At 53.8% G+C, this 57,671-nt stretch carries 54 protein-coding genes and 1 pseudogene (2 of these 55 cut by a window edge); 14 read left to right on the top strand and 41 right to left on the bottom strand.

What is annotated here, in order from left to right; translation table 11 throughout:
• Nucleotides 1-15, bottom strand: partial view of a ribonuclease PH gene (gene rph, locus MKY86_RS24570; RefSeq protein WP_076083128.1) — the 5' portion only. It extends 744 nt beyond the left edge of the window; the window shows 15 of its 759 coding nt (coding positions 1-15); the start codon lies at nucleotides 13-15; its stop codon lies beyond the left edge, outside the window.
• A 191-nt stretch (nucleotides 16-206) separates the two neighbouring features.
• On the bottom strand, nucleotides 207-1,328 hold the full coding sequence (locus MKY86_RS24575) for a GerMN domain-containing protein (RefSeq protein ID WP_076083125.1): 1,122 nt from the start codon (nucleotides 1,326-1,328) through the stop codon (nucleotides 207-209).
• Between the two features lie 196 nt (nucleotides 1,329-1,524).
• Between MKY86_RS24575 and MKY86_RS24580 the strand changes: the two genes are divergently transcribed.
• Both MKY86_RS24580 and MKY86_RS24585 read left to right on the top strand, forming a co-directional pair.
• Entirely contained in the window at nucleotides 1,525-2,124 is a 600-nt protein-coding gene (locus tag MKY86_RS24580) for a phosphatidylglycerophosphatase A family protein (protein WP_036694809.1), read from the top strand.
• A 42-nt stretch (nucleotides 2,125-2,166) separates the two neighbouring features.
• Nucleotides 2,167-2,997 (top strand): hypothetical protein, encoded by an 831-nt coding sequence (locus MKY86_RS24585; protein ID WP_076083122.1) that lies wholly within the window; start codon nucleotides 2,167-2,169, stop codon nucleotides 2,995-2,997.
• Nucleotides 2,998-3,051: 54 nt separating this feature from the next.
• On the opposite strand, the gene MKY86_RS24590 is transcribed toward MKY86_RS24585, so the two are convergent.
• The 16 genes from MKY86_RS24590 to nifB form a co-directional block, all read right to left on the bottom strand.
• Nucleotides 3,052-3,630: a TetR/AcrR family transcriptional regulator gene (locus MKY86_RS24590; RefSeq protein ID WP_340827551.1), complete on the bottom strand. Its 579-nt coding sequence runs from the start codon at nucleotides 3,628-3,630 to the stop codon at nucleotides 3,052-3,054.
• An 898-nt stretch (nucleotides 3,631-4,528) separates the two neighbouring features.
• Nucleotides 4,529-5,524 (bottom strand): MBL fold metallo-hydrolase, encoded by a 996-nt coding sequence (locus tag MKY86_RS24595; protein ID WP_076083116.1) that lies wholly within the window; start codon nucleotides 5,522-5,524, stop codon nucleotides 4,529-4,531.
• Nucleotides 5,525-5,565: 41 nt separating this feature from the next.
• Entirely contained in the window at nucleotides 5,566-6,303 is a 738-nt protein-coding gene (locus MKY86_RS24600) for a class I SAM-dependent methyltransferase (RefSeq protein WP_076083113.1), read from the bottom strand.
• A gap of 298 nt (nucleotides 6,304-6,601) precedes the next feature.
• Entirely contained in the window at nucleotides 6,602-8,329 is a 1,728-nt protein-coding gene (locus tag MKY86_RS24605) for a glycoside hydrolase family 13 protein (protein WP_076083173.1), read from the bottom strand.
• A 343-nt stretch (nucleotides 8,330-8,672) separates the two neighbouring features.
• On the bottom strand, nucleotides 8,673-9,899 hold the full coding sequence (locus MKY86_RS24610; RefSeq protein ID WP_083685593.1) for a BclA C-terminal domain-containing protein: 1,227 nt from the start codon (nucleotides 9,897-9,899) through the stop codon (nucleotides 8,673-8,675).
• A 464-nt stretch (nucleotides 9,900-10,363) separates the two neighbouring features.
• Nucleotides 10,364-11,134 (bottom strand): Cof-type HAD-IIB family hydrolase, encoded by a 771-nt coding sequence (locus tag MKY86_RS24615; RefSeq protein ID WP_076083110.1) that lies wholly within the window; start codon nucleotides 11,132-11,134, stop codon nucleotides 10,364-10,366.
• A gap of 384 nt (nucleotides 11,135-11,518) precedes the next feature.
• Nucleotides 11,519-12,661 carry a homocitrate synthase/isopropylmalate synthase family protein gene (locus MKY86_RS24620; protein WP_076083107.1) on the bottom strand — a complete coding sequence of 381 codons (1,143 nt, stop codon included), beginning with the start codon at nucleotides 12,659-12,661 and terminating at the stop codon, nucleotides 11,519-11,521.
• Nucleotides 12,658-13,410 carry a HesA/MoeB/ThiF family protein gene (locus MKY86_RS24625; protein ID WP_076083104.1) on the bottom strand — a complete coding sequence of 251 codons (753 nt, stop codon included), beginning with the start codon at nucleotides 13,408-13,410 and terminating at the stop codon, nucleotides 12,658-12,660. Before MKY86_RS24625 ends, MKY86_RS24620 begins: the two co-directional genes overlap by 4 nt.
• Nucleotides 13,411-13,457: 47 nt before the next feature.
• Entirely contained in the window at nucleotides 13,458-14,015 is a 558-nt protein-coding gene (locus tag MKY86_RS24630; protein ID WP_076083101.1) for a DUF269 domain-containing protein, read from the bottom strand.
• Nucleotides 14,008-14,418, bottom strand: a complete 411-nt coding sequence (nifX, locus tag MKY86_RS24635) for a nitrogen fixation protein NifX (protein WP_076083098.1) — start codon at nucleotides 14,416-14,418, stop codon at nucleotides 14,008-14,010. Before nifX ends, MKY86_RS24630 begins: the two co-directional genes overlap by 8 nt.
• Complete coding sequence (gene nifN, locus MKY86_RS24640; RefSeq protein ID WP_076083095.1) at nucleotides 14,393-15,721, bottom strand: nitrogenase iron-molybdenum cofactor biosynthesis protein NifN; 1,329 nt, start codon at nucleotides 15,719-15,721, stop codon at nucleotides 14,393-14,395. The genes nifX and nifN overlap by 26 nt, the downstream gene beginning before the upstream one ends.
• Nucleotides 15,711-17,075: a nitrogenase iron-molybdenum cofactor biosynthesis protein NifE gene (nifE, locus tag MKY86_RS24645; protein WP_076083092.1), complete on the bottom strand. Its 1,365-nt coding sequence runs from the start codon at nucleotides 17,073-17,075 to the stop codon at nucleotides 15,711-15,713. The genes nifN and nifE overlap by 11 nt, the downstream gene beginning before the upstream one ends.
• Before the next feature lie 56 nt (nucleotides 17,076-17,131).
• A complete protein-coding gene (gene nifK, locus MKY86_RS24650) occupies nucleotides 17,132-18,691 on the bottom strand; it encodes a nitrogenase molybdenum-iron protein subunit beta (RefSeq protein WP_076083088.1) in 1,560 nt (519 codons plus the stop codon).
• Entirely contained in the window at nucleotides 18,688-20,145 is a 1,458-nt protein-coding gene (gene nifD / locus MKY86_RS24655) for a nitrogenase molybdenum-iron protein alpha chain (protein ID WP_076083084.1), read from the bottom strand. Before nifD ends, nifK begins: the two co-directional genes overlap by 4 nt.
• A 261-nt stretch (nucleotides 20,146-20,406) precedes the next feature.
• On the bottom strand, nucleotides 20,407-21,273 hold the full coding sequence (gene nifH, locus MKY86_RS24660; protein WP_076083080.1) for a nitrogenase iron protein: 867 nt from the start codon (nucleotides 21,271-21,273) through the stop codon (nucleotides 20,407-20,409).
• A 6-nt stretch (nucleotides 21,274-21,279) separates the two neighbouring features.
• Entirely contained in the window at nucleotides 21,280-22,647 is a 1,368-nt protein-coding gene (gene nifB, locus MKY86_RS24665; protein WP_076083075.1) for a nitrogenase cofactor biosynthesis protein NifB, read from the bottom strand.
• Nucleotides 22,648-23,283: 636 nt separating this feature from the next.
• Here nifB and MKY86_RS24670 point away from each other — a divergent pair.
• Entirely contained in the window at nucleotides 23,284-24,111 is an 828-nt protein-coding gene (locus MKY86_RS24670; RefSeq protein ID WP_076083072.1) for a TerC family protein, read from the top strand.
• Nucleotides 24,112-24,462: 351 nt separating this feature from the next.
• Here the strand turns inward: MKY86_RS24670 and MKY86_RS24675 are convergent, their stop codons facing one another.
• From MKY86_RS24675 to MKY86_RS24685, 3 genes are read right to left on the bottom strand one after another with little or no spacing between them, the layout of a single operon-like run.
• Nucleotides 24,463-25,215, bottom strand: coding sequence for an ABC transporter permease (locus MKY86_RS24675; protein ID WP_076083069.1), 753 nt, complete (start codon nucleotides 25,213-25,215; stop codon nucleotides 24,463-24,465).
• The gene (locus tag MKY86_RS24680) at nucleotides 25,209-25,991 is read right to left on the bottom strand and encodes an ABC transporter ATP-binding protein (RefSeq protein ID WP_076083065.1); all 783 of its coding nucleotides are present in this window, start codon (nucleotides 25,989-25,991) and stop codon (nucleotides 25,209-25,211) included. Before MKY86_RS24680 ends, MKY86_RS24675 begins: the two co-directional genes overlap by 7 nt.
• Nucleotides 25,972-26,970 carry an ABC transporter substrate-binding protein gene (locus MKY86_RS24685; RefSeq protein ID WP_076083062.1) on the bottom strand — a complete coding sequence of 333 codons (999 nt, stop codon included), beginning with the start codon at nucleotides 26,968-26,970 and terminating at the stop codon, nucleotides 25,972-25,974. Before MKY86_RS24685 ends, MKY86_RS24680 begins: the two co-directional genes overlap by 20 nt.
• A 255-nt stretch (nucleotides 26,971-27,225) precedes the next feature.
• On the opposite strand from MKY86_RS24685, the gene MKY86_RS24690 reads away from it, so the two are divergent.
• Both MKY86_RS24690 and MKY86_RS24695 read left to right on the top strand, forming a co-directional pair.
• Complete coding sequence (locus MKY86_RS24690) at nucleotides 27,226-27,603, top strand: histidine kinase (protein WP_076083059.1); 378 nt, start codon at nucleotides 27,226-27,228, stop codon at nucleotides 27,601-27,603.
• A gap of 251 nt (nucleotides 27,604-27,854) precedes the next feature.
• Nucleotides 27,855-28,040: a hypothetical protein gene (locus MKY86_RS24695; RefSeq protein WP_036723496.1), complete on the top strand. Its 186-nt coding sequence runs from the start codon at nucleotides 27,855-27,857 to the stop codon at nucleotides 28,038-28,040.
• A gap of 323 nt (nucleotides 28,041-28,363) precedes the next feature.
• Here MKY86_RS24695 and MKY86_RS24700 read toward each other — a convergent pair whose 3' ends face one another.
• The 3 genes from MKY86_RS24700 to MKY86_RS24710 form a co-directional block, all read right to left on the bottom strand.
• On the bottom strand, nucleotides 28,364-29,194 hold the full coding sequence (locus tag MKY86_RS24700) for an alpha/beta hydrolase (protein ID WP_076083056.1): 831 nt from the start codon (nucleotides 29,192-29,194) through the stop codon (nucleotides 28,364-28,366).
• A 50-nt stretch (nucleotides 29,195-29,244) separates the two neighbouring features.
• Nucleotides 29,245-29,667 carry a MarR family winged helix-turn-helix transcriptional regulator gene (locus MKY86_RS24705; RefSeq protein ID WP_076083167.1) on the bottom strand — a complete coding sequence of 141 codons (423 nt, stop codon included), beginning with the start codon at nucleotides 29,665-29,667 and terminating at the stop codon, nucleotides 29,245-29,247.
• 87 nt (nucleotides 29,668-29,754) lie between these two features.
• Entirely contained in the window at nucleotides 29,755-30,129 is a 375-nt protein-coding gene (locus MKY86_RS24710) for a winged helix-turn-helix transcriptional regulator (protein WP_076083053.1), read from the bottom strand.
• Nucleotides 30,130-30,328: 199 nt separating this feature from the next.
• Between MKY86_RS24710 and MKY86_RS24715 the strand changes: the two genes are divergently transcribed.
• On the top strand, nucleotides 30,329-30,859 hold the full coding sequence (locus MKY86_RS24715) for an NAD(P)H-dependent oxidoreductase (RefSeq protein WP_076083050.1): 531 nt from the start codon (nucleotides 30,329-30,331) through the stop codon (nucleotides 30,857-30,859).
• 112 nt (nucleotides 30,860-30,971) lie between these two features.
• On the opposite strand, the gene MKY86_RS24720 is transcribed toward MKY86_RS24715, so the two are convergent.
• The 13 genes and pseudogenes from MKY86_RS24720 to MKY86_RS24780 all read right to left on the bottom strand — a co-directional run bounded on the left by MKY86_RS24720 (nucleotide 30,972) and on the right by MKY86_RS24780 (nucleotide 43,812).
• On the bottom strand, nucleotides 30,972-31,733 hold the full coding sequence (locus tag MKY86_RS24720; RefSeq protein WP_076083047.1) for a SagB/ThcOx family dehydrogenase: 762 nt from the start codon (nucleotides 31,731-31,733) through the stop codon (nucleotides 30,972-30,974).
• 225 nt (nucleotides 31,734-31,958) lie between these two features.
• Nucleotides 31,959-33,689 (bottom strand): beta-N-acetylhexosaminidase family protein, encoded by a 1,731-nt coding sequence (locus MKY86_RS24725; RefSeq protein ID WP_340827554.1) that lies wholly within the window; start codon nucleotides 33,687-33,689, stop codon nucleotides 31,959-31,961.
• A gap of 56 nt (nucleotides 33,690-33,745) precedes the next feature.
• Nucleotides 33,746-35,485, bottom strand: a complete 1,740-nt coding sequence (locus MKY86_RS24730; RefSeq protein WP_083685591.1) for a family 10 glycosylhydrolase — start codon at nucleotides 35,483-35,485, stop codon at nucleotides 33,746-33,748.
• 50 nt (nucleotides 35,486-35,535) lie between these two features.
• Nucleotides 35,536-37,170, bottom strand: coding sequence for an extracellular solute-binding protein (locus tag MKY86_RS24735; RefSeq protein ID WP_076083038.1), 1,635 nt, complete (start codon nucleotides 37,168-37,170; stop codon nucleotides 35,536-35,538).
• 34 nt (nucleotides 37,171-37,204) lie between these two features.
• A complete protein-coding gene (locus MKY86_RS24740) occupies nucleotides 37,205-38,095 on the bottom strand; it encodes a carbohydrate ABC transporter permease (RefSeq protein ID WP_076083034.1) in 891 nt (296 codons plus the stop codon).
• 43 nt (nucleotides 38,096-38,138) lie between these two features.
• Nucleotides 38,139-39,065, bottom strand: a complete 927-nt coding sequence (locus tag MKY86_RS24745; protein ID WP_076083030.1) for an ABC transporter permease — start codon at nucleotides 39,063-39,065, stop codon at nucleotides 38,139-38,141.
• 24 nt (nucleotides 39,066-39,089) lie between these two features.
• Nucleotides 39,090-40,388 carry a 6-phospho-beta-glucosidase gene (locus MKY86_RS24750; RefSeq protein ID WP_076083027.1) on the bottom strand — a complete coding sequence of 433 codons (1,299 nt, stop codon included), beginning with the start codon at nucleotides 40,386-40,388 and terminating at the stop codon, nucleotides 39,090-39,092.
• Nucleotides 40,373-41,362, bottom strand: coding sequence for an N-acetylglucosamine kinase (locus tag MKY86_RS24755; RefSeq protein WP_076083023.1), 990 nt, complete (start codon nucleotides 41,360-41,362; stop codon nucleotides 40,373-40,375). Before MKY86_RS24755 ends, MKY86_RS24750 begins: the two co-directional genes overlap by 16 nt.
• 20 nt (nucleotides 41,363-41,382) lie before the next feature.
• Nucleotides 41,383-42,372: a LacI family DNA-binding transcriptional regulator gene (locus MKY86_RS24760; protein WP_076083019.1), complete on the bottom strand. Its 990-nt coding sequence runs from the start codon at nucleotides 42,370-42,372 to the stop codon at nucleotides 41,383-41,385.
• A 337-nt stretch (nucleotides 42,373-42,709) separates the two neighbouring features.
• Nucleotides 42,710-42,820: pseudogene (locus MKY86_RS24765) on the bottom strand (LuxR C-terminal-related transcriptional regulator); the annotation flags it as partial.
• Nucleotides 42,784-43,179 (bottom strand): retropepsin-like aspartic protease, encoded by a 396-nt coding sequence (locus tag MKY86_RS24770; RefSeq protein ID WP_076086962.1) that lies wholly within the window; start codon nucleotides 43,177-43,179, stop codon nucleotides 42,784-42,786. The gene MKY86_RS24770 and the pseudogene MKY86_RS24765, both read right to left, overlap by 37 nt.
• Nucleotides 43,176-43,424, bottom strand: coding sequence for a hypothetical protein (locus tag MKY86_RS24775; protein WP_036723516.1), 249 nt, complete (start codon nucleotides 43,422-43,424; stop codon nucleotides 43,176-43,178). Before MKY86_RS24775 ends, MKY86_RS24770 begins: the two co-directional genes overlap by 4 nt.
• Before the next feature lie 163 nt (nucleotides 43,425-43,587).
• Nucleotides 43,588-43,812, bottom strand: coding sequence for a helix-turn-helix domain-containing protein (locus tag MKY86_RS24780; protein WP_019908812.1), 225 nt, complete (start codon nucleotides 43,810-43,812; stop codon nucleotides 43,588-43,590).
• A gap of 477 nt (nucleotides 43,813-44,289) precedes the next feature.
• Between MKY86_RS24780 and MKY86_RS24785 the strand changes: the two genes are divergently transcribed.
• From MKY86_RS24785 to nagA, 7 genes are all read left to right on the top strand, one after another.
• The gene (locus tag MKY86_RS24785) at nucleotides 44,290-45,267 is read left to right on the top strand and encodes a LacI family DNA-binding transcriptional regulator (protein ID WP_076082359.1); all 978 of its coding nucleotides are present in this window, start codon (nucleotides 44,290-44,292) and stop codon (nucleotides 45,265-45,267) included.
• Between the two features lie 201 nt (nucleotides 45,268-45,468).
• Nucleotides 45,469-46,383, top strand: a complete 915-nt coding sequence (gene efeO, locus MKY86_RS24790) for an iron uptake system protein EfeO (protein ID WP_076082357.1) — start codon at nucleotides 45,469-45,471, stop codon at nucleotides 46,381-46,383.
• Nucleotides 46,384-46,387: 4 nt separating this feature from the next.
• Nucleotides 46,388-47,737, top strand: a complete 1,350-nt coding sequence (gene efeB / locus MKY86_RS24795) for an iron uptake transporter deferrochelatase/peroxidase subunit (RefSeq protein WP_083685556.1) — start codon at nucleotides 46,388-46,390, stop codon at nucleotides 47,735-47,737.
• Between the two features lie 359 nt (nucleotides 47,738-48,096).
• Nucleotides 48,097-49,914 (top strand): FTR1 family iron permease, encoded by a 1,818-nt coding sequence (locus tag MKY86_RS24800; RefSeq protein WP_340827555.1) that lies wholly within the window; start codon nucleotides 48,097-48,099, stop codon nucleotides 49,912-49,914.
• A 686-nt stretch (nucleotides 49,915-50,600) separates the two neighbouring features.
• Nucleotides 50,601-51,479 carry a MurR/RpiR family transcriptional regulator gene (locus MKY86_RS24805; RefSeq protein WP_076082351.1) on the top strand — a complete coding sequence of 293 codons (879 nt, stop codon included), beginning with the start codon at nucleotides 50,601-50,603 and terminating at the stop codon, nucleotides 51,477-51,479.
• On the top strand, nucleotides 51,479-52,207 hold the full coding sequence (gene nagB, locus MKY86_RS24810) for a glucosamine-6-phosphate deaminase (protein ID WP_036727151.1): 729 nt from the start codon (nucleotides 51,479-51,481) through the stop codon (nucleotides 52,205-52,207). The genes MKY86_RS24805 and nagB overlap by 1 nt, the downstream gene beginning before the upstream one ends.
• The gene (gene nagA / locus MKY86_RS24815) at nucleotides 52,195-53,388 is read left to right on the top strand and encodes an N-acetylglucosamine-6-phosphate deacetylase (RefSeq protein ID WP_076082348.1); all 1,194 of its coding nucleotides are present in this window, start codon (nucleotides 52,195-52,197) and stop codon (nucleotides 53,386-53,388) included. The genes nagB and nagA overlap by 13 nt, the downstream gene beginning before the upstream one ends.
• Before the next feature lie 194 nt (nucleotides 53,389-53,582).
• On the opposite strand, the gene MKY86_RS24820 is transcribed toward nagA, so the two are convergent.
• On the bottom strand, nucleotides 53,583-54,326 hold the full coding sequence (locus tag MKY86_RS24820; protein WP_076082346.1) for a YhcN/YlaJ family sporulation lipoprotein: 744 nt from the start codon (nucleotides 54,324-54,326) through the stop codon (nucleotides 53,583-53,585).
• Between the two features lie 189 nt (nucleotides 54,327-54,515).
• Here MKY86_RS24820 and MKY86_RS24825 point away from each other — a divergent pair, with 189 nt between their 5' ends.
• Complete coding sequence (locus MKY86_RS24825) at nucleotides 54,516-55,586, top strand: glycosyltransferase family 4 protein (protein ID WP_076082344.1); 1,071 nt, start codon at nucleotides 54,516-54,518, stop codon at nucleotides 55,584-55,586.
• Between the two features lie 106 nt (nucleotides 55,587-55,692).
• On the opposite strand, the gene MKY86_RS24830 is transcribed toward MKY86_RS24825, so the two are convergent.
• The 3 genes in view from MKY86_RS24830 to MKY86_RS24840 are tightly spaced (at most 25 nt apart) and all read right to left on the bottom strand, a layout consistent with a single transcriptional unit that may run on beyond the window.
• Complete coding sequence (locus MKY86_RS24830; RefSeq protein WP_076082341.1) at nucleotides 55,693-56,736, bottom strand: glycosyltransferase family 4 protein; 1,044 nt, start codon at nucleotides 56,734-56,736, stop codon at nucleotides 55,693-55,695.
• On the bottom strand, nucleotides 56,733-57,455 hold the full coding sequence (locus tag MKY86_RS24835) for a glycosyltransferase family 2 protein (protein ID WP_076082337.1): 723 nt from the start codon (nucleotides 57,453-57,455) through the stop codon (nucleotides 56,733-56,735). The genes MKY86_RS24830 and MKY86_RS24835 overlap by 4 nt, the downstream gene beginning before the upstream one ends.
• Before the next feature lie 25 nt (nucleotides 57,456-57,480).
• Nucleotides 57,481-57,671 carry the final stretch of a class I SAM-dependent methyltransferase gene (locus MKY86_RS24840; protein WP_076082334.1) on the bottom strand. Its footprint extends 385 nt past the window's final position, so only the last 191 of its 576 coding nucleotides appear in the window; its start codon lies beyond the right edge, outside the window; its stop codon occupies nucleotides 57,481-57,483.

Genomic DNA, 57,671 nt, shown 5'->3' on the forward strand with positions numbered 1-57,671 from the left:
TCCGTTTGATCTCATCTTTTCTGCCTCCTACATCGTATAGCGCAAAGTTTGTGTATACATTCATCCGTATCTTATACGCAGAAACGGGTGCCGCCCCCTATGGAAGAGAACGGCACCGCTGCTCCTGACCCGTTATTCGGATGAACAATACTTTATTCTATCAAAGAGTAGGCACAAAAGCATCTTTTTAGGCCGGTGGATTCGCTCTAAAGCGGCAGCTCGTTCACATATTCCGGCGCGGAGACCGGCTGGCCGTAATCGACGTTGTTGGTACCCGTAACCGTATCCTTGCCGTTCAGACGGATCTGTACCAGCGAATCATCTGTATTCTGGGCCACCGTCAGCACGACCGACTCCAGCATCTCCTCGGGAATGCTTGTGCTGCCTTCGAACATATCATCGGTCAGCGATACGGTGACTACCCCGTTCTGCCCTGCTTTTACAGAATCAACTACCGTTCCCTGCGTCATGACCATCTCCAGGCCGTTCTCGGACTGCGGTCCGGCAATCAGCTCGCTCAGAGCTGCCTTCACCGTATCCCCGCCAGCGGGTACAAAACGGGTAACCGGAACATAATACTGGTGGCCGCCATCCGGTGAAGCAGCTGCAAAATAGACCGTGACTGCGCTGGAGTTCATCATCAGTGCGTTATGCTTTGGCAGATTAATGCCCATGGTACGGGACAGCGGACGATCCAGCGGTGTGCCTTGCAGCGGCATTTCAGTCAGCTTTTTGCCATCGACCCAGAGCTGCACTCCCTTAATGTCGTCCTGCCCGGTCAATGTCCAGGTCAGCGCTTCGAGAATTTTGCGTTCATCTGCAGGATCGTAGTCGTTAAACGCCGAGTTGAATTCAACAATTGCCACATGATCCTGGCCTACAGATACATTGCTCACTTTCGTCCCTGCGGGTAGTACGCCTTGGAAGCCCTTAGGCAGTGCAGACGCGTAATCCCCCTTGCTGACCAGTGCCGTGAGGGAATTTTTCAGCATGACCGTGTCCTCGCTTTTCGGAAAAGACAGAGCCACCGGAGCCAGCAGACCGTTCTGATCCTCCAGATACACAGTAGTCCGCTCCCCGGCTACAGCAGGCGCACCGGTATCCTTCACCCCGGCAGACAGATCAGTCTCATCCATGGAGGCCGGTCCGAATACACCGGTATCCAGCGTATCTTCCCCGCTCACTTGCAGCATTTGCGCTTCTACGGCGGCGGGAGGCGGGTCCACAGCGGCGGATTCTGAACCGAACAGACTGCAGCCGGAGAGCACAAGCGGAACGGCCAGCAGGCAAGCCGCAGACGCCCCGCGGAGGTGTTTCACTGGTTTCATCAATCTTCATTACCCCTTTCTAGCGCTAAGATCAGTTTGTACTGCTATGTATACGAGCCCTGTGTCCAAAAAATAACAACAGCTTATCCTAAATTACAGAAGTTCTATTCCGGACGTTTCTGGACATCGGTCTGCCGCTTGCGTACAATTTAGTACATACCCAAATCACACCCGACTCACGAATGGAGGACTTCCTATGACTGATGCCAAAATTCCTTACAGCCTCAACAGCAAAGCCGTTGCCGAAGCGACCCGGTACTGGCTGCACAAACGCGGGGTCACTCTGGAGGAGATTGCCGAGCTTGTCATGATGCTGCAAAAGAAATACTATCCGGGCCTGACCATGGAAGAATGTATTCATAACGTTGAGATGGTCCTCAGCAAGCGTGAGGTGCAGAATGCAGTCTTGACCGGCATCCAGCTGGATGTGCTGGCGGAGGAGGGCAAGCTGTTCTCGCCGCTGCAGGATATGATTGAGAACGATGAAGGATTGTACGGGGTAGACGAGATTCTCGCCTTCTCGATTGTTAATGTATATGGCAGTATCGGCTTCACCAACTATGGTTACGTGGACAAGCTCAAGCCCGGCGTACTGGAGAGGCTGAATGACAAAACCACCGGCCAGATCCATACCTATCTGGATGATATCGTAGGTGCTGTAGCCGCAGCGGCCAGCAGCCGGATCGCCCACCGCAAGCAGGCGGAACGCGAGCAGGAGCTGGGCCTGCCCCATGCCCCGGAGGACGCGGAAGAGGCTGCACGGCGCAGCAGGCTGGAGGAGACGTTGCCGGAATAAGAGGAGAGCTACTATTCATAAAAGGAAAGGTGCGAAGTATGCATGACCTATTCGTTCGTAGTGGAGCCGCTGGCCGTCCAGGATTTCGAGAGTGAGGATGAGCGGATTGAGCGGTGTAAGGAATGGAATCTTCTGCCCGGTTCAGCTACCCGGGTCAAGACTTATCTGTACAAGCGGCAGGGCCTGACCCTGCCTTGTGAAATTATAGGGTTTGTGGATAATCAGACGGTGGTGGTCCAGTTCGAGAATAAGCAGCAGCATTGTATCCACCCGGCGTACCTCAAAGAAATGCAGACCGCCAGCTTCGGCCAGCGCGCACAAGCGGCGGCAGATGCACGGTCCGAGGACCCGGCAGAAGCTGCCGGAGAGGAGTTGCTGGAGAACCAGCCGGTTGAGGAGGTTCGCGGTGAGGCCGATGTGGAGGGTGCGGGAAGTGCTGGTGCTGCGGGGGGCGATACTGCGGAGCGTTCAGAGAGTGGGATTGCTGCGGAAGGCGTGAGTGCTACGGAGACAGCGGCTCCGGCAGAGAAGCTGCGCAAGCCAGCCGCCTCCAAAAAGAAGCCCGCCCTGCAGCTGCCGGAAGACAAGCTCAAGGTTACAGCGGTTGTCAAGGAATTCACGACCGTTCCCAACCACTTTTCGGATAACGATGATGAAGTGATTATCTATGACAATGTAGCGATAGAAGGGCATGAGCTGGCCATTGACGAAGTCTGGTCAAGCCATAGTGCCACGCTGAAGAAGCTGGAGCTGAAGGAGGGCGACCCTGTTTCTTTTGAAGCAAAAATTGTGGCTAAGAAGCTCTCCCAGCACCCGGTCAAATACAAAATCAACAACCCGTCCAAGATGAAGGTGATCCAGCCAGATTCTTAAGAATGGGGATAATTGCAGACCGCAGGCCACTGGACGACACCGTCAGATTATTGTCTAGGGCAGAGCGTCCAGCGGCTGCGGTCCCATTTGGTTGCGTTCGAGGAGGATACTGATATCCTCCATCAGCTTTTTGGCCGAAATCGGCAGTGAGTGTGTAATCCACCATTCCATGACTCCCACGGCAGCCGAAGCCATAAAATGCAGCAGTATCTCCTTGTTCATCCCCCGGTTCACCCCCTCCATATCGATCTGCTCCGCCAGTCCCTCCATCAGCATGGCATGCAGACGGCTTCTGAAGGCAGGAATGCCGCTGTTATTAATCAGGGTAATGAAGACGGTAGCATGTTGCTCGACATATTCAGCCGTACGCAGCAGAGGACCGGAAGAGGTGAAATCCAGATTCTCCTGGACGCCCATACAGCGGTCGCGCAGCTCCGTCATTTCCTTCTCCACACACTGATCCAGCAGATCATATTTGTCCACAAAATGCAGATAGATAGTCCCTCTGCTGACATTAGCCCGCTCCGCAATCTCATGGACCGTAATCTGCTCAAAGCTCTTCTCTTCCATCAGACTAAGAAACGCCTTAAAAATAGCATCCCGCGTCTTCCCAATCCGCCTGTCCACCGCCATCCCTCTTACATCTCCTTCCCTTGAGCCCTTAGTTGGGTTCATTATATTTATCAGTTGTCAAAAAATCAACAGGTGTGCAGAATTCAGGGGCACTTGTGCTCCTCAGTTACGCTCCCCGCCCGCTTTCGCCGAATTCAGGGGCATTTGTGCTCTTCATTTACGCTCCCCGCCCGCTTTCGGCGAATTCAGGGGCATTTATGCTCCTCATTCAGACTGCTCAAAGGGATTAATCCCTTTCATTTCGGATCATTCGCCACTTTCATCCAAATCAGTGGGATTTATCCCCTTCATTTCGGACCATCCGCCACTTCTAGCCGAATCAATGGGATTTATCCCTTTCATTTCGGACCATCCACCACTTTCATCCAAATTAGTGGGATTTATCCCCTTCATTTCGGACCATCCGCCACTTCTAGCCGAATCAATGGGATTTATCCCTTTGAATAGCACACATCACCCGCCTGCAGCCGGGCTGGAGGTAGTGTTGATTACAGGCTGCAAGTTTCACCAACGATTTAGCCAATTTTTCCAGGCATTCCAGTAGTCGAGGTTTCCAGAATAGTGTGAGGGTAGCAACAGGCTAATGAGCGGTTTTCGGTCAGCGGGTTATGTGCAGTGGGGCATTACAGCGAGTTATGGGCTACGTGTTTTGAGCTGTGTGGGCGTGTTATGGGGAGCTACCTGTCGTGAGCTGTGTGGGCGTGTTATGGGGGCTACGTGTCGTGAGTTGTGTGGGCGTGTTATGGGCAACGTGTGGTGAGTTGCGTGTGATGAGCCACGTGTGATGAGCTACTGCATGTCATGAGCTACTACATGTGATGAGCAGCGGGCTATCGGCAGCAAATTACAGTATCTTGTAATCTGCTGCCAGCAGTCGGCACCGCTTCCTCGCGCCAGTCTACTCCACAGCCGTGAAAAGCAGGCCGCCGCCTGGACCGGCCTCCGTCTCGTCCGCCCGCCCCCGGCGCACCAGCTCGGCCAGATGGGCCAGCGCCTCGCTCATGGCGAACCGCATCTGGTGCGCTGTCGCGACCCGGCTGCGGAACAGCCCCTCGCAGACCGCGAACCCGCTCTGCGGTCCGCCTGCGAGCAGCGCGGCTGTAGCATCCAGCCGCTCCTCATGGTGCCGGAGCAGGCTGTCCGCCCGCGCCGTGAACCCCGGGAACGGTTCCCGGTGGCCCGGGAACGCCAGCGTTACCCGCAGGCTGCGCAGCTCCCGCAGCCCCTCCAGGAACGTCAGCAGCGGCTGCGGATCGCTGCCCGGCTGCAGGCCGACATTGGGCGAGATCTGCGGCAGCACAGCATCGCCGCAGAGGATCTGCCCGCTCCCGCCGTGGTAGAACGACACATGCCCCGGCGCATGCCCGCCTGTGATAATGGGCTGCCATTCACAGCTGCCCATCACAAACGGCTCCGCGGCATGGATATAGGTGACCTCCGGCTGCGGGGTCACCTCGGGCAGGAAGCTATCCAGATGCTCCCGGATACCCCGAAGCCACTCCTCCGGCATGCCATGCCGCCGGAAAAAGAGCGGCAGCGCCTCATTCAGAATCGCCTCGTCCCCCCAGGCCAGGGCAGCCTCGGCATGCGCCCGCTCGCTCATCCACACCCGCGCTCCGCTGCGGGACTGCATCCAGCCTGCCAGCCCGTAATGGTCGGGATGATGATGGGTCACCACGATATCCCGCACCTGCGTCCAGGTAAGGCTCAGCGCCTCGAGTACCCCCTGCCAGGCAAGCTCGGCAGCCGGTGTATGCGGCCCTGGATCAATGACTGTAACCCTGCCGTCCTTGTCCGGCAGAAGATAGCTGTTAACCTGACGCAGCGGCAGCCCCATCGGCACCGATACCTGAAGAACTCCGCCGTCCCAAGCTTGAATAATCTCCTTGTTCAACCTTCCTTCGCCTCCTCTAAGCCCTCTCCCTGATGCCATCTCTAAGGTCTGCCTCCCATGAAGATCATGCGGGCTGAGGCTTCCGTGTCATACTCCTCTTCATCGTAGCCGCCGTGAACGGTATCCAGCCGCAGCCCGGCAGCGTCAAGCATTCTGCGGAAATCCTCCAGCGTGTAGAGCTTCACCCGTTCCTGGCACTTGCGGGCCGGAGCGCTCCCAGCCTTCGAGGTCAGCAGGATCTCCTTTTTCACATACCCCTCCTCGATCCGGCGGGTCTCGTCAATCGTGATATCTCCATCCTCCCGGACCGAATGGGGCACCAGATGGCGGATGACGTAAGCCGGGTTCAGGAAATCAATGAGGAACCGGCCACCCGGCTTCAGCATCCGGCAGATCTCCTTAAGCACCTTAATCTGCTCCTCATCCTCTTCAAAATACCCAAAAGAAGTGAACAAATTGACCACAGCATCGAAGCCGCCCGTAAGCGGAAGCTCACGCATATCCGAGCGCAGCCAGGTTACCTGCTCCGCACCCGCCTGCGCACGCGCCTCACGCAGCAGCACCTCCGACAGATCCACGCCCGTTACTTCATAGCCAGCCTGCGACAGAGCCAGCGAATGGCGGCCCATGCCGCAGCAGAGGTCCAGCACCTTCGCACCCCGGGGCAGGCCAAGCCACTGGATCAGGCTCTCCACCTCATGACGCGCACCGCTGAAATCCCTGTGTCTGTATACAATCAGATAGTCCTCGCCAAAACATTGCTCATACCACTCACTCATCTCTCTCCTAACTCCCTCCATACCCCGCTTCACCGCACGGGCTTATCCCTGTCTCTAATAACGCCTATTGTACCGCCTTTTACTATAGAAGCCCAGCGAAGTCACAGACCTGCAACACATAATCATTTATTTATAATTAAAGGAATAGGATCACAGTGTGGACAAAAAACATAATAATTCGCAATACCTCGCGGCGCATATGTATTCAGTCTTCCGCATAACAAACAGCAGTCCCGGCGTTTCCGCCAGGCCTGCTGCACATCTATAGGTTCGGTTCTGCATTCGTTCGGTTCTATGCTCAATTATAGCTTGGGTTCGCTTTAGCAAACCCCTTATCCAACCGCTGCAGATACACGCGCGCTTCATAAGGGCGGAGCTTCAACTGCTGGAGATCCTCCTCCTGAGCAGGCTCATAATTGGAGATCAGCAGTTCCAGCTTCGCGGCGGGCTGGAATTCCTCCGGCAGCTCAAAGACCGGCTCATGTCCGGAGAAATTCAGGATCACGAGCAGCCGCTGATCCTCCAGCGTCCGGGTATAAGCATAGATTTCGGGATGCTCCTCCAGCAAGAGTCTGTATTCACCATAGACGATGACCTGATGTTTTTTGCGCAGCTGAATTAGCTTCTTATAATAGTTGAAAATAGAGTCCGGGTCCTTGACGCTGCTGGCCGCGTTGATCTCCCGGGAGTTCGAGTTGACCCTGATCCACGGGACACCTGTGGTGAACCCGCCATCCTCGCCATCATCCCATTGCATCGGAGTCCGAGCATTGTCGCGGCTTTTGGTATGAATAGCAGCCATGATGTCGGCTTCGGGAACACCGGCGTTGCGCTTTTCCTCATAATAGTTCAAGGTCTCCACATCCCGGTAATCATCGATCGACTCGAAGGCTACATTGGTCATGCCGATCTCCTCACCCTGATAAATGTACGGCGTGCCTTCAAGCATATGAATGAAGGTGGCGAGCATCTTGGCCGACGGTACCCGGTAGTATAGGTCATCGCCGAACCGCGAGACCGAGCGCGGCTGGTCGTGATTGCACAGATAGTTAGCGTTCCAGCCCCGGTTATGCAGGACGGTCTGCCAATCGCTGATGATGGTCTTAAGCTCCGTCAGCTTCCAGGGCACCACATCCCATTTCCCGCTGCCCGGCGAGGCGGCATCCAGATTCATATGCTCGAACTGAAAGGTCATATTCAGCTCGCGGCGTCCGTCTCCGACATAATCCAGCGCCTGCTCCGGCCCAAGCCCGGAGGTCTCCCCTACCGTCATGATGTCGTAGTAATAGAGCACCTGATCGTGCAGATTCTGCAGCAGGGTATGCACATGATTCAGGTTCGAGAACATGTCATAGGCGCGGACAGTGGGGGTGCCGCCGGGATTCAGGGCATCCGGGTAGCCTTCCGCCTTCACGATATGGGCAATTGCATCGAAGCGGAAGCCATCCACACCCTTCTTCAGCCACCACTGCACCATCTCGTGCAGCTTGTCGATGACGGCCGGATTCTCCCAGTTGAGATCTGGCTGGAACCGGGAATACAGATGCAGGTAATATTCATCCGTACGGGGATCAAGCTCCCAGACCGAACCGCTGAAGTAGGATTCCCAGTTGTTCGGCGGACCGCCGTTTTTACCTTTTCGCCATATATAATAGTCACGCTTGGGATTGTCCTTCGAGCTTCTGGATTCCACGAACCACGGATGCTCATGCGAGGTATGATTCAGCACCAGGTCCATCATCAGCTTCATCCCGCGGGAATGCATCTCGCGCAGCAGCAGGTCAAAATCATCCATCGTGCCGAATTCCTTCATAATGTCGCAATAATCGCTGATATCATAGCCATTGTCATGGTTTGGGGATTTATAAATCGGGCAGACCCAGATCACATCCACGCCGAGGTCCTGCAAGTAGTCAAGCTTCGATAAGATCCCGCGCAGATCTCCAATGCCGTCACCGTTACTGTCCATGAAGCTAATCGGATAGATCTGGTAGACAACACTCTCTTTCCACCATTTAGGGTTCACTTCAGATACCTCCGCTTCTCTCGATTCCTGTTGCATAAGACACATTAATATATTTTAACCAGAACAACCGCCTTCAACCAACCTTCGTATTCACATGCCTGATCGACCTTTGCGGCAAAAAGAAAGGCCGGATACCTGATCGGGTACCCCGCCTTCTGCCGGTACGTATCCGGCCCAATGAGTGAAATTATTCTGGTCGAAAGCCGAACGATGACGCTACATACGGTACGCCTAATTGCATTCCGTACATCTAAATCGTCTGATTTATTACCGGTGATACGTTAAACCGAACCCCATAAATTGCTCATGGTGAATGAATTCACTTCTTGGTACTGATGCTGTACTAAGCCAGCTGCTTAATGACAATCGAAGCATTGACATTGGCTTGTGTTCCTCCAGCCAGCGTCTGCAGAGTGACTGCGGCAGCCGAGCTGTGATTCCGAAGCGTCAGCACATCGCCTGACGATAATGCGATGATCGCCTGCCCGGTGTTCTGCTGGGTGCCTGCACCCGAACCATAGACTGTTCCCGGAACCTGCGCCCCGTTTACGAATAATGCAAATTGGCCGGGCTCCACTCCGGATACGGAGAAATTAACCTCATAGCTCCCCGCATTGGTTACCGATATTGTAGTTGTACCAGGGGCATGTGTGATTCCGGGAGTTAACAACCCATTCGTATCAAAAGACACATCTGCCTCAATCGGCACTACCTGCGCGCCGAGGTTATAGACGTATCCGAACTGGGCAATTCCACCGGCTGCCCCTGTGGCACCCGTCGCTCCCGTTGCCCCGGCTGGACCGGCAACTCCTGTTGCACCCGTTGCTCCAGCGGGCCCCGCTACTCCCGTAGCACCTGTGGCCCCCGCTGCTCCTGCCGTTCCCGCTGGCCCCGCCGGGCCGGTAGCTCCTGCCGTTCCCGCTGGCCCCGCCGGGCCGGTAGCTCCCGCCGCTCCGGCTGGCCCCGCCGGGCCGATGGCTCCCGCCGCTCCAGCTGGCCCCGCCGGGCCGATGGCTCCTGCCGCTCCAGCTGGCCCCGCCGGGCCCGCGGGACCGATCCCGCCCAGCGCTCCGGCCGCGCCTAATGCTCCGGCCGCTCCCGCAGCGCCGAGCGCACCTTGGGTACCGGCTGCGCCCAGCCCCCCGACTGCTCCGGCTGCGCCCAACAGCCCGGCTGCTCCCGCTGCTCCACGGGCACCTGCGGCACCGGCTGCACCTGCGGCGCCAAGTGCTCCGGCCGCGCCAATTGCCCCCAGTGCCCCTGCGGTTCCCTGTTCGCCCAGCGCTCCGGCTGCTCCCGCTGCGCCGAGCGCACCTGCTGCACCTGCGGCTCCCGCCGCTCCCAGCGCTTCAACAGCGCCTGCCGCGCTTAAGGCTCCTGCCGCACCCGCGGCCCCCAGCGCACCTAATGGAATATTGACGCGGACAATTTGCTGTTTGACGATAATTTTCTTGCAGCCGCATTTGTTGTCCTTCCGTTTTGTCGCGGGACGTTTCGCTCTTGGCAGAGGGCATCCGGCAAACTCCTCTGTGCAGCTCCGCTTTTTCTTCTTACGTTCCGTACGACCCATATTTGACACCTCCTATAGACTTTATGTATCCTACTCCGTTTACCCAGAGGGGGCATGGACATTCATCCCGTAGGCAAATATTTATTTTGGGAAAACGGGTGATTTGTACCGGTTGGACAAGCTGAGTTTATCTGCGCAGAGCCAAAATTGTTCACCCGCCCCATCACACCCCGTCCAGCCAAAACATATACTATTGACGGACAAACCGCCTTCGATTGCCCCGGTGATCATATTTGAATGCAGTTCATACATTAGATTTCGGTGCAGAGTCCTCAGATGGACCTATTCGTCTACTTCTCTGCTGTATAGAGTGCAATAGAAACCGTTCAAAATGCAAAAAAAGTATTCCATTGCATAAACTGCAATCGAATACTCGTCCAGTAAAGCACCATGCTAGATCCGGGAGTAAGAATATCCCCTCAAGAGTTCAATGAAGTGAGACCCTAGCAACCGAGTGCTCCTATTTACAGCAGCCCGACCATCTTCAAGCCTTCATAGATCCCGTCCTCGCGGACAGATTTCGTAATGAAGGAGGCGGCCGCCTTCGCTGCCTTCTCGCCGTTGCCCATGGCAATGCCATACCCGACATACCCCAGCATCTCCACATCATTCAGGCCATCGCCAAAAGCATAGACCTCTTCCTTCTTCACCCCGATCACCTTCAACATCTCCGCGATCCCGTTCGCTTTGGAGCCGTTGCCGGGCAGCACATCCATACACAGCGGGTGCCAGCGGATGAAATTCAGCTCCGGGTACCGCTCGGCATAGATCTGCTGACTCTCCTGCGGACAGAAGATCATCGCCTGGTAAATGTCATTCTTCAGGAAATATCCGGCGTCATGCGTCGGAAATACCAGCTTCAGCGAACCAACGCTCGTATTGATGTACTCATGATCGGCCACATTCACTCTCATGCCCGCCGTATCCGTATACGCAACAGGGTGATCCAGCTTCTCCGCGAACAAGGTCAGCTCCTCCAGCACGCTGGTCGCAATCGGGTTCTTGTACACCGGCTTCCCTTCATAGACTACATACTGCCCGTTCAGCGAGACATATGAGTCAATTCCCAGCTCCTCGCGCAGCCCCTCGAACATATAATCCGCTCTTCCGGTAGCAATTGCTACATGGTGCCCGCGTCTCTTCAGCTCCGCTATCGCTTCTCTGGTGGAAGCCGGAATATTCTTGTCTTCATCATAGATCGTACCGTCAATATCGAAAAAAATCGTTTTCTTCAAAGTGATGCCTTCCCTTCTCCATACGCTCTGCCTATTTACAGCCTGCTCAAATTGTAACAAAATCCTCCGTCAAAGTGGAGTCTATCCTCCCCGCCGCCCTGCCAGACCCGGATATCATCAGCCGTTGTATTCCAAAAAAAGCTGCGCCGCACTCCACATGGAGGACAGCCCAGCTCAAGCATCTGCATATTTAAAACGCACTTAGATTAGAACTCAAAGCTTGATCGTCACTGCGGTGAACATTTGGACTTCCGGCCGCTGTTGTATTTTGGATTTCCTAATTGCAACCACTCCTCGTGGTAGAAATCCAAACACAAAGGCGGTCGCTATCGCTCCTCCAGTTCCAAATTTCCCCTCCGCTTCTTTTTGCTTTTAGTGCGTTGCCTACACCGCATTCTGCGCGCGCTGCTGCTCTTCCATCAGCCACTGCAGCAGCATGACTTCCGGCACAGTGCCCTTGCGGGCCTCCGCGTAGGCCCGGACCTTCTCCAGTAGACGGCCGGCCGTCTCGGCGCTGACCGCAAGTCCCTGCTGCTCCAGCACATGGGCCACGCCGCCGCTGCCGGAATGCTTGCCCAGCACATAGCGGTGCGCCCGGCCAACCACCGCCGGATCGAAGAACTGATACGTCTCCTGCTCCTTCATCAGCCCGTCCACATGAATCCCGGATTCATGGGTGAAGGCGAGCTGCCCGACGACCGGCTTCGCATCGCCGACACTGCGGCCGGACGCGGCGATTACCTTGTCGGCGAGGCCCTGGATCCCCTCCAGCCGGACCGCGCATTCCCCGCCGTACAAATAGCGCCAGGCCATGGCTACTTCCTCCATGGCCGCATTGCCGGTCCTCTCGCCGATCCCGGCCACCGTCGTACTGGCCCACACCGCTCCGGCGGCTATGCCGCTGAGCGTGTTCGCGCAGGCCAGCCCGAAGTCATTGTGGCAGTGTACCTCCAGCTCCACATCCTCAGGCACTTCTCCCAGCAGCCGGCTTACCCGCTCTGCCATCTGGCCCGGATGATGGGCTGAGACGGTATCTGCATACCGGAACCTGCGGACGCCTTCCTTGTATAAGGTATTCACCACTTCGATCAGGAAGCTCAACTCCGCCCTGGAGGAGTCCTCCATGCCTGCAGATACAGTCATACCCTGCCGCAGCCCGTACTCCACGGTACGCAGCAGCTTGTTCAGACCTTCCCGGGGCGTCAGCCCCAGCTTGCCCTGCAGCTGAATCTCCGACACCGGAATGGAGATATGGCTCCAGCTCACGCCGGTAGCCTTGGCCTTGTCAATATCCCCGGGGACCGAGCGGTTCCATGTCATTAGCTTCATGGGTAATCCCAGCTCGGCAACAGCGGCAATATCCTCCTGCTCCCGCTTGCCCATGGCAGGAATGCCTACCTCTGCCTGCTCTACTCCGCTCTCCGACAGCAACTTTGCGATTTCCAGCTTTTCCGCCCTCGTGAATGATACTCCAGCCGCCTGTTCACCATCCCTGAGTGTCGTGTCACATAGCTTGAGACGTTTCACGGTTTACCTCCCTCTCCGCAGCAAGCGCAATTCGGATTACGGGCAATACGGACGCTATAACAGGCGAAGTCGAGTGAGCTGAAGCGATGCATTACGCCCGCGTAAGTTGTCCCTACCCCTGTAATCCATTTTACGGCCTCCAGCGCTGCCAGACAACCGGCAATCCCGGAGGTGGCGCCCAGAACCGGGAACCCGAGCGGCTCCCACTGCGGCGGCACCACCGGATACAGGCACTCGAGGCAAGGCGTAAGTCCGGGAATCACCGTAGTAAGCGATATTTCAAAGCCATACATGGCCGCCTCCACCATCGGTGTATTTGTATCAACACACAGACGGTTCAGTGCATACCGCTCAGGGAAGTCGTACCGGGCATCGATCACAAGATCGGCCGCTTCTATCCAGGGGCGTGCCTGAGGATATTCAATTCTGGAATTATAGCCTTCAATCTCTACATGCGGATTCAGCTGCTTCAGCCGGGCAATCGCCGTACTCATCCGCTCCTGACCCAGATGCCTGCTGTCCATCAGAATCTGCCGGTTCAGGTCAGGGGCTGAAATGACCCCCTCATGGGCCAGAATAAGCCGGCCCACGCCAGCCGCCGCCAAATAGAGGGCAGCCGTTCCGCCAAGCCCGCCGATTCCGGCGACCATAACCGTCGCTTCCTTCAGCGCCTTCTGCCCGTCTTCCCCGACCAGCTTCAGCTGCCGGGTGTACCGTTCCAGCTCCAACCCTCCGGCAAGCTGCTCCATCCCTGACTCCCCCTGTGACCACTTATATTAGATATTCCTTTCTTACTCTAGCCCTCCAGGCTAAGCAGGCCGTGCGCTGAAGTCAGCTCCTTATATTTCTCCAGAAAGGCCATTCCTTCTTCAATGCACTCCACCCCGTACGAAATCGTCTTCTCAGCCGAAGTGAACGGGAAGGGGAAGCCGGCCCGCAGGCTCTTAAGCACTACAATGACTCTGCCGCTGTAGAGCAGCCCCCGTCCGAAGCCCTCGCCGTTAATCTCCGCTGTACTCTGGATCATAAGGCCGCATCTCTCCTCCATAACGCCTGCCATAGCCTGGAACAGCAGCGGCACCTGCTGGCGGACCTTGGGCGACACCGCGCAATTGAATTCCGATTGATCCTTATCCCCGGCAGATGCCAGGAACAGCTTCGCGATCTTCTCCAGCGGAGGAAGGCTGCTGCCACGTCCAAAGAAGTCTCCGGCATCCAGAAGATGACACAGACGCCGGATCAGGGCATCTGCGGTCTCCGGATTCAGCTCCTTGCGCGCTCTGGAACTGCGCTGTCTCACCGCCGCAGCTCCCGGAATCACCGTACCCTGCAGCGCCGCACTCTCATTAGCCATGGGTTCCACCCTCTTCTCCTCCTTCACTCTCTTCCGCTTCCTCTGCCCGCAACACCTTGGCCAGAAACATCGGCGGCTTGCCCTGAAGCATCTCGACCAACCGCTTCAGCTGCTCCTCGATAGGGCTGCCGAACGCAACCTTCACCGGCATGATTTTCCGGCGGGTTACCCGCGCAGCGGCCGATGCGCCGATCTGCATGATGAAGATCAGGGTACAATCGCCTACGGAATCCAGGCGGCTGTCGATTTTGCCTGCTTCATCCTGGTTCAGCACAGCTGACAGTCTGCGCAGCTCCACCAGCTCAGCTCCGGCTTTCGTTACATTATATACAGCGAACATCGGACTCTGTCCGAAATGCGCATTCACACGGCTTCCATCATCTGTGGCGAACGCTACTTTCACGGTGCCCTGCCTCCCTTTGCATGAACAGATTCCCTGCCTTATTACTCCATTCCATTGCTCCCCGGTACCCGACCAAGACGGACATGTAAGCGCCAAGCTCATTCCAGACCGGGAACCCGGCCGGCATGAACGCGGCACCGATCCGCTGTGCCCCGGCGATCCCGTGGGAATTACTGATCCAGAGATCCGCTCCCTTGCCCAGCACCTCGGCATCATCCAGATCGCCCACCCATACCTCGCGCTCCATTCCGGCAATGAGCGGGGTCTCGAACGAAGTGATCAGCGCCTTCTGCTCTACGCCCAGCTCCTCCAGCCACCCCGAGACCGAATGCAAATGATCCGGTTCCAGTGCGGCAACCACCGACATTCCGGCAAATTGAAAATGGGCGTCCAGCATACCGTCCAGCAGATTCTCCCGCTGCCAGCAATACCGCAGCGGCACCGGCTCCCCGCTGATCTGATGCAGGAAATGCAGCAGTTCATCGGTTGCTTTAAGCCCCATCGCCCCTTCGAATACCTTATACGGGGTGCCAATGGCATTATGCAGCCGTCGGGCAGGACGCTCCATGCTGCCGCCCACGGCAATCGTCAGCCCGGACTGCAGGCTCTGGAGCATAGAGTCCAGCGGAACCCCGCCGCGCGTCAGCGGCGAAAAGCCGGTAAGCAGATGGCCGGACAAGGAGGTCGAGATATCCGGCAGCGCAATCACCTCGAAGCCGAAGGAGGAGATGATTTCCTTCAGCTCCATCACATCGGCCGGGGTTAAGAACGAGCCGGGCAGCAGGGTAATCTGCCGGGTATTCACGCTTCTTTGCCCCCGGTGTCCTACCTGCTGGATCATCTCGTCAATCATAGACTCCACCGTAGCGCTGAAGCCCGATTCCAGCGATCCGCGAAAATCAGGCAGCACCACTGAGAAGGCGAGACCTCCGCGCATATTCCGCTCTCTTTTATACGTCTTAAGCATGTTCTGATAATCCACACCGGCTACATCGGTCAATTCCGTCCCAATGATGCCGATGATATCCGGGCGGTGCTTGCTCAGTACCAGATTGAGCGCCTCCTCCAGATTGCGGTTGGCATCGAAGATGACATCCATCTCCTGCAGCGCCGAGGTCTGCACGGCAATCGGTTCCCGGAAATGACGGGTCAGGAGCGCCTTCGGAAAAGCGGAGCAGCCCTGGGAGCCGTGAATCAGCGGCATAGCGCGGTAGCAGCCCTGCAAGGCCAGTACGGCACCCAGCGACTGCCCGATCTTCATCGGGTTGACCGATGCGGGCTTTTTTCTCCGGTTAACGGTCATAGGGCGGTGCCTCCTTATCCCAGGGAGCAGGGCTTGCCGCCAGCTTCCAGATCGGGTTCGCAAGTGAATAAGTCAGCTCTTTGGCCAGCCGCAGCAGCCCTTCATATCCGGCATACGCCTTGTGGCGCTCCTGATTAATATCAATGAAGGGAATCTGCTCTTTCATCGCCACATACATATTGCGGCCGCCGGCAATCATAATATCCGCCTTGCGCTCTCTTACCGTCTTGATGATCCGGCTGGCCCCGCCCTCGGGAATGTATTCTGTATCATCGCCCACACGGTCGGCAATCCGCCGCACATCATCCTCCGTGCTTTTGTTCGTGCCTACCCCGACGACCTGAACGCCCAGCTCCTTCAGGGCCGAGATTACGGACCAGCTTTTGACCCCGCCCGTATAGAGTACGGCCCGCTTCCCCCTCAGCAGCTTGCGGTAAGGCCGCAGCTCCTGGCTTAACCTGGCCTCCTCCCGCTCGGTGAGCCGGTCCACACGCCGCTCCATCTCCCGGTCATTCATCAGATAGGCCATCTGGCGCAGCGAATAGGTCGTTTCCTTCGCACCATAGAACGAGCCTTCGAAATACGGGATGCTGTATCTTGACTCCATCTCCTTGGCAAGGCCCAGCAGCGCCCGGCTGCAGACCACCATATTCACTCTCGCCCGGTGTGCCCACGTAATCTCTTTATAGCGTGCATCCCCCGTAATCCGCGAGGTTACAGCGATCCCGGCGCTGTTCATCAGCTTCTCAATATCCCACATCTCACCGGCGATATTGTACTCCCCGATCAGATTCACCCCTAGATCCGTCTCCGGCTCCGGTTCTCCCGTCCCGATGACATACTGCAGCAGCGCATCCCCCGCCAGCCGGTTCCCTAGATTTTTGCTCCCGACGAAGCCGGGACTGTTCACCGGGATCACAGGAATCCCGATCCGGTCCGCCGCCTCCTTGCAGACCGCATCCATATCTTCGCCGATCAGTGCGGTCACGCAGGTTGAATATACAAATATTGCCGGAGGCGCAAAGCGCCCGGCAATATAATCAATGCTGTCCTTCAATTTCTTCTCGCCGCCAAAAATAATATCAGAATCCGTAAGATCCGTAGCGAAGCCGTATCGGGACAGGGAGGGGCCGCTGGAGAACGTGCCTCTGCTCTCCCAGCTGTTTCCGGCGCAGGCAATCGGTCCGTGAACCAGATGCGCAGCATCCATAATCGGCAGCAGCGTGATCTGGGCTCCGTCGAAGGAGCAGCCTCCAGCAGCTTCGCCCGGCTTGGGCCTTGGACAGGGCTTCGCCTTAGGCGCTATACTCCCGCAAGCCTGGGAATCAAAATCATCTTGCCGTAAAGGGTCCATCGGCTCATCATCTCCTTCGCTTAAGAGGCTGGAATTCACGCCAGACTTACGCGCAGTTAGCGCACCAGCTCAAAATTAAAGCCGGAGTTATGATCATCAAGCTGCTGCAGAATCGTGTTCACGATCAGGCTGAGCAGGTTGAGTGTTCCCTGATACCCGATAATAGGATAACGGTGCATGTGATGGCGATCGAAGATCGGGAAGCCAACCCGCATCAGCGGCACCTCCGCATCCTTGGCGGCAAATTTCAGATGGGAGCTGCCAATCGCCAGATCCACCTTGTCATTCAGCAGCAGCGAGCGCATATGCCACAGGTCTTTGCCTACATGCACAGTAGCCTCGGTGCCATACGGGCTTGCTGCCAGCAGCGCTTCGGCTTCGTCCTTGAACTTCACTTCATTGAAGTCCACATCACCGTTCGAGCAGATAATGTGCACCGGCTCCATCCCGGTCTCCAGGCAGAACCCGATCAGGCCGATGAGCAGATCCGGGTCGCCTACCAGCGCCACCCGTTTGCCATGCAGGTAAGGGTGACTATCCATCAGCGCATCCACGACACGGCCGCGTTCTTCGGTGAGTATTGCTGGAATCGGGAGACCGGTCAGCTCACTGATCGTATCCAGCAGCGTATCCGTGCCCTTAATACCCAGCGGCGTGGATAACGCTGCCAGCTGCTGGTTCCAGGTACCGCTGATATATTCCTGGGTCTTCTTCAGCGTATACTTTTGCAGGGACAGGGTGGCAAGCGCATTGGCTGCCTGCGGAACATCCGCAAGCTTAGTGCCGCCGTAGTAGTATTCATACTCTCCGGTTGCCGGTGAATCGTAGTTCCCGCTGTGGTCTCCAAGTATGGTGTACTTGGTATCGAAGGCTCCCAGAATCTTGCGCAGCTCCGCGAAGTTCCCGGTGTATGGCTCAAAGCCCAGCATCACATTCAGCTTCTCTCCGCTCTCCGCGCCGCTTCCCGGCTTGCTCTCTATACCCGAACGGGTGTAGAGGTAGCTCAGGATACCCTTGATCATAGCGTCGTAGCCAGTGATATGTGAGCCGACGAAGCTCGGCGTGTTGCAGTAGGCTACCGGATATTCCTCACTGATCACCCCTTTAATGCGGGCATTGCCGATAAAAGAGTTCAGGTCATCCCCGATGACCTCAGCCATACAGGTAGTACAGATTGCAACCATCTCCGGTTTGTACAAGGCGACACTGTTCTCCAGACCGTCAATCAGGTTATTCATCCCGCCGAATACGGCGGCATCCTCTGTCATGGACGTGGATACGGACGGCGTAGGCTCCTTGAAGTGGCGGCTGAGATGGCTGCGGAAGTAGGCATTGCAGCCCTGCGACCCGTGTACGAACGGCAGTGTCTTCTCGAATCCGAGCGCGGCCATGACTGAACCCAGCGGCTGGCACGCTTTATGCGGATTAATCACCACATTCTGGCGGCTGAAATTCTTCTCCATATATTCGGCAGACTTGGAGTACGCGAGTGCTTCGGCGGTCTCCTGCTCGCTGCAGGGCGCTTCGAACTGCTTCTTGTTCTCCCGCTGCTGCACATAACGCTCTTCCTTGAACAAGCTGGTATTATCTTTAATGTTCAGTTCATCCCTGCTCATACGCCCGCCTCCTTCGGCTCCATTGTTCCTTGTCTGCTCACCAGATCCCATACCGGGCTGTTCACGGTCATATCCATATCCTTAGCGAACACCTTAAAGCCGTCGAAGCCGTGATACGGGCCGCTGTAATCCCAGGAATGCATCTGACGGAACGGCACCCCCATCTTGTGATAGACATATTTCTCCTTCACGCCTGAGCCCACCAGATCAATGTTCATCTTCTTAGTGAGCTCTTCCAGCTCATAAGCTGTAGGATCATCCATGACAATGGTTCCCTCAGCAAGCATCGGGAGCATCTTCTCATAGTCGTCCTTGTGGGCGAATTCATAACCGGAGGCTACGATGTCCATCCCCAGATCTTCATAAGCTCCGATGGTGTGGCGGGAACGCAGGCCCCCGATCATCAGCATGACGGTCTTATTTTCCAGGCGCGGTCTGTATTTGCGGATCACTGCATCCATGACCGGCTTGTATCTGGCGATCATCTGCTCGCAATTCTCCTGAATCGTGTCATCGAAAAGCGCTGCAATCGCCCGCAGGCTCTCATACGTCTTCGTAGGCCCGAAGAAATTGCATTCCAGATAAGGGATACCGTAGGCTTTCTCCATATGGTCAACCATATAGTTCATGGAGCGGTGGCAGTGGATCAGGTTCAGCTTCGCCTTGTGGGCTACCTCCAGCTCGTTCAGAGAGCCGTCACCGGACCACTGGGCAATAACGCGCAGGCCCATCTCTTCCAGGAGGATACGGGAGGCCCAGGCGTCGCCGCCAATGTTATAGTCGCCGATGATATTCACATCGTAGGGACCGGTCTCCGCCAGCTCGGCACGACCCATCACGAAGTCACGGATCGCATCGTTCGCAATATGATGGCCCAGCGACTGGCTGACTCCGCGGAAGCCTTCGCAGCGTACCGGAACAACCGGCATTTCCAGCTCTTTGGACATCTTCTTCGACACCGCTTCGATATCATCACCGATCAGGCCGACCGGACATTCCGACTGAACAGAGATCCCCTTAGCCAGCGGGAACATCTCGCTAATCTCACGCATAATGACGGCCAGCTTCTTATCCCCGCCGAACACGATATCCGTCTCCTGAAAATCACTGGTAATCTGCATCGCTGTAAAGTTATCGATGCCAAGCGTCCCATTCGCAAAGTTACGGCGTGAGCCCCAGCTATACTGTCCGCAGCCCACCGGCCCGTGACTGATATGGACCATATCCTTGATCGGACCCCAGACCACCCCTTTGGAGCCGGCATAGGCGCAGCCGCGCGGGGTCATGACACCCGGACGGGATTTGATATTGGACTTTACCGCACAGGTGCTGCAATCAATGGCCTTTTCATCCGCCACCTGAAAATGCTTCTCGCGGTCCTTCCGCGCCTTTTTGGGATAGGCTTCCAGAATCTCTTCAACCAGCTTCTGATTCTCTTCAATATTGAGTCCCATGGTTTGACCCTCCTTCTGTTAATGGCTTACTTAGGAGTTGAACGTTAAGCGTGGTCGTCACTGCGGTGAACATTTGGACTTCCAGCCGCTGTTGTCTCCAGATGTTTTTTATTATTCCGCTTAGCGGATAACATCCGGAGACTGCATATGCTTCCGAAGCGAGCTTTCCTGCGGAAAGCTTTCAGGCGGACGCTATCGCTCCTCCAGTTCCAAATTTCCCCTCCGCTTCTTTACGCTTTTTGTTAAGTTCTTTAGTAAGCCTTATTGCCCGGAAGCCTGCAGCTTCTTGATCGCAGCTTCTTCATCTTCAATGATGCCGAATTCCATCAGCAGCTCTTCCAGCTCTTCCATCGAGATCGGGGTAGGGATCGTCAGCATTTTGTTATTGAGGATTTTCTCGGCCAGTATTTCATATTCTTTCGCCTGCTGGTGCTCAGGATTATATTGGGCTACGGTCATTCTGCGCAGCTCAGCATGCTGAACAATGTTGTCGCGGGGAACAAAGTGAATCATCTGTGTATTCAGGCGGCGGGCCAGCTCCATGATCAGCTCATCCTCACGGTCTGTATTCCGGCTGTTGCAGATCAGGCCGCCGAGTCTTACGCCGCCGCTAGTGGCATATTTCAGGATACCTCGGGCGATATTGTTCGCTGCGTACATCGCCATCATCTCGCCGGAGCAGACGATATAGATCTCCTGGGCCTTGCCCTCACGGATCGGCATGGCGAATCCGCCGCATACTACGTCACCCAGTACGTCATAGGAGACGAAATCCAGATCCTGATAGGCGCCCTCCTGCTCCAGGAAGTTGATCGCAGTGATAATCCCGCGTCCTGCGCAGCCTACACCCGGTTCCGGTCCGCCGCACTCTACGTTGATAATATCGCCGAAGCCTGTCTGCAGCACATCCTCAAGTTCCAGGTCCTCTACGGAGCCAAGCTCAGCCGCCAGCTCCAGCACGGAGTTCTGGGCTTTGGTATTCAGAATCAGACGGGTGGAATCTGCCTTCGGGTCGCAGCCTACGATCATGACTCTTTGTTTGAATTTGGTGGCCAGCTGAGCCAGGGTGTTTTGTGAAGTTGTCGATTTACCGATACCGCCTTTACCGTAGAAAGCTATTTGTCTCATTGTTCATCATCCCTTCGAAATGTTTAGTTTTTCAAAATAAGAGCTGTACTTCACGCTTTCGAGAATGGCTTCCTGAATGCCGCCTTTGCGGACAAGAGGCAGGACACCGATTGCGTTCAGGCTGGCCCTTGGGGCCTCGCCGATGCCGGAGCAGAGAAGAATGCGGCAGTCACTTAGAATCGTTATAATTTCTTGCAGCGTAGCTGCTTTGTCACCGTTACAATCGGCCTTGCCATGGCAATAGGCTTGGATCTTGCGGACACCCAGGAGCTGTACATCGGTTCCGTCGGTGTCGTAGACCAGGAACTCAGTGGCATGACCGAAATGCTGATTCACTTTGTCGCCGCCTCTGGTGGCAACCGCGACCCGTGTCTTCGGCCCTCCGGCCTGAATACGTCTGGCCTGTTTGGCCAAGATGCGCTCGCGGATCTTGGTGTCCAGCTCACGCTGCAACATCGCCCGGGCGGCTTCATTAATGACCGGCTCGGCTTCCATCGCTTCCAGCGGGAAATCGGGATTACGGTCCTGGCCCAGCAGCCCGATCGCATCGGCCCGGCATTGCCGGCAGTGACGCATCACCTTCATTCCCCCGCGGCCCAGCTGCTCCTGCAAATTAAGCAATTCCTTTGGACGGGGCGCCTTACGGCCATCCGCTTCATACTGGCTGCCCGGCGCGATAATAAGCGGTGTTACATTGTGCAGCGTGGCCCCGAGCTCTTTTACCCGCGCTGACACTGCAGTCAGATGATGATCGTTAACCCCCGGAATCATAATGGAATTCACTTTGACCAGAATCCCCAGCTTCGCCAGCATCTCAAGTCCCAGTAATTGACGGCGGATCAGCAGTTCGGCTGCCTCTCTGCCTTCGTACCGTACGCCTTCATCGAACACCCAGGGATAAATCGCCTGGCCGACCTCAGGGTCAATGGCGTTGATGGTGATCGTGACATGGCGGATGCCCAGCTCCATAATCTCATCCACATGCCGGTACAGCGTGAGTCCGTTAGTGCTGAGACAGAGGGAGACATCAGGCACATGCTTCCTGACCCGGGCGAAGGTGTCGAAGGTCTGCTCCGGGTTCGCGAGCGGATCTCCAGGCCCGGCTACACCCACTACCGAGAGCTGCATCAGCCCGGCGGCAACTCCCCGCACCTTGCGTTCCGCCTGCTCCGGAGTAAGCACCTCACTGACCACGCCCGGCCTGCTCTCATTCACACAGTCGAACTTGCGGTTACAGTAATTGCACTGGATGTTACAGGCGGGAGCAACCGGGATGTGCATCCGGGCATAGAACCGGTGGGCCTCCTCGCTGTAGCAAGGGTGGCGGCTAATCTCCTCTTCCGCTTCACTTGATAGACATGACGGCTGCATCATTTCCCACCTCCTAAAAGTTTTGTAAGCTAGGCTTCTCTGCGCATTCTGCGTACAAAACTCGCTTCGGAAGCATTAACTTAAGTTTTATGGTTCAAATAGCCTTTGTTTTGGTTGATGTTATTTTATATAACATTAAATTCACTTGGCCGCTTTAATTAGTCTCATCATATTTTCATTACCGGGGATCGTCAATTAGTCCAACGTTCATTTTGCTCTTTATTTCCTTTTGTTTGCAGTTTCGCCATATGACATGTCAACTTACATAACTCATACTTATCATGTTTCCGTTTTCAGGCCTGTCATTTCTATTGATAGTTGTTCTCACAAAAACATTGACAACACCTCTTAACTCGGATATGATACTTTTAGCCAGAAACGAATCACCTAAAATTTCATATAATCCCGTAAAGGGGAGTAGCTGTTAGATAAAATCGTCAATACGAGAATATGAGGATATTCTCCGGTTTTATCGGCAATAGATTATTGTTAGCGAGACCTTTACCAACCAGGTTACCTTTATTCCAAAGGCTAATCTGTTTGGTAAAGGTCTTTTTTATATATATTTTTGGTTAAACTAATGGTATCACCGTTAGTTTCTCAAAAAAGCAGCTAAACCCACTTGAGGAGGAAACAGCAATGGATTGGGGATTATTATTAGAGTACGGATGGGTATTGCTCGTTCTCGTAGCACTGGAAGGGCTGCTTGCCGCAGACAACGCACTTGTACTCGCAATTATGGTTAAGCATCTTCCTGATGAGGAACGTAAGAAGGCATTGTTCTACGGATTGGCTGGAGCGTTTGTGTTCCGGTTCGGATCGCTGTTCGTCATCTCCTATCTGGTAGACATCTGGCAGGTACAAGCCATCGGTGCGCTATATCTGTTATTTATCGCGGGGAATCACATCTTCCGAAAAGTGTTATTCGCTAAGCCGGTCACGGAAGACGCCGCTGAAAGCGGAAGCCCTGGAGCTGTAAATAAGAAGAAAGCCAGCTTCTGGTTCACCGTACTTAAGGTCGAGGTAGCAGATATTGCCTTTGCTGTAGACTCCATCCTCGCAGCCGTAGCCCTGGCCGTTGCTCTTCCGGCAAGTGGTATCCGCAACATCGGCGGCCTCGACGGCGGACAGTTCCTTGTAATCTTCGCGGGCGGGTTCATTGGTCTCGTTATTATGCGATTCGCTGCTTCCTTCTTCGTTAAGCTGCTTCACACCCGTCCGGGTCTTGAGGTTGCTGCCTTCTTCATCGTCGGCTGGGTAGGGGTTAAGCTCGCAGTCATCACTCTGGCCCACCCTGCTCTGGGTGTATTGTCTGAAGACTTCGCACACAGCACCTGGTGGAAACTGACCTTCTATGTAGTTCTGATCATCATTGCAGCTACAGGCTGGTTCATGAGCAGTGTCAAGACCGAAGAGAATGTCGGCGAGAATCCTGTCAAGGAAGTCGACAAGCAACTCGGCAAATAATCTCTATTTGAAAGAAAAGCTATAAGATGCTCTTAAGATTAGAACTCAAAGCTTGGTCGTCGCTGCGGTGAACATTTGGACTTCCGGCCGCTGTTGTCTTTGGATTTCCTGATTGTAACCGCTCTTCGCGGTAGAAATCCAAAAACAAAGGCGGTCGCTTCCGCTCCTACAGTTCCAAATTTCCCCTCCGCTTCTTTTGGCTTTTTGTTAATTCTTTAGTGCGTCTTATATAGTCCATAAAATAAAAAGAAATCTCCCTTTGGGATGGATTATGAATTATCCATCTTACCAAAAGGGCGATTTCTTTTTTAACTATGTGGAACTCAGGTGTATCGCATCCTGCTTAAACAGCTATCTCCGCCACTTCATGAATCTATAATCCAGCACATCCACCAGCAGGAACAGCACGAACCCCACCAGACTGAACAGCATAATTCCGGCATACATCTCAGGGTAGTCCAGCCGCAGCCAGGCATCCATGATAAAGAAGCCCATACCATGCTCCGTACCGTAGATTTCGGTGAAAAAGAGTACTGAAATCGCTGTGCCCAGCGAAATACGAATCGTACTGAGGATCACCGACAAGGCGCCGGGAAGCGTCACATTCCAGAATTTCTGCATCGTGCTGGCACCAATACTCGTCAGCACATCATAAGTACTCTCGGGGATGGCCTTCACACCATCACGTACCGAGATAATGACCTGAAACAGCAGGATCAGCATAATCATCAGCACCTTGGAGGTTTCTCCGAGTCCGAAGAAGAGCATGACCACCGGCAACAGCGCAATTTTGGGGATCGGATAGGTCAGATAGACGACCGGGTCCAGTACCCGGTTCCAGAAGGGAGAGCGGCCCATCAGCAGACCGGCCAGCAGACCGAGCAGCAGAGCCAGCAGCACACCTTCAGTGATGCGCATCAGACTGTAGCTGACATTCAGCGCCACATCATGGGCCCCAAGCTGAAACATTGCCTTATAGACCGCGCCTGGGCTGGGAAGAATCGCGTGATTCATGAGCAGATAAGCGACATACCAGAGCGCATTCATTCCGGCAAAAACAAGCAGCAGGCGCAGCAGGTGAATAAAATGCCGTCGTTTTACCATTTCTCCATCATTACCTTTCGGATTCTCTTCGTCTGCTCGAAGTATTCATCGCTCTCCCGCTTCTGGGAATGCTTCATGGCAAATACAGCAGCGTTATCGAGAATCTCCGGCGGCTCCTGCTGGCCCGGCAGCATTATGATAATCTTCTGTCCCAAGAGAATCGCCTCCTCCACATCGTGGGTCACGAACAGCGTGGTCGCCGGATGCGCCTGCCAGTTGTCGATAAAAATCTGCTGCAGCCCTTCCCGCGTAATGGCATCCAGCGCCGAGAACGGCTCATCCAGCAGCAGAAGCGTCGGCAGTATGGCAAAGGCGCGGGCAATGGCCACCCGCTGCTGCTGACCGCCGCTCAGTGAGAGCGGAAACCGGCCGGCGAGCTGGGCGATTCCCATGGATTCAAGCCAGTGCATAATTTGCCGGTCCTGCTCCCGCCGATTGTGGCCTGCCCCGCCCGGACGGGCGATCCGCATCGCAATCCGAATGTTGTCACGGACCGTCTTCCAGGGCAGCAGACCATAATTCTGCGGCACGAGCCCGATCAGCGTCTCCTTCTCATGGACAGATCTGTCATTGAAAAGCAGTTCCCCCTCGTAACCAGGCAGCAGTCCGGCAATCGCCCGCAGCAGCGTGGATTTGCCGCTGCCCGAGGGACCGATCACCGTATAAATCCCGTGCTCCGGCAGGGTCAGGTTCATTTCCCCCAGGGCCAGCTGCCCGTTCTGATAAGCTACATGGAGCTGATTAATGCGGAGACCGCTATTTTTTAAACTGGACATCGGAGATCACATCTTCAGCCGATAGCGTTTTGGTCAACAGTCCTTTTTCACGGGCCCAGGCAAAAGCAGCCTCCACTTCCTTCACATCCACCTGGTTCGCAGGCAGATACTCCGGCACCTTAATCTCATTCTTCAGCGTATCGGGATAGCCCACTTCCTTAATAATCAGGTCGATATATTCCGATTGGTCATGCGTCTTCATATAATCGACAGCCTCATCATAAGCGGCGTACATATCGCGGATTCCCTGACCCTTGGCATCAATGGCACTCTGCGGAAAAGCCAGCACAAACGGATTGATCCCCGCACTATGGGTGGAGCTGAGAACACGCAGACCGGCAGTACGGCCCATGGTGACAAAAGGCTCCGGCAAAACAGCCGCATCCGCCTTATGATTCTTAAGCAGCTCCAGACGCGTTGGAATCTGCGGCACTTCCGTTACAGTAATATCGGCTTCCGTCAGGCCTGCCTGCTTCAGCATCATGGCAACGGTATACTGGGTTGAGGTATTCTTGGACAGGATGACGGTCTTCCCCTTCAGATCCTTTACCTCTTTCACTGCATCATTTCCGGTCAGCAGGTCGAATTCACCTGTGGTCGTGCTGGTGATTTTGACATCGAGTCCTGCTTCATTATAGATCGAGATCGCCACCAGATCCGCACTGAGGCCATCTACCTTACCCGCCTGAAAAGCCACATCACGATCCTTCGCGCTCTTGAAGGTCTGGATATCCAGGTTCACATGATGCTTCTGATCAAATCCCTGCTCATGGGCAATAATAAAAGGAATTGCATCGATGGATGGCAGCAGTCCCAGCGATATCGTAACAGCCTCAGCAGGTACAGCTGTAGCAGCTCCTGTATTAGTATCTTTGGCATTTCCTGCCTGATTTGCGCTACCGCATCCGGCAGCTACTACACTGACAGCAGCAGTCAGCACGACTAGCTTCATAAGGTGTTTCCAGTTTCTTGTCTTCATGGATCTTGATTCCCCCATCTCTTATCGGTTACACTTCATGCGAATTTATTCACATACATAGTACACCCATTGTCCTATTTTGTATATTTATAAATTTAAGTATCAGTTTTCTAATGTCCAATATGTTCATGGAATTCTTTTTACAGCAGCACCCAATAATGACGCAAATATGCTATAATGACCTGTACCTATTCCGCAGGTATCCCCCCTTCAAGCAGCAGTCCTATTCCAACCCTATCTAAGGAGCTGTGCCCTATGAGCGATGTAATTCTCCAGCAGATTCTTGCCGAGCTGCAAGGCGTAAAGTCCGAAATTAACGGAATGAAATCTGAAATTGCAGGAATCAAGTCCGATGTTAAAAATCTTCAGTCAGAATTCGCTACATTCAAGTCTGAAATTGTTGGCGAGTTGGTTATCATCAAGGATGATATCGAAAGCATCAAGGAAGATACGAAGCTAATCCCGCTTATTCAACAGGCGGTGTCCGAAGTGAATACTGAAGTCGTTGCTGGCCGGGATTCACTGGAGCGGATCGACCGGAGCCTGCGCGGACATGACGCAACACTGGATATCCTGGCCCGGCGTTCTATAGATCAGGAAGCTGAAATGAAACGTTTAGCTGCTTCTGCATAACATCTTGCCCCGAAGCGACCGCCCTCCCGGCTGCCGCTTTTTTGTTGCCCGCACGCAGTCCATCTCACAAGGACATTGTTCTCTTATACAAATACAAAACCAGTTATGGCAACATTATTCCTTATTTATTTGTCTTTAACAGGCGGACATTCCATTGCTTTATGGATTATGTATGTTATAATGAAAGCGTAACCAAATGAGATGTCCCAGAGGTTCATTACCGTATTTCATCGCCAAGGAGGATGAATGCAATGCTGGCAGGAATTAAGGAACTGAAGAATTGGGTAACCGGGATGTGGCAGCCGGGGATGGCTTCCGGAGAAGAGGATTACCGGAGAATGGAATACAGCGCACACCGCCATCTGCACACACCGCCAACACCAAGCCCGCTAACTTACGAGCAGGAATCGCGCATCAAGACTGTCAAATTTCACTAATTTCCAGTTAGATGTATATATAGAACACCCTTCACCTATCAGGTTAAGGCCGCTAAGGAACGGGAGCATCCCGGTTCTAGCGGCCTTTTATTTGTTGCACTGTATATATTGAACTAATGATTTTTAGGTTTTAGGATTAGCTGTGACTCCAGAGAAGTTTTGGACTTCCAGCCGCTGTTGTCTGCAGATTTCTTGATTTTATCCCGTTATTAACGGTTGAAATCCGCATACAAAGGCGGACGCTACCGCTCCTCCAGTTCCAAAATTCCCCTCCGCCACTTTTCCTTTAACAATAAATTTTTAGTTCAATCTATATAGATTCATTATCTCGCCAACCACCGCAGGATCGTCTGTGCCGCTTCCAGATAGCGCTGTCCTACGAGCAGGCCGGTATGGGTGGTGCCCCAAAGACCTGCGTAGGCTGCGCGGAAATACGCTGCATTGGCCCTGCCCCGGCGCTCATCCTCATCACTGTTAACCGCATGGATCGCCAGACAAGGGCAAGTAATGGACCCGCTGTCTACAGATACCCCTGCTGCTCCGAAATGATAAGAAAAGGTTCGAAACGCCTTGGCGGACTCCATCGTCAGGTATTTGCGCTGAAACGCTATGTCTTCTGCCGTCTCATCCAGGCTGGTCTCCTCTTCGCGGACCGGAGCGGGCACTACATTACCTGGTACCGTTCTGACGATATCTGTATACGGCACCTCCTCATGAACCTCCCTGCATAGACTTGAATCCATCAGCACAAGCCCGGCCAGCCCGGCTGTCTCCGCCACCTTCTGGCTGAGGATCCCGCCCATACTGAACCCGATCAGGACAGGAGCAGCTCCGCATTCAGTCTGAATCAACTGCACTATCTCATGGATATCCTCCAGATAATCTTCAAAGGTAATCTGTGTCATATCCAGCACCCTGCTCCGGTAATGACTTCTCAGATTCATCACATAACACGTCCAGCCATCACGGATGAAATGGGGAAGGTACTTGCTCCACATCCAGCTTCCGGTATATGCACCGTGTACGAATAGCAGAGGAGGCCTAGGACCAGTAACCTGAGGGAGTTCCCTCCCCTCGAATATCTCCAGAAATAAATCGTGCTCACCGATGGTTTTCTCTATATGCGGCGGCAATTCTTTCGTGTAATCCCTCATGATGATTCCTCCTTCCAATTAGTTTGATATCAAACTATTGGTTGAATTTTTTAGAAGTTGTTATTAATTTTCTTTAAAATACTAAGCAGCGCTTCTTTCTCCTGTTCGGAGACATTGCGGTAGAACTGCTCCAGCATTTGTGCGGATATAGCCTCAAAAACCGTCTCCAGTTCCCTTCCCTTATCTGTCAAAGCAACAAAAACATACCTGGTATCCTCTTTGTCCCTCTCCTTCATGACCAGCCCAAGCCGCACCAGCTTATCCACAAGTGCCGTAACTGTAGATTTGTCCTTATGAATTTTGGTGGAGAGCTCTGCCATAGTCAGTCTGTGTTTATGAAGCAGCGCATAGATAATATCCCCATGCGAAGTGCCGATCCCGTCTACTCCCTGCTTCACCATCTCTTGGATAATGAACCGGTTAACCTTCTCTCTGATCCTGGAGATCAGTGAAATAACGTCTCTAGTTTCCATACAGGGATTATAGTTTGATATCAAACCATTGTCAATCACATGGAACTCCATTGGAGCCGTCAAAAATATGGAGATGGATCACCCTAGCTATTCGTAAGACGCTGATTCCGGCGCAGTATTCTCTAAAAGCACTATAGCCTCACCCTGCTGCTGTCTCATTCTGATATTGGCCCTGCCCCATGAACACATGACATCGATGATTTCATTGGCTGTAATTCCATATTCCGTTATATAATATTCCACTTTGGGCGGCATCTGTTGATAGACCTGTCTGCCGATCATTCCGTCCTTCTCAAGTTCGCGAAGCTGCTGGATCAGGACCTTTTGTGAGATACCTGGGATATTGCGCTGCAATTCGCTTGTCCTTTTCTCGCCCGACATTAAATTACATATGATCAACGATTTCCATTTGCCGCCGAGAATTTCAAGCGTTGCTTCTATGCCTAAACGATATTGCTTCATACCTGCCACCTCATTCACACTGAATTAACTTTAGCTTATCGCATCTCATGATTTCTATCATGCCACAGATCCCGCAGAAGGCCAATGCACACCTGGAGGTAACCTGGTTACTTCATTGTGTGTATTTACATTTCTGCAGGCTTCCAAAATAATATAAGCAGCTGAACCAAAACAATTATCCGCGGAAAGGTGATTAATCATGAAAACCCTTGTGATTCTAGCCCATCCCCATATTGAAACTTCCAGAGTGAACCGGAGATGGCAACAAGAGCTGCTGCAGCATACAGAGGAAATTACCGTTCATGAGATTTATAAGGAGTACCCCGACTGGAGCATTGATGTTCAGCGGGAGCAGCATTTACTGGAGGCGCACGACCTGATTATTTTCCAATTCCCCTTATACTGGTACAGCTACCCGCCTTTATTAAAAAAATGGCTGGATGACGTCTTCACACACGGCTGGGCGTATGGTTCAAACGGGAACAAGCTGAACGGGAAAAAGCTGGGCATAGCTATGACCATCGGTGATAAAAAGGAAAACTACCTGCCGGCAGGGTCCGTTTCTTTTACAGTAGATGAAGTGATCGCACCTTTCAAAGCCAGTGCAGTACATGTAGGCGCAACCGCACTACCCTATTTCGCCGTCTTCGGCGCCTCCTTCCAGGCGAGTGATGAAGAAATCAACCAGAGTGCAGCAGACTATCTCCAATATATTATTGAGAATAGATAAGGGCGGGGAGAATGGTCCAAAAACCTCCCCTCGCCCGGAGGGGCAACGGAAGCTTTTAAACGTGTCACTCTGAAGCACGGCAGCTGTAGATCATTTGCCCGGCTTACCTTACCTATTCCCGCTTCTTCCCCACTGCGCCAAGATAGATCACAAACTCTTCATCCCCGTCCAGCGCCAAAATCTCATCAATCAGCTTCTGGTCATAGATCCCGATAGCGCAGGCGCCTGCTCCGATCGATTCACTGGCTAAGTACAGGTTCTGGCAGACATGTCCAACGTCGATGAGGATTTTTTTGTGGGCTGAAATATCATACTTCCACTCCGAGCGGTACGGTGTGGTACTCCAGGCGAACAGCACAGAAGCCTTGCGTGCAAAGTTAGGGACAAACGGCTGATCCAGCGTAATGGCATCAATCTTCTGCTCCAGCTCATCCAATTCAAACATAAACAAGAGCTTATGCTCCACAGGAAGGTATCTGTAGATCCCCTGCCAAATGCCCTCTACCCGCATAATCATCAGGTAAGTCTCAAAAGTGTGTGTCGCCCCGCTGCAGGGTACAGTCCTCAGCGTAAGCCCGTTCTTGTTCATTCCAGTAATCCCCTGGGTGGCCCACAATAAATAGGACAGCTCCTCCAGACTTAACGTGTCCGCAGAATAGAAGCGTGTACTTCTTCTCTGCTCTATACATTCAAAAATGCTGTCTTTACCTACAGTATCCCTGCTGACCTTGGGCAAATCAATAATAAGCGAATCCGGATCAAACGCCTTCACAACCGGCGGCTGTGCAATACCCTTAATCTTGTCTGTTTTAATCCGTTTGAATTCATGAAAATTGGATTTCAGAAAATTTCTTTGTTGTTCATATCTGGTCATAACAGATCCTCCTCGATTACCTTATTAGCTCAAATTTATCAGGTACTCAAAATCAAAAGGTGATCTAACTCACTCTTCCGTGATTTTGGCAAACAAAAAACCTCCCCTCACCCCGAAGGGGAAAGGAAGGCTTACACGTATTGTCATTGGAGTATGGCGGCAATATTTCCAGCATTACGTTTAATTTTGGTACGGTACTATCCATTAATCAGGATCAACAGGCGCTTAGATTACCACCTCATCCTCCAAAATCAGCCGGTATCCCTTCTTGCCTTCCCTGGCAGCAAGTCCCCAGGCCTCGGCTGCCATCCAAGCGGGATCACTCCCCAGCCGGACCTCAAAGGCCCGGCAGGCTTCGGCCCGCTTACGCAGTTCTTCATCGGCTCCGGGTTCAGTTCCCCCGGTTATTACCTTCCGCCGCAAGGCCCTCCACAGCTCTACATCCGCCAGGGCTCTTTGCAGCCAGGGTTCTGCTTCCGTCTGGAACTTGGAATTCTCCATTTCAAGCAGCCTGCAGGACATGCTCTCCAGACGGTCGAAATACGCGTCAAGCCAGCGTATATCTCTGCTGTGCACAGCCTCTTTCAGTTCCTTATATCCACCGCTATAGAGCTGGCTATTGAGATTCTGGCGGCAGAAGAACATCATGTCGTCTGCCAGCTCTCCGGCAAATTCGCGGACCGACAGCTCCCAGGACAGCTCCGGCATATAACGCTCACTGTTCCACATATAGTGGGCCATGGTGTTCAATGTAATCTTGGAGCATTCCCACTGCACCATTGGATTCGCTACCACGGCCTGATGTCCGGTCTGGCCAAGCCGGGAATAACGCCCGCGAACCGGGTCCAGAAACAACCGGTCATAGTCGGCATCATTGACGGGGATGTTGTCCCACAGCCACAGCTCATGTCCGTAATGGCTGTAATTCTCCTGTGCCTGTCTGCTCCCGACCTGCCGGGCAAAGACGGCAGAGCCGGTCCAGAATACCTTGATGTCCGTATGCAGCTTCTCGCGGATATCCCTCTTATATTCGGTATCCCAGGAGGACCAATACTCAGAAGGGCACATTACCAGAGTAACCTTCTGCAATTGAAGGCTTAGATAGTCATAGACACGGTTAGCCACATAGGCATGCGCCACTCCCGACCGTTCCAGGTAATGAAGGTTCTCCCCGGACAAGGCGTAGTCGATGTCGTCCATCAGCAGGGCGAAATGCCGGACACCAATAGCGATCATCGCGCTCAGCTTCGCCTCCAGACTGGCAAAATCATCTTCACTGCGAAACTGCAGATCGTTCCCCGGACTAATGCAATAATAGAAGTCCACCAGCTGCGTATCACATTCCTGCTTCAGCTCACGAATCTGCTCGAACAGATTCTCAGGATAAGGCTCACGCCATAGCTCGCGGTGATAGGGATCATCCTTGGGAGCATGCATGAAGGTATTCATCCGGTGAGCTGCCAGATAGCGCACCGCATCCATCCGGTCCTCCCAGCTCCACGGCGTGCCATAGAAGCCTTCAATAATGCCGCGGACTGGAAAAGAGGGCTCATCATGAATAGTCGCCACAGGCAACCGGCACTTGCCTTCATCTACGCTCAGCAGCCGGTGCAGAGCATCCATTCCATACCGTAGTCCCCTCTTATTGGAGGCAGCTATGGTAACTGTGCCGTCCTTACGGATATCCAGCAGATAGCCATCCGCCTTAAGCGATCCCTCGTATTCCAGCTCCAGCTTGATATTGCCAGGTTCGGGTGTTTCCTCATTTTCTCCAGGCGGCTCAAGGATCACAATCGGGCCTTCGGCGGCAAGCGGCCACTCCCACTTCTGGATCAAGGAAAATTTTGAAGTCAGCCCGATTCTCAGCTGCTGCCCTTCCAGCACCAGCTCCTCACCCTGATCGTAGTAGTCCCGAAAGTAATACTGCCGTTCTCGTAACGGCATAGTCATAGTCATACTCACGCCCCCTTTAGCCTTCATAGCAAGCCAACTCTATCTCCCGGCTATTAGGCTTAATCCGTAACCTTCACATTTCCAAACACAGCCTTGTTCCGCGAGTCATTCCCGGGATTGCTAAGGGCAATCCCGATATACACCTTGCTTTTCATTGGGATCTGAACCGTTCCGACTGTCTGCCAGCTGCTCCCATTTGCCGATATCGACCCTTTGAACGTATTGCCGGTTCTCGTCAGCTTCAGCCATTTCGGAGCGGAGGCAGTTGCCGTATGATCGGCCATAGTTCCCGCAGTTTCTGAACGATACTGGAAGGTGGCCCCATTCGATGGGGTAAGCATCATATCCGCGTGCTTGGAATTATGGCTCAGGGACTCCCGGATCATAATGCCGGCCTTGGCCCAGCCGTCCAGCCAGCTGGTGGACTGCACCTTAACCACAATCTCCGCATTGCCGCTCACGGGCTGATAGATATAATTCAGCTGATCCCCATTGCCCCAAACATCCGTAGAGCTGCTGCTGAGTGTAAATTGCTTATTGGAAGCATTATAGGTGGCGTTCCCCGGCATGGAACCGATATTCCGCGCCTTCCATACTGCAGGCAGCTGGGCCGGATAATCTTGCTCTACCGGAGCCGTCCAGCCTGGCGTCGGCCAGGTCTCACGTTCATGGATATTCGCCAGCTCCTCTTCCGGCCAGGCCCCATAGGCAAAGAACGACAGGCGCTTCACATCCGGATAATTCTCGCGGATTCCCTTGTAGACCTCCTGATATTGATCATCGGTCCAGTCATTATCCAGGGTAGCTACGATGTCAACATCACTGCCGCTAATCGCGTCACTGGTATCCTTCAGGATACCGTAGGAGGTGCTGTATACCCAATCACTGTTGAATTCCCAGTCATCGAAGTACGCCATCGGTGCGACAAAGTCGATCTCATCCTTGAACTTGGCTACATTCTGTCCAACCTCGGTAAATTCCGGCGGCAGAATATATACACCAAGCTGCACATCCGGATTCGCGGATTCGGAAATATCCTCACGGATATCGCCTACATACTGTCCGATTTGTTCGGTTCTCCATTCATTCCACTGCTGACGCTGCGGTGAATCCGTATCGAAGTCAATGCTGAGCGGCGAATACCCGAACTGCGCCTGATACTTGGCAACCGTATAATCACTGACATCCATGTTGTAATTGTCGAAGCGGATCCAGTCCAGTACAACACCGTCCACATCATAATTCTCGATCACTTCCTGAATGATGGAACGCTCATACTGCTGCACTTCATGGTGAATCGGATTGACGAAATATTCGTTACCGTTAGAGCCCGTAAACGGATTCTGAACCCCGTTCACCAACGACTGCATCTGCCATTCATCATGAGCGAGGAAGGCCTGCTGGTCATGGAACTGGGGAATCCAGGCATGAACCTTGATTCCTGCGGCATGAGCTGCCGTAATGACAGCCTGCAGGGCATCGAAATTCTGGTAGCCCTGGGCAATAGGAGCGATATCACTCTGATAAAATACACTGCCGGACGGAACCTCATCATCTTCATCCTGCTTCACATTCATGCTGATGACATCGACCCCGTAGCTTGTGGACAGCGCGATGAAATTCTGCACATCCGCCAAGTTCTTGAACTGGTTAACAGTCCGTACAATCACTTCCGTCTCAAATGGGGGATTGCTCTGCTCCTCGGCCTGTGCCGGAAGGGGAAGGGAACCCCCCGCTACCGAAGAAACCAACACAATGCCTAACACTGCCATGAACCTCGATCTCAATGTAAATGCCATAATATCGCCTCCACATCATAGTTTTATTTGGCCAGTTGCCCGTACGGCAGTTATTTCGTCAGGTTCATTTTCTTTACATTCTCCTGCCATTTTTCGGTTCTGAACTCTAGCAGCTTATCCAGCCCGGCTTTTGCGGTGTTCTTTCTGGCGGTATCCAGTGCCGCAAGCACCTCTTCATCCGACTTGGCCTGAACCATCTGGGCGTAAGCAAGGGTATAGATATCCGCGACATTCTGGGCTATGATACCGGTCTCCGTATCGGGAAGCGGATCGGTATTTACGAATTGTGTAATGTCCAGCGCGGTTTTCCAGGTCACTGTGGACTGGGCCACGGTCTCCCATGATTTCTGATTCGCGGAGAGCAGCGCCTCGAGGCTCATTTTGGCCGTATCAATGAAGGTCGTATTCCCGGCCCAGTTAAAGTCCTCGAATTTCCTCATCGTATCCGTGCGCTCGTTAGCAGGCGTCGTCTTGTATTTCTCGTTCGGAATCGGCGCTCCATCCGCATCCTCTTCATCCCAGTACAAGCCCTTAGGGCCGAAGAACAGCACCTTCTGTCCCTCCGGACCCGTAATCCAGTCAAAGTAAGCGAAGATAGCCTCCGGGTCCTTGGCTTGTTTGGTAATAACACTGACGTTCCAGCCCAGCGTCTCAAAGCCGCTTACAAATACTTTGGTCTTGTCTATTCCTGCTTTGTGGACAGGCCAGATAATTTCATAACCGCTGTCCGGATTGCTTGCTGTCAATGCCCGGTGTCCCTCGGCTCCATACGTAGTGATATTGGATTCGACCATGACTGCTACCCGGCCGGTATTGACCTTTTCCTTGACCGCATCCTGGGTTTGCTGCAGCGCATCCTGCGTAATCAGCCGTTCACGGTACAGCTTATTGATGTACAGCACCATCTCCTCGTAAGCGGGATCATCCAGGATCGATGACAGCTTGTCGCCATCCGGATATCCCATGAGTGTAACGAACTTGCTGGTGGAGTTCTCCTTGAAGCCGCCATACATTATCTCCAGACCTGCGCCCTTCTCCCCAACCTCCAGAGGGACTACATCCGGATACTTGTCTTGCACCAGGAGCAAATATTGATACAAGTCATCAAAGGTCTCCAGCGCCGGCCTGCCGAGTGCGTTATAGATATCCTTATTCACCATCCATCCGCCGTTGCCGAATTGCCCGGAGGTATACCAGTTCGGGATTTGATAGATTTTCCCGTCGTCGGAACGGAGCAGATTCAGGGTCGATTCCTTCACATATTTCTTGAAGTTCGGATATTTCTCATAGTAATCATCCAGTGCAACGAGCTGCCCCGCCTGCACCAGCCTCTCCACTGAGGACCCCCGGTCCGTAAAAATAACATCCGGCAAATCGCCGCCGACGATCATCGTGTTGAGCTTTTCTCCGGCCGCTCCTCCGGATTGGATCGGTTCAACCGTAACCTTGCGGTTCTCCTGAATCCACTTCGTCGCCTCATTCTCCCCCCATGGTGATGTCGTGAGCCAGTCGTAGTTGCCATAGAAGCTGAAGGTGACAGGCTTGATCCCGCTGCCGTCATCTGTAGCGGCCCCGGTATTCAGATTGTTCTGTGAAGTGTCAGAATTCCCCCCTCCGCTACAGGCAGCGAGCAGCAGCACCAGCGAAGTCAGCAACAGAGCTACCCATGTCAGGCGTTTGCGCATTCTTTTTCCTTCTTTCTACGTAAGATGGGGACTGCTATTCTTTCAATGAACCGACCATCACGCCCTTCACAAAGTACTTCTGGAGAAAAGGGTAGGTCAGGATAATCGGAATAGTAGCGATCATCATCGTAGCCATAGTCAGTGACTTCGTGGTAATCGTCCGATTCCGGTTCATATGATCCAGCGCGATCGCATTCGAGGAGCCAATCTGGGTCATGATGTTGGAGTTCATTACCTGCCGCAGCAGCGTCTGTATAGGCAGCAGGCGATCCTCGGTAATGTAGATCGCTCCCGTAAACCAGTCATTCCAGTAACCGACTGCGGTGAATAAGGCTATCGTGGCCAGCACCGGGCCGGAGACGGGAATCACAATCCGGAAGAAAATGCCGTAGTTGCTGCAGCCGTCGATTTTGGCGGATTCCTCCAGTCCCTCCGGCAAAGCGCTGAAGAAGGTGCGGATGACAATCATGTTCCAGACGCTGATGATGCCGGGGATAATCAGCACCCAAAAGGTATCCAGCATCCCCAAAGAACGGATGAGTAAATAACTGGGGATAAGCCCTCCGCTGAAGAACATCGTAATCATGAAAAACACCATGTATTGCTTGCGGAAAAGTAAGGTCTTCTTGGACATGCCGTAAGCTAGCAAGGCCGTAAAGAATACGGATAATGCTGTGCCGCAGAGCGTTCTGAGAATGGTGATCAGAAACGAATTCAGCAGGCGGTCATCCTGAAACACAATATAATAATTTTCCAGGGTAAAGGCTCTCGGCCACAAGGTTACACCGCCGAGCGCCGTATCGCTCCCCAGATTAAAGGAAATGACGAGCGCGTTCCAAAACGGGTACAGCATGAGTAGCGCCAGCAATGCCAAAAGGATATAAATACTCCGCTGCATCATTTTGTCGCCCAGGCTTAGTCTCATTGTTCGGCCCTCCTAAAAGGTTTATGGAGCATTGTTGTGGTATCTACCAGAGACTTACATCTGCCCGGCGGGCGATTTTGTTGGCTGTCACCAGCAGAATGACACTGATTACCGCTTTGAACAGCCCTACCGCTGTCGCATAAGAGAATCTGGCATTTAATATCCCGACGCGGTACACATAGGTATCGATAACATCGGAGTAGGGCCTGAGGATTGGATTAGTTGCAAGCAGCAGAATATCCTCGAAGCCCGCACTGAGCAGACCGCCGATGGCAAGAATCATAAAGATGACGATAATGGGGGTAATGCTGGGGAGTGTAATCAGGTGAATTTGCTTAAACCGGCTTGCTCCGTCTATGGATGCAGCCTCATACAGGGTCGGATCAATGCCGGCAATCGCCGCCAGATAGACAATACTTCCGAATCCGACTTCCTTCCAGACATTTACACTTACCAGAATAGACCAGAAGTATTTGGGTACCGCAAGGAAGTTAACCGGCTCCTGGACCAGATTGAACCGCTCCAGCAGATAGTTCACCGTTCCGTTATCAACGGATAACAGCGAAAATACGAAACCGGATACAATAACCCAGGACAGGAAATAAGGTAAGTAGCTGACGGTCTGGATCACGCGCTTGAAGCCCATATGCCCGACTTCATTCAGCATCAGCGCAAGCAGTATCGGGGCAGGAAAAGAGATAATCAATTTTAACAGGCTAATTACAAGGGTGTTACGCATCACATTCCAGAACTCCGGCGCCTCGAAGAACATTCTGAATTGCATCCATCCCACCCAGGGGCTATTCATCATGCCGCCGAAAATATCGTATTGCTGGAACGCCATAACCACGCCATACATCGGAATGTAACTGAAAATGAATACAAAGATAATTCCCGGCCAAACCATAGACTGCAAATCCAATTGACTGTTAAATTTCTTCCACCTGCTCGGTTTCCCGGCCGTATTCATCCGCTTGACCTCCTCTGGACGATTCTATTGAAATAACGGCAAAAACGGTTTGTTCTTCTCCAGCATTTCATCCAGCAGCTGTTCAGCTACGGTGACCGAAGGCATGAGCGGATGATGAACCATCGCCTGCAGGGCCACATCCCGGTCTCCGTGCACAGCCGCCTCGATCGTAAGACTCTCATATTGCTTGACCGCAGCCAGCAGGCCTCTGACAGACTGGGGCACCTTGCGCAGCGGAATCGGCAGCGGCCCCTGCTTGGTGACCATACAGTTCACCTCAATCGAGGCATCGTCCGGCAGGAAATCAATAATCCCGTTATTCCTTACATTCAGCGTCTGGATATCGCGGGAATCATTATGGATAGAGCGCATCAGCAGCACTGCCGCCTCCGAGTAATAGGCTCCGCCGCGCTGTTCCAGCTGCTTCGGCTTCTCCTTCAGCTCCACGTTCCGGTACAGCTCGAATAGCTCCTCCTCCACCTTCTTCACAACTTCAGCGCGTGATCCGGCCGTTGCCGCTGCTTCCTTCTGTTCCGCCAGCATCGCGTCCGTCATATAGTAATAGCTCAGATAATAGGAAGGGATAGCTTTCAGACCGTTCAGAAACCGGTGGTCCCAGGAATCAAACGGCACATTGCTTGCCTTATAGCTCTCGGGGTAATCAATAAGCTCCTGCAGCTTGCTCTTCCCGTCAATCACGACATCGGATACCCAGTGCAGATGGTTGATGCCGACAAACTCCGCATAGATCTTCTCCACGGGAAGCCCGAAGAATTCGGAGAGCCACTTCTGAAATCCGATCGGCGAGTTGCACAGGCCCACGCTTCTAACCGATGAATATTTATGAACAGCTTCAGTCACCATCCCGGCCGGATTCGTAAAATTCAGCAGCCAGGCATCCGGGGCCAGCTCCTCGATATCCTTGCAAATGTCCAGAATAACCGGGATGGTCCGCAGGCCCTTCATCATTCCTCCAGGGCCTGTAGTCTCCTGACCGATGACACCGTACTCAAGCGGAATCAATTCGTCCCACTTGCGTGCTTCAAGCATCCCTACCCGGATCTGCGTGCAGACGAAGTCCGCTCCGGCAATGGCCTCCCGGCGGTCAAGCGTCGCTGCAACGGTAATCGGCAGTCCGGACTCGGCAATCATCCGCTTGCTCAGTTCCGTAATCGTATGTAGCTTCTCTCTTCCTTCTTCAATATCCACCAGCCATATTTCGCGGACAGGAAGCTCCTGGTGGTGCAGGATGATCCCTTCAATTAATTCAGGCGTATACGATGACCCCGCTCCGATAACAACCAGCTTCAATGTTTCCCCCATGATAATTGCTCCTCCTTACCCTGTGATAGATGATCAAGAACCTCCTGATTCACATGCAACCCGCTGCTTTCCATCGCCAGAACGACCGATCCTACAACCGGCTCCCGGGTTAAAATCCTTAATGTGCCGTCCGGGGCCGCCTGCTTCACTCTTCGCTCAATGGCCCGGCGGATAATGCCCGCACGGTCTCCCTTGGTCAGCAGGCTGCCTGCAAGCACGATGTCGAAGGACTCCTCCTCCATGGCCAAGCGGCGAATAGCCGAGGCAGCCGCCAGACCCAGCTCATCCCCTTGCTTGACCAGCAGCCCGGTGGCCACCGGGTCCCCTTCCTCTGCCGCCTGAAACAGCAGCTCCGCAATTTGGGGAGGCAGATCTCTGAAATGATCGAGGTAATCCTCTCTTAGTTCCGGGACATTGGAATAGCCCAGCAACTGAGTTAAGCGTTCGCTTAGGACCGTCTTCTGTTCTCTTCCGTCATCCGCCCTGAGGACGCTGCGGAAAACCTCCATACTTAAGTCATAGCCGCCGCCGAAATCCCCGAACCGGTAGCCGAAGCCGCCGCATTGATAGGCAGCACCCGCCGGATTTTTGCCGCTGCAGTTCACGCCTGATCCGCAAATCAGCACGATCCCGTAATTCTTCTCTGTCCCTGAACGCAAGGCATTCCAGGTATCGCAGGAAATCTCCGTCCGGGGAAGGCCGAGGCGGCCGATGATGGGCCGTAAAATCCTAAAATCAGCCTCTCTGTCCGCTCCCGCCAATCCGAACCAGGAATAATCCAGTTGCTCCCTGGTCAGCCCGGATGCTGTAATGGCTTCCGATACAGCCTGCTGCAAGCTGTTCTCCGCCTGCTCACGGTTCAGCTGATGATTCCCGTTCCCGCCCTTGCCTGCACCGAGAAGCTTCCCCTGTTCATCTGCAATCATTGCGTAGGTCTTACTGCCCCCTGCATCCACTCCCAAAAAATACTTCACAGATCATTCACTCCTAAATTTCAAGTTAATCGAACAGAAGCGGTAGATTCACGGATGAGAAGCTGAGGAGCAAGCTTCGTTACCGCAGGGGGCATCACCTCCCCATTGATCAGCTTCAGCAGTAAGTCAACGCCGATATTGCCCATCTGCGCCTCTGGCTGTCTGACCGTTGTGAGCCGCGGGTAGAATTCACCGACGAACTGCTGATCATCAAAGCCGACCACGGAGATATCCTGAGGCACCAGAATCCCCTCCTCACGCAGGGCTTGAACAACCCCGAGGGCAATAAAGTCGTCTCCCGAAAAAATGGCTGTCGGCAGCTTATCCTCGCGGACCCATCTCTTCGCCACCTCATAACCGCTGCTTACCGTAAAGCCGCAATATTCCGTGCCAAAGGGCGTTAGTCCCGCTTCATCCAGCGCCTGGACATAACCCCGTTTGCGCTCCGTTACACTCAGGAACTCCGAAGGGCCGCCGATATAGGCAATCTGGGTGTGTCCAAGACTAATCAGGTGTCTTGTTGCTTCATACCCGCCCTGATAGTTATCGACGACAACACTCGGAACATCCTCATGCTCAAACTGGTTATCCAGCAGGACAACCGGGATGTTCTTGCGCTTCAGCTCCTCCACATATTCCTTCTCCTCCAGCGGAGACAGCAGGATAATCCCGTCCACACGGTCCTTCTGGAACAGGAAGTTCACCCCATCATCGTCATTCTCGGCGATGGACAGGGCCAGGAAGTACCCCTGCTCTGCCAGCTTCCGGTTCACTACGCGAATCACCCGGTCATAGAAAGAATCGTTAAAGTTGTTAATCGACATCCCAATGACTCCGGTCTTGCCGCGCACCAGACTCCGCGCCGCTGAATTGGGCTGATAATTCAATTCCTCTATCGCATTCAGCACTTTCTGGCGGTTGCCTTCACGTACAGAGGGTGAATTGTTAAGGACTCTGGATACGGTCACTACAGAGAGCCCCGACTTCTTGGCTACATCATGAATATTCATCTAAGTATCTACGCCTCCACACTCAAAAGTTTAAACGATTTAACTTTCAAAGTAATAAAAAAGATTTACTCAGCACGCCATAACTTACAGCCTGACTGGAAAATCGAACATTGGACGTCAGCTTTGCATTTATTAAAAGTATCAAAACCATCCAGAAAGTTTAAAGGTTTATACTTTACACTGATTTTACAACCAATTCCCCCGGCCGTCAATCCATAAAATGCAGCCGTGCTTAATATTCCGGGAGGTTGGATCGCCGGGACTAGTAAGAGCAAAAAAAAAACTCATACCGAAGGATAAGAGAAGGCTTAAACGCATCACCTCTGAAGCATGGCAGCTATATTTTCAGCTCCCCAAGCTTGATCAGCTCGACAACCGCTTGCGAACGGCCTTTTACGTTTAATTTTTGCATTACGTTTGAGATGTGGTTGCGGACGGTCGTCTGAGTTCCAGCTTTTCCATATCCACGGTAAATCCATATGTTTTCAAGATATCCAAGCCGAGCAAGCCTTTATGCGACTTGGGCAATATTCCTACATCAATCTCCACATTTGCAATTTTTAAGGCATCAATTTCTATCTGATCCATAACCTTGGTGTAAAAAGGTACGGTTCCACCAACGCCATAAGCTTCGTATACAGGGTCTCCGTTTTCATACGTAACACCTATCTCTTCGAGTACATCAGGACTGAACACAGTATGCGATGAACCCGTATCAATAATGATATCTTTTATTTGCAGCGTTCTCCCTTGATAGCATACGGAAATATCTGTTGTCAGAAGTTGTCCATCATAAGCTATCTTCATGATCGCCGCCTCACTCTCATCAATGGATCTCTGCGCAGATGAATAACGCACTCCTCATTGGCAGTGTGATAGACAAGATTTCCTGGTTCGGCGCTGAAAAATTCCTGGTTGGCGTTCTTCTCAGATACTGCACGAACAGGAGCTACTTCCGTTATAATTTTCTTATCATCTTCCTCACGATAGTCAAGAATGGAAAGCAAAACAAATTGGTCAGGAAACAACTCTCTTACTTGCTGCCATTTCATTCTTTCACACCTCCCGGGTAGCCATCGATAAAAAGTGGTTCTAATGAATTCATTTTATCATAGTTTGAAATCGAATTGAGAGTTGACACGCAACAACAAAAAACCTCCCCTCATCCCGAAGGATAAGAGAAGGCTTAAACGCATCACCTCTGAAGCATGGCAGCTAGATTTTCAGCTCCCCAAGCTTGATCAGCTCGACAACCGCTTGCGAACGGCCTTTTACGTTTAATTTTTGCATTACGTTTGAGATGTGGTTGCGGACGGTTTTTTCGCTGATGAATAACAGTCCGGCAATATCCCGTGTAGTTTTGTCCTGCACAAGAAGCTCGAATACTTCGCGTTCACGATGCGTCAGCAAAAATTTGCTATGATGTTCGTTGCCCTTCAATGGTGTCACCCCTCCTTGCCCTGGGTTTGTTTGGTATAACAAGGTAAAGGGATACAGTCAAAACATACTATGTGGAGGGGCAGTTAATGGTGCTGTCGCAGCATTAAATTGGGCGGGGGCAGGCGCGGAGCATGGACAAACCCGGTACTTCTGACCGGAATGCACACAAGAAACGGCTGCTGCTCCTTAGTCATTAAGGCGGCATCCGTCGGGCAATGTCTATAGAAACCACGCTGCTAAAGGGTTGCTCAGGAAAAAAATATTGCTGAACATCCTTCCTGCCCGCAGCGTGAAATGGCTAACGTTACCGGTCCGTCACGCCCTTGCGGTCACGCCGGTTTCTCCGGTAAGGCTTGTTGCACCCCCAGTGTAAAGTATGAAATGGATTCCATAGCAAGCTTTTTATCGGCCGAAAAGCTGTTCATTTCTATGTTAGAATAATGACATACCAGTCTCACACAGGAGGCGCAGAGAAGCGTGGCTAATATTAAAGAAATCGCCCGGATGGCCGGAGTGTCTGTAACGACCGTCTCACGGGTGCTCAATAATCATCCGTATGTCAGCAAGGACAAAAGAGCCGCTGTATTGCAAACGATTGAGCAGCTCGACTATACCCGCAATATGAACGCCGTTCATCTGATTACCGGACGTACCGGTGCGGTGGCGGTGATTCTGCCGTATATTCATGCTTTTTATTTCTCGATTATTATGAATGGACTTGCCCACGAGGCGCTGCTCTCGCAATACCGGCTGATTCTGTGCCAGAGCAATTACCTGGAGGAAGAAGAAATCAAAGTGTTGGAGATGCTGCGTCATAAAGAGATTGACGGTGTTGTTATTGTATCTACTGCGCTGAAACCAGACATTATTGAGGAGTACACGGCCTACGGTCCGGTCGTCACCTGCCAGGACAGCGGAGAGCGACGCTATTCCTCTGTCTATATTGAGCATTATGCGGCTTTCAAGGAAGGGCTGGAGTACTTGACCGGCAAAGGGTACCGCTCCATCGGTTATTGCGAAGGAAGGAGTAACGGCAGCAGCGCCGTGATCCGGCAGGCTGCTTACCGCGAATTCATTGCTGAGCATAAGCTGGCTTTTGAAGAGGAATGGATGATCTATGACTGTACAACGGAGGAAGACGGCGCAGCCGCTGCACAGTCCCTGCTGAAGATGCCACAGCGGCCGGAAGCCATAATTATTACTGGAGACCATGTAGCTGCCGGGCTGATTATTGAAGCGCGCAGAGCCGGTCTCAGCATCCCTGGGGACCTCGCAGTTATGGGCTTCGATAACCAGCCGATTGGACGGCTGCTTCAGATTACCACCATGGACAACCACCTGTATGAGATGGGGGCCGCCGCCTTCCGCATTATCCATGAGCAGATTCACTCGGAGCGCCCCGAGCCGGTCTACCGCAAGCTGGACTACCGGATTATTGAGCGGGCCACGGTGTAGAATCCGATCAGCCGGAAATTTATATATACGAACTGCGTCTTCCGCCTGCCGGGAGGCGTATTTTTGCATTTTATTTGTGCGGATCATTATGAATATGATAATTATCACATTTTTATTGACAGCCAATAGGGGGAGATTTATGATAAGTCCATCATTGATAACGATTATCATTTTCATAAATGAAAAGGGGTATCCATACAGATGAAAATAGGCTATGCAGTACCCGCAGGTTTGCTTGCGGCTTCCCTCCTGTTTGCCGGCTGTGCGGGCAAGGACAACAGTAATAATAATGGCAACAACGGCAACAGTGGTAACAACTCCGGGAATAATGCTGCAGCCCAGGCAGGCAGCGGGGCAGAAAGTGTAGCGAAGGCCGGAGGTGAGACGAATGCAGATTTCACCACTGCCATCGACGAATACCGCAAATACGTCATTGAACAATGCGATGCGTTCGTTAAGCAGACCGAGGGCTTCACGGATGCTGTCAAGGCGGGCAAGCTGGATGAAGCCAAGGCGCTGTATGCTCCGGCACGCATGCATTATGAGCGGATCGAGCCGATCGCTGAAGCGCTTGGGGATCTGGACCCGAACATTGATGCCCGTGAGAATGATGTAGATGCTGCGGACTGGCGCGGCTTCCATAAGATTGAACAGGCTCTCTGGCAGAACAATACAACGGAGGGCATGACGGATGTCGCGGACCGCCTGCTGAAGGATGCGCAGCTGCTGCGCGCCAAGGTGGAGACGGCCGGAATCGATGCCAATCTGCTCGTTACCGGGGCTGTTGAGCTGCTGAATGAGGTCTCCTCCTCCAAAGTAACGGGGGAAGAGGAGCGTTATTCCCATACGGATTTGTATGATTTTGTGGCGAATGTGGAGGGGGCCCAGAAGATCTATGAGCTGCTGAAGCCGGAGCTGGCCAAAAAAGATCCGGCCCTTGAGCAAACCATCGGCGAGCGGTTCACCGCCTTAATGAATGAGCTGGCGCCGTTCAAATCGGGGGAGGGCTACGTCTCTTACGAAACGCTCAAACCGGAGGAGGTCCGCAGGTTAAGCCAGAACCTCGACGCCTTGGCTGAGCCGCTATCCAACATGGGAACGATTCTGGGAGTGTGACGATATGAACAAGAAAGATAAGAATTCCCGGAATAAGGCTGACGCGGATCACGGGATTCCTGCGCCGGAGACCCAGCTGTTCAACACCAAATTCAGCCGCCGCGATATGCTGCGGCTGACCGGTGCCTCGGGTCTCGGGCTGCTGCTCGGCGGAGGCGGTGTGGGCGGCATTATGGCGGCACGCCAGGCAGCAGGACGGGCGGTCCCGGCCGCCGCAGCCTCCGGGCAGAATGAAGAACAGGCGGATACGATCCCCTTCTACGGCAAGCACCAGGCGGGGATTCTTACCCCTGCGCAGAATTTTCTGTGCTTCGCTTCATTTGATGTGACGACTACCAAGGTCAGTGATCTGAAAAAACTGCTGGAGGACTGGACTGCCGCCGCCGCTGCCCTGACCTCGGGTACGATGATCGGCACGGCAAACGACAAGCCCAATCTCCCGCCAACCGACACCGGCGAGGCGGATGGCCTCACCCCTTCCAAATGTACACTTACCTTCGGGGCAGGTCCGACCCTGTTCGACAGCCGGTTCGGGCTGGCCGGAAAGCGCCCCGCTTCCTTCACTGAGCTTCCGTCCTTCCCAGGAGACAGCCTGGAGCCGCAGTGGTGCGGCGGCGATCTCTGTGTCCAGTCCTGTGCAGACGATATGCAGGTGGCATTCCATGCTATCCGCAATCTGGCCCGCATCGCCCGGGGCACGGCGGTACTGCGCTGGACCCAGGAAGGCTTCCAGCGCAGCGGCAGCGCCGATCCGTCAGGCGGCACCCCGCGTAATCTGCTTGGCTTCAAGGACGGCACGGGGAATCCGGACGTCACCGATGAGACGCAGATGCGAAATATCGTCTGGAGCGGCAGCGCCGACGGCCCGGCCTGGATGAACGGGGGCACGTATCTTGCGGTGCGACGCGTACGGTTCCGTATTGAGGTCTGGGACCGCTCCTCGCTGAGCGATCAGGAAGCCACCTTCGGGCGGCACCGGCAGAGCGGTGCACCGATTGGAGCCGGAGATGAATTCGCCGAGCTGAATCTGGCAGCAGCCGATGCCAGCGGCAAGCCCGTCATTCCGCCGGATTCCCATTCCGCCCTCGCTCATGGGGACGGCTCGGTCAAGATTCTGCGCCGCTCCTACTCCTATTCCAGCGGCATGGATCTCAAGACCGGACAGCTTGATGCCGGTCTGGTGTTCATCAGTTTCCAAAAGGATCTGATGAAGCAGTTCGTCAGCATCCAGCAGCGCCTTGCGAAGAATGACCGGCTGAATGAATACATGGTTCACACCGGCAGCGCCGTCTTCGCCTGCTTCCCGGGTGTACGGGAAGGCGGATATATCGGGGAGCTGCTGCTCGAGGGATGAAATGCCTAGGCTGTGAACGGTGACGCTGAGAAAGCAGGAGCCATGGGGATTGCGAGGCCTGAAGCGCAACGGCGATTCGGGGACCGGAGCTGCGGCGATTCGGGGACCGGAGAGGACGGACAGGTAGCTGATCGTTATGGACTGAGAGGCCTTTATTTTCTCTTTTCGAGCATATTCAGCTACTCCAGCGGACTGCACGGCGCTTATTTCCGCTACAGCGGGCGTTTTCCTCCCAATTATTTGTACATAAGCTCCACTGAGTCCGTTCAACTTGCAGAAACGTTAATATTACTAAAATAGGGGCAGCTGAGTCCGTTGCAATTGACCCCTCCTCGCTAAACTTGAAGGGAATGATCCCGATGATGATCACGGTTACACATAGTCCATGGCGGCAGTTCAGGGCAGCGCTGCTGCTGCTCTGCCTGCTTGTGCTGCTGCCCGGCGCGCCGGCTTCTGCGTCAGGCGCGCCGCTGGATGAGCTGCTGCCGCCTGTAGGCAGCGCGCTGGTCGAGGCCGGCCAGAGCCGCTGGGAGGCGGCGGCGGCCGATGTTGAATCGTTCGCGGCGCTGTGGCGCAGCGCGAACGAGAGCAAGCCGGACCCGGCACTCGCCGGTCCGGCTGCTGAGGTGGACGCCGCGCTGGACGCCGCGGCGGAAGCCTTGGCGGGCGGCGGCGGAGCGCCCGCTAAGGCGGCCCTGTCCACGCTCGCCCGCAGCGTGGATGCGTTCGTCACCGCCGCCGCAGGCGAAGGCGGCGGTGACACGGGCGCCGCCGGACGCGCAGCGGCGGCGAAGCTGCTGCCCGCGGCGGAGCGCACGCGGGATGCGGCGCGCAGCGCCGACTGGGCCGCGGCGGCGGAAGCCTACCGCGCCGTGGTGAACGGCTGGACGCCAGTGGAACGCGGCATCCGGGCGGATAATCCCGCCGTCTACGGCTTGCTGGAGACGAAGATGAGCCTGCTGCGCATTGCGCTGCAGGCAGAGCCGGTCCGTGGGGAGGCCGCGCAGGCGGAATCGGAAGCGCTGGTAACGCTGCTGTCCGGTTACAGCGAAGGCCAGGCCGTTGATACCGGTGGTGTGCCGGCGGAGCCGGCTTCCATTGAGGGGCTGATCAGCTATCTGAAGCAAGCTTCCACCGCCGCCCAGGCCGGTGACAGTGCAGCAGCCGCAGATATAATGGAGCAATTCATCGCTGCCTGGCCTTCGGCCGAAGGCCAGGTCCAGCTGGCCTCACCCAAGGTCTATGCCAGCATCGAGAACAAGAGCACTGCCGTCACCGGTTATCTGCTCTCCAGCCCTCCGAAGCTGGACCAAGCGCTATCGCTTATGGACACAATGCTCTCTGAGCTGACGCCGTTGGCCGGGGAACAGACTTATACCGCATGGGATGCAGCACTCATTCTGCTGCGCGAGGGGCTGGAGGCGATTCTTGTACTCGCTGCCCTGCTTGCCTATCTGCGCCGCGAAGCAGTACCGGCGGCCCGCCGCTGGGTCTGGTCCGGCGCAGCGGCAGGTCTGGCTGCAAGCATCGGCCTCGCCGTATTGCTGACCTATTCCCTCTCCCAAGCCGCCTCCGGCGGCGCGCGTGAGCTGATCGAAGGCGTCACCGGCCTCGTCGCTGTGGTCATGATGCTCACCGTCGGCCGCTGGCTGCACGGCAAATCCAGCACAGCGGCCTGGAATAAATATGTGGACCGCCAGATGCAGGGCGCCCTGGCCCAAGGCAATCTGTGGTACCTGTTCTTCATCGCCGCGCTGGCCATTTTGCGCGAAGGGGCGGAGACTACGATTTTCTACGCAGGGATGGCACCGGCCATTGACACCTCTCAGCTGCTGCTCGGGATTGGCAGTGCACTTGTAATCCTAATCATTCTGGGCTATGCCGTAATCGCACTAAGTGCCAGATTGCCGGTTGCCGCCTTCTTCCGCGCTGCTACAGTGCTGATCTACTATCTGGTGTTCCGCTTCCTCGGTGAGAGCCTTCACGCCTTGCAGATCGCCGGCAAGCTGCCTGCCCATAACGGGCAAAGTCTGCCTTCCATCGGCTGGCTTGGCATATATCCGACTTGGGAGACCACCCTCCCGCAGCTGCTGATTCTCGTCTTCATTCTATGGGAACTGCTGCGCGGCAGACGTCCTGCCAACAGGAAAAAGGCTGCAAACGAGATCACGAAGTAATCATAATAGTAGAGCGCCAGACCTAAAGAAGTTGATGCAGTTCAACCATGCAGTGCTTTATGGCGTGTAGTTCCAAGTAGACATTCAGGGATAGTTGCATAATGTACACTTAAAAACAGCGAAAAAGAAGGCTTGCCTCTAATAGCTGTAATCTGTACAACTAAATCTGCCCCAACGGGTGGAAACTCGGGAAAGCGGGGGATTTTAACTGTACCAAATACAGCTAAACGTATACTGGGGAGAAAACCAGACGTTTTAGTTGTACGAAATACAATTATGGCTATCGCCTATGAGTAGGTACGGTACTCGGGGCGTTGCAAAAGAGCTGCAATCTGTGGGTGTGCTCCTCAAACACGCAGATTGCAGCTTTTTGTATCTCCCGCCACTTGTCAAACCTTGTGAGATGCATGTCCCTCCCCCCACCCACAAATCCACCACCTCCATCTCCTTAATTCAGCCCCAGACCTGCCTTAAAGCAAACTGCCTATTGCAACCTTCCGCGATTTGTTTTATTCTGATTATGAAAATAATTTTCTTTAAAAACGTATTAATTTTGTAAAACAATTTCATAAGCGGTGCATTAGGCAAAGCTAAGTATATCCCTACTACTTGTCCATTTCTGCATTTTCATTCTATACGTAGAGAAAGCTACATGAATCTGAATCTATAGAAAAGAAGGTGAACGCTTGTCTCCCATTCTGCATGCTCTGGAGCATGACAAGCCCAAGCTGTCGCAAATGGAACGCAAGCTGGCTGAGCGTATTCTGGCCTCGCCCGGGGAGATTGTCCATATGGGCATCACCGAGCTGGCGGAGGAGTGCGGCATCAGCACAGCGACGATTACGCGGTTCTGCAAAGCGCTGCACTTCAAGGGGTATCCTGATTTCAAGCTCAAGCTGGCGGCTGAGCTGGCGCATAGCGATGGCTCACCGGAGACCGGCAGCTCCTCTTATCAGGACATCGTGGCCGGCAATCCGCTGCAATTCATTGTAGAGGCCATGCAGGCCAACCACCTGGCCTCGATCCGGGATACCACCTCGCTGCTGGATCTGAGCCGGCTGCAGCAGGTTATTGATCTGCTGTGCCGGGCACGGCGGGTTGATCTGTACGGGATGGCAACCTCATCCATCGTAGCCCAGGATTTCTATCAGAAGCTGATCCGCATCGGTGTGAACTGTACCGCTTTTGCCGATTCCCATATGCAGATTACTTCCGCTTCCTCACTCTCCTCCGGCGATGTTGCCTTCGCAGTCTCTTATTCAGGTGAGACCCCGGAGACGGTGGATGCCTTAACCTGTGCGGCCGCAAGCGGCGCAGCCACGGTGTCGTTAACCTCATACGGAAGCAGTACTCTCGCTACACTCGCTGATATTCCGCTGTTCTCCTCGTCTCTTGAGCAGGGCATGCGGCGCGGTGATATGGCCTCACGGATCGCTCAGCTGCACATTATCGATATTCTGTTCACCGGCATGGTCAGTACCCGGTTCGGGGATTTCATCCCAAGGCTTGAGCAATCTTACCGGAACGTCCAACATTACCGTCATAATCGGGGAGGTCAAATCTAATGAATATTTTGAAATTTCAGCATGAAGAAGATTTCGCAGCCACAGGAGCTAACCTGATCGCCAGTCTGCTGCAGAGCAATCCCAGAGCCGTTCTGGGGCTGGCTACCGGAAGCTCCCCTGTCGGGGTATACGAGAAGCTGGTGGAGATGCACCGCAAGGGCAATGTCAGCTTCGCCAAAGCATCATCCTACAACCTGGACGAATATGTCGGACTGCCTGTGGATCATCCACAGAGCTACCGGAGCTTCATGAATGAGCATCTGTTCAATCACATTGATATCGACCTGGCACGCACCCATGTGCCTAACGGAAATGCTCCAGACCTTGCGGCCGAATGCCGTGCGTATGACAAGCTGCTGGAGGATAACGGTCCGGTGGATCTGCAGATCCTCGGCATCGGCAGCAATGGCCATATCGGCTTCAACGAGCCGGATGCCAGCCTGAGCAGCGGAACACATGTGGTCGATCTGCTGGAAGAGACCCTGGAAGCCAATGCCCGCTTCTTCGAGCGTGTAGAGGATGTGCCGCGTCAGGCGGTAACAATGGGCATCGGCGGAATTCTTAAGGCGAAGCAGATTGTACTGCTTGTCCGCGGGGAAGAGAAGGCGGAAGCAGTTAAAAATGCGCTGGAGGGCCCAATCACTACCCAGTGTCCCGCCTCGCTGCTGCAGAGCCATCCGAATGTGGTCGTCCTGCTGGATGAAGGAGCTGCGAAATGGCTGAAATAAACGGTGCGCACGGAGAATTGTTGTACGGCAAGGTGCTGACTCCTGACGGAATCACCGAGCAGGGTGTGATTGCCGTAGCGGATGGCTTGATTCAATATGCCGGAGAAGCCTCCTGGCTGCCCGCAGCCTATGAGAGCTGGCAGACAGTCACCCGGGAGCCGCAAGGTCTGCTGATCCCCGGATTCGTCGATGTGCATGTGCACGGCGGAGCCGGACATGACTTCATGTACAGCGATGCAGATGCGCTTGACGATATCACACGGTTCCATGCCTCACACGGGACGACCTCTATGCTTGCTACAACCATGACGGCTGCCAAGGCAGACATCGATCAGGTGTTAGCTGAGGTGGATGCTTATCGTTCCCGTGAAGGCGGCATGCCTTATGCAAGGCTGGCAGGTGTACATCTGGAGGGACCGTTCATCAGCGTGAGATGGCCAGGAGCGCAGAATCCTGAGCACATTGTTCCGGCTAATATAGAATGGCTGGAGGAATGGGAGGAAAAGTATCCGGGAATGATCCGTCAGGTCACCCTGGCTCCTGAGCGTGAAGCTGCCCTGGAAGCTATCCAGTGGCTGCGCAAGCATGGCATTACGGCTGCGCTCGGCCACACAGATGCCACATTCGAGCAGGTGATTACCGCTGCAGATGCCGGGCTGAACCATGCGGTGCACATGTTCAATGCCATGACACCGCTGCATCACCGCAAGCCGGGAACGGCCGGTGCCGTCCTGTTTGATCCCCGGATCAGAGCTGAGGTGATTGCCGATGGTATCCATGTTCATCCGGCAGCCATCAGCCTCATTACCCGGCTCAAAAATAATCATAATCTGCTGCTGATCACAGATGCCATGTCAGCAACCGGACTCAGCGACGGAGAATATGCCATCGGTGATCTGCCTGTGATCGTCAAGGACGGCATAGCCACGCTGAAGGAGCACCCCGAAGCGCTGGCCGGCAGCACACTGACGATGATTAGCGGGTTCCGTTATCTGGTTCAGGAGGTTGGTCTCAGCCTGCTGGAAGCCTCACAGGCTGCCAGCCTTAATCCGGCGCTGTCGCTCGGCATGCAGCGGTCTATCGGAACGCTTGAGGCAGGGAAGCGCGGCGATATTCTGCAGCTGGATCAAGACCTGAACCTGCGCGGTGTATGGATCGGCGGACGCAAGCTGGAGGCCTAATTCGGGGAATACACATCTTTGTATCCTTATAAATAAAGGTCCGTTTCAGCGGTATAAATACAACAATGCAGCCCTCTCATCCGGCTTTCCGGGTGCGGTGGCTGCATTATTTGTGTCTGTGCCCGTCCTATGAATAAGCCTCATATCCCTCTGGAATACTATCTTCATTCAAGGCACTATGCTGTAGCGCCTGCTTACTGTCCGCTGCGCGCAGGGAAAATCCGTTCCGCCATGATGCGGAATTCATTCGCGAAGCCTCTGAGCGGATGTCCGGCACGGAATTCCCGGGCATAATAATCGGCCCGTTCCACGAAATCCGGGTTCGCCGAGACATAGACATTGCTGACATATGTGTTGCCTTTTTTAACCTCTGCGGCGATTTTATTCTTGATCTCCCCGGGAAGCGTGTCTTTATCCTCCCCTATACTGCTTCTGGACATAATCCCATTATTCCCGTTCCCCGGATAATCCTTGGGAGCCGCCATGCCTGTACCGCCAACAGTTCCGGTGCCAGTCATACTTCCCGGAATGCCGGCCATGGAGCCGCCAGTTCCCGTCATTCCGGGAACGCCCGCAGCAGTTCCTCTTCCGGTAGCTTTCTCGCGGGTGGTACTCCGGGTGTGAACCTTGCCCGAAGCATCCTCCAGCATTACAGCGACATAAGCGCTTCTGCCAACCATAATAACGTTAGCTGAACGGACTTCCCGCATCGCCGCAACACGGTCAGCCAATTCCTTGCTCATCTCCATGCTGCCGAAGTCATCGTCACGGTTCATGTCCCGTGCGGAGTTCACGTGGATTCGCCCGTCTGTCCCCCGTACACTTTTCGTCTGCATATTGCCGCTATCTGCCGAATGGCCGGCACCGCAGCCGGTCATACTTATGGTGCCGAGCAGCAAGGCTGCAGACACGGACAAGCCTAATTTCGATCGCAACATTCCTTCATCCCCCATCACAGAATAATGTAGTGTAGTGTGACAACCCTTAGCATGGCTCCTCCGCTGCCCGGTTATCCAGAAAGGATTTGGCAGAGCTGCCCCCACAGTCACATGTAAGAGAACTCCGGCGTATCTTATATAACAGCAGACTGTGTTTCTCCGCGAGAGTCCAGATCAGGAGGGGTAAGCTTGAGAATTCTATTTACGTTTTATGTACCGAGCGGCGGGGTTGAGACCCTGAACAGACTGCGGTGTGAGAGCCTTCAGAAGAACGGCATCGAATGCCATGTGCTCTATCTCATGCCGGGGTCCGGCACCCACAATAGTGTAAGCTTCCCGGTATTTGTCACGAACCAGGATGAAGAGATCAGAACGGTACTGAATACCCATCATTATGACGCCATTATCGTAACCTCCGATTATCTTCTGCTCGAACGCCTGCGCCGGCTGGGGTATGGCGGCATCCTGATCTACGAGTCCCAGGGTCTGGGAACACGAAGTGAAGCACGTAACGTGATTATAGAGTCTGTGCCTTATCTCCAAGCCTTCTGCAATGCCGTGCTGATTCCCCCCACCGATCATTTACTGGAGCTGTTTATCGAGATCTGCCCCTGGCTACAGCGCTATGTTATTCCGAACCTCGTGGATGTACAAGGATTCCGCTATATCCCAGCCGAAGCGCCCGTTGATCCTGTCATCGCCTGGGTAGGGCGGCTGGAATCCAACAAGAATTGGAGCGAGTACCTGAAGATTGCCCACCATATCCGTAAAGCGAAACCTAACCTGCATCTCTGGATGTTCCATGATCCGAGCTTGGCCTCAGATGACCAGAAGGCGGCATTCAATGAAGAGCTGCATGCTCTTGGCCTGAATGACCGGCTGAATGTGTTCACGAACATGCCTAACCAGATGATGCCTGTCTATTATTCATCGATTGCCGCTTCAGGAGGCTTCTTGCTGTCCAGCTCAGTCACAGAAGGCTTCGGATATGCTGTAGCTGAGGCTGTCTGCTGCTCTTGTCCGGTACTCAGCACGGATTCCGACGGAGTCAGATCCTTCATCACCCATAATATTACCGGCAAATTCTATCCGCTTGGCAATGTGGAGGCAGCTGTGAACGAAGGCCTGGAGCTGATGAATAACATCCCGCTGCGTGAAGCTATCTGTTATCAGGGCCGCCAGCATATGGTTACGCATTTCGGATTCGATCAGTATGCGCATTCCTTCCGCGAGATGATGAATTCCTTCTCTATCTTCTAACTATTGCAAGCTTCCTATCCCCTGTCTTCCGGCAAAAAAACCTTCAACCCCCAGCATCAGCCGGGGGTTGAAGGTTTCTCTGTGTATGGCATTCTGCCCTGAGGCATTACGTGCCTTGTCTGGACACCATCTCAAACAGCTCAGCCTGGAAAATCTGCACGCTTCTCTCCCAGGTAAACTTCAAGGAATCCCGCTCTCCTCTGGCAGCCAGACGCCGGCGAAGCTCCTGGTCCTTAATGAGCGTCACGATATCCGCAGCAAGACGGTTCTCATGCCGATACGACATCAGGCAGTTCTGCCCGTGTGCGCAGTATTCGAGGTTCCCTCCTGAATATACGGTGACCAGCGCCGCACCGCAGCGCATCGCCTCCAGCCCCGGCAACGAACCGGCGTCATTGGTACTTGCGCTGACAAAAATATCTGTCTCATTATAATGATAAGCCAGCTCATTGTCATTGCCGGGTGTCCTAAGCTGATAGCGACCGGTGTTGATCAAGGCCTGCAGACTCAACGAGGCCGTAAATTCAGCAGGAGGGGTCATAATATAGATCTCCACCTCAGGATGAAGCCGCTTGACCATATCAAGCTGCTGAATCAGATATTCCTGCTCCCGGTGGCCGGAGAATCCGCCTTCCGGGCGCCGCATAATGGCCGAGACGATCAGCGGCCGGTCCGGAGTGTCGCGTAAATGCGTATTATGGAAATCCGAATCAACACCGACCGGAACAATTCTGCCCTTAATGCCATGATTGATCCGTATGACCTCCTGCTGCCAGCGCGACAGTACAAGCAGGTTGCGGGTAATGCCGTAGGAAGCAAACGACTGATTATTATCCGGCAGGAAATTCGGCTCATAGCATAAAGCCAACCGGATATGCAGCCCCTTGCCCTGCCGGCTGGCCCGCTCGGCAACCGGAACGGTTGTATAATAATTGGAGATAATTACATCCCCATAAGGAAAATCATGTTCCGTAAGTACCGTAGCGGGTGCAGTAATAATCGGACATTTCATCTCATATTCAACAAAGCCATGGCTGGGCAAAAGAACAACGACCTCATGGCCAATTTCAGCCAGACGGTTAGCCAGCTCGGTTATCATCCGCTGCGCGCCGCCTCTGGATAAGGTCAGAACCGGAAAGGTCAGTCTCAATTCCTTCTCTCCTTTCTCAGCAGCTCCGTCAATTTCCCCCTGTGCATGAACTGCACCTTGGCAATTTCCCGGTTCTGCGCTTCGCTGTGCAGGACCGAGCCCATCTCATTATGGACGCGGTAATCCAGCAGCGGCTCTTCTATATAAGACCACTCATAATGAGGCAGAATCCGCAGCCACATATCATAATCCTGTGTATACAGGAGGGTCTCATTAAACATACCGACCCTAGAGAGGATCTCCATATCAAACAGCACCGTGCTGCCGTTAACCGGACAGCTGGACATCATGGTCTGAATGAGGGCCGGCCTGCTGCAGGCCGGCATCCGAACGATGTCGTGAAACCGTTGCCCGTGCTCATTAATATAGTAGTAAGCCGTATGATTGAAGGAGGTTCCCGAGCTGCGGATGGCTTCTATTTGCCGTCTGATTTTATCGGGATGGAACAGATCGTCCGCGCTTAACCAGGCAAAATAAGCTCCGTTTGCCACCTCAATTCCCCTATTAAGCGCCGAGCCGGTTCCTCCGTTGGTCTTGCGGACATACACGATCCGGCTCTTATAGGCTTCAAGCTTCTCCGTATGGAGTGTGGAACCGTCATCCACCACGATCAGCTCGATATCCGCGTAGCTCTGGGCCAGCACGCTCTCAACCGCCAGATGCACGTAGGGACAATTATAGAACGGAATCACCACCGAGACCTTGGTCTTCTGATTCATGCCCCGGCCTCCTCCCTGAGTTCATTTATACTGTCTTGCAGGCGAGCAGGGCGTCCAGCGGCGCGTGATTCTCACCGAAGGCTTCCCGGAATGAAGGATTCTCCGCATGGTGAAATCCCTTCAGTACGGTTACCGCGTAGCCCAGCTTCAGGAAGTCCTCAGGCTCCCAGCCGCTCCAGTGTTTCTGGTAATACTCCCCATGCAGATTGAAATGGT

Source organism: Paenibacillus sp. FSL R7-0333 (genome assembly GCF_038000365.1).
In the GTDB taxonomy this organism is placed as follows: domain Bacteria; phylum Bacillota; class Bacilli; order Paenibacillales; family Paenibacillaceae; genus Paenibacillus_AQ; species Paenibacillus_AQ silagei.

Coding starts and splice junctions, on each gene's coding strand:
- MKY86_RS24670 (WP_076083072.1), top strand. CDS start 23,284: ATGGATTGGGGATTATTATTAGAGTACGGATGGGTATTGCTCGTTCTC.
- MKY86_RS24835 (WP_076082337.1), bottom strand. CDS start 57,455: ATGAATCAGAAGACCAAGGTCTCGGTGGTGATTCCGTTCTATAATTGT.
- MKY86_RS24630 (WP_076083101.1), bottom strand. CDS start 14,015: ATGGCTAATGAGAGTGCGGCGCTGCAGGGTACGGTGATTCCGGGAGCT.
- MKY86_RS24625 (WP_076083104.1), bottom strand. CDS start 13,410: ATGGAGCAGCTTGCCGGAGGGTTGGAGCTGGAACGGTACACCCGGCAG.
- MKY86_RS24740 (WP_076083034.1), bottom strand. CDS start 38,095: ATGAGACTAAGCCTGGGCGACAAAATGATGCAGCGGAGTATTTATATC.
- MKY86_RS24685 (WP_076083062.1), bottom strand. CDS start 26,970: ATGAAGACAAGAAACTGGAAACACCTTATGAAGCTAGTCGTGCTGACT.
- MKY86_RS24675 (WP_076083069.1), bottom strand. CDS start 25,215: ATGGTAAAACGACGGCATTTTATTCACCTGCTGCGCCTGCTGCTTGTT.
- nagA (WP_076082348.1), top strand. CDS start 52,195: ATGGCTGAAATAAACGGTGCGCACGGAGAATTGTTGTACGGCAAGGTG.
- nifB (WP_076083075.1), bottom strand. CDS start 22,647: ATGATGCAGCCGTCATGTCTATCAAGTGAAGCGGAAGAGGAGATTAGC.
- MKY86_RS24745 (WP_076083030.1), bottom strand. CDS start 39,065: ATGAATACGGCCGGGAAACCGAGCAGGTGGAAGAAATTTAACAGTCAA.
- MKY86_RS24600 (WP_076083113.1), bottom strand. CDS start 6,303: ATGAGTGAGTGGTATGAGCAATGTTTTGGCGAGGACTATCTGATTGTA.
- MKY86_RS24690 (WP_076083059.1), top strand. CDS start 27,226: ATGAGCGATGTAATTCTCCAGCAGATTCTTGCCGAGCTGCAAGGCGTA.
- nagB (WP_036727151.1), top strand. CDS start 51,479: ATGAATATTTTGAAATTTCAGCATGAAGAAGATTTCGCAGCCACAGGA.
- MKY86_RS24580 (WP_036694809.1), top strand. CDS start 1,525: ATGACTGATGCCAAAATTCCTTACAGCCTCAACAGCAAAGCCGTTGCC.
- MKY86_RS24585 (WP_076083122.1), top strand. CDS start 2,167: ATGACCTATTCGTTCGTAGTGGAGCCGCTGGCCGTCCAGGATTTCGAG.
- nifK (WP_076083088.1), bottom strand. CDS start 18,691: ATGAGCAGGGATGAACTGAACATTAAAGATAATACCAGCTTGTTCAAG.
- nifH (WP_076083080.1), bottom strand. CDS start 21,273: ATGAGACAAATAGCTTTCTACGGTAAAGGCGGTATCGGTAAATCGACA.
- MKY86_RS24695 (WP_036723496.1), top strand. CDS start 27,855: ATGCTGGCAGGAATTAAGGAACTGAAGAATTGGGTAACCGGGATGTGG.
- MKY86_RS24725 (WP_340827554.1), bottom strand. CDS start 33,689: ATGACTATGACTATGCCGTTACGAGAACGGCAGTATTACTTTCGGGAC.
- MKY86_RS24735 (WP_076083038.1), bottom strand. CDS start 37,170: ATGCGCAAACGCCTGACATGGGTAGCTCTGTTGCTGACTTCGCTGGTG.
- MKY86_RS24700 (WP_076083056.1), bottom strand. CDS start 29,194: ATGAGGGATTACACGAAAGAATTGCCGCCGCATATAGAGAAAACCATC.
- MKY86_RS24820 (WP_076082346.1), bottom strand. CDS start 54,326: ATGTTGCGATCGAAATTAGGCTTGTCCGTGTCTGCAGCCTTGCTGCTC.
- MKY86_RS24680 (WP_076083065.1), bottom strand. CDS start 25,991: ATGTCCAGTTTAAAAAATAGCGGTCTCCGCATTAATCAGCTCCATGTA.
- MKY86_RS24710 (WP_076083053.1), bottom strand. CDS start 30,129: ATGAAGCAATATCGTTTAGGCATAGAAGCAACGCTTGAAATTCTCGGC.
- MKY86_RS24575 (WP_076083125.1), bottom strand. CDS start 1,328: ATGAAACCAGTGAAACACCTCCGCGGGGCGTCTGCGGCTTGCCTGCTG.
- efeO (WP_076082357.1), top strand. CDS start 45,469: ATGAAAATAGGCTATGCAGTACCCGCAGGTTTGCTTGCGGCTTCCCTC.
- nifE (WP_076083092.1), bottom strand. CDS start 17,075: ATGGACCCTTTACGGCAAGATGATTTTGATTCCCAGGCTTGCGGGAGT.
- MKY86_RS24770 (WP_076086962.1), bottom strand. CDS start 43,179: ATGAAGATAGCTTATGATGGACAACTTCTGACAACAGATATTTCCGTA.
- MKY86_RS24800 (WP_340827555.1), top strand. CDS start 48,097: ATGATGATCACGGTTACACATAGTCCATGGCGGCAGTTCAGGGCAGCG.
- efeB (WP_083685556.1), top strand. CDS start 46,388: ATGAACAAGAAAGATAAGAATTCCCGGAATAAGGCTGACGCGGATCAC.
- nifD (WP_076083084.1), bottom strand. CDS start 20,145: ATGGGACTCAATATTGAAGAGAATCAGAAGCTGGTTGAAGAGATTCTG.
- MKY86_RS24730 (WP_083685591.1), bottom strand. CDS start 35,485: ATGGCATTTACATTGAGATCGAGGTTCATGGCAGTGTTAGGCATTGTG.
- MKY86_RS24720 (WP_076083047.1), bottom strand. CDS start 31,733: ATGACCAGATATGAACAACAAAGAAATTTTCTGAAATCCAATTTTCAT.
- MKY86_RS24590 (WP_340827551.1), bottom strand. CDS start 3,630: ATGGCGGTGGACAGGCGGATTGGGAAGACGCGGGATGCTATTTTTAAG.
- MKY86_RS24610 (WP_083685593.1), bottom strand. CDS start 9,899: ATGGGTCGTACGGAACGTAAGAAGAAAAAGCGGAGCTGCACAGAGGAG.
- MKY86_RS24705 (WP_076083167.1), bottom strand. CDS start 29,667: ATGGAAACTAGAGACGTTATTTCACTGATCTCCAGGATCAGAGAGAAG.
- MKY86_RS24750 (WP_076083027.1), bottom strand. CDS start 40,388: ATGGGGGAAACATTGAAGCTGGTTGTTATCGGAGCGGGGTCATCGTAT.
- nifN (WP_076083095.1), bottom strand. CDS start 15,721: ATGACCGTTAACCGGAGAAAAAAGCCCGCATCGGTCAACCCGATGAAG.
- MKY86_RS24715 (WP_076083050.1), top strand. CDS start 30,329: ATGAAAACCCTTGTGATTCTAGCCCATCCCCATATTGAAACTTCCAGA.
- MKY86_RS24775 (WP_036723516.1), bottom strand. CDS start 43,424: ATGAAATGGCAGCAAGTAAGAGAGTTGTTTCCTGACCAATTTGTTTTG.
- MKY86_RS24760 (WP_076083019.1), bottom strand. CDS start 42,372: ATGAATATTCATGATGTAGCCAAGAAGTCGGGGCTCTCTGTAGTGACC.